Here is a 57,671-nt window from a genome sequence, read left to right on the forward strand (position 1 = left end):
GATGGTACTGCAGGGGGGACCCTGTGGGAGAGTAGGACGCCGCCGAACAATTATTCCGAAAAGACCCCCTCCCGTCCGGGAGGGGGTCTTTTTGCGTTAACCTCTGCCAACACACGAACCAGAGTTTGTCGGAGAGGCGCGATCCCGTTGCAGAACCTGACCCTTACCTGGCAGTCCGCCGGGGGCGCCGCGGTCGCTCTCTACGGCGGGGCGTACGCCGCCGCCAGGGTCCGGAAGCCGTCCTTGTCGGCATTGCTGCGGGAGGCCGGCACGCTGCTGGCGCTGTTCGCGCTCTGGCAGCTGGTGGGTCACCTCTCGGTGATGAGCGGGGACCACGCGCTGGACCGGGCGGATTGGATCCACCGCACCGAGTCGGCGATCGGTCTACCGGACGAGGCGTCCTGGCAGGCGGCCGTCACGCCGTACCCGGTACTGGTGAGGCTCGCGAACTACTACTACGCGGCAATGCACTTCGCGGTGATGCTGGCGGTGCTGCTCTGGGTGTTCGTGCGGCACCGGGAGCGGTACGCGTGGGTGCGGAACACGGTGGTGATCACCACGGCGGCCTGTCTGCTGGTGCAGTTCATCCCGGTGGCGCCGCCCCGGATGCTGCCGCAGCACGGGTTCGTCGACGTGGCTGCCGAGTACGGGCAGTCGGTGTACGGGGGCGCGGTGGGCGGTGTGGTGGTGGCCGACCAGCTGTCCGCGATGCCGTCGGTGCACGTCGCGTGGTGCGTGCTGGCGGCGGTCGCGGTGGTGCGGGTCTCGCGGAGCCCGCTGCGGTGGGTGATGGTGCTGCACCCGGTGCTGACCGTCGCGGTGGTCGTGGTGACCGCGAACCACTTCTGGGCGGACGGCATCGTCGCCGTCGTGATCCTGCTGTTCGCTTACGCCGCCCAGGCCCTGGTGGCACGTCGCCGGGGTCGGACCTCCGTCGACACGGAGGTCCGACCCCGGCGCGCCGCGGCGGATCAGCCGCTGCGGGTCACTTGACCGGCAGGGCGAGCCGGCCCCAGGATCCGTTGCTGAGGGCGGAGGTGGCCCAGTACCAGGCGGTGAGCCCGGAGACGGCCGCGACCCAGCCGGCGAACTTGGCGAGGCCGCTGTAGCCGCCGAAGGCGGCGATGGCGTTCAGCAGCAGGGACAGCGTGAGCAGGCCGTAGACGGCGCGGCTGAACAGGCCCGCGCCCCAGCTGGCGGCGGTCAGGGTGAGGGCGAGCAGGGCCCAGAGGAGGAGGAACAGGCCGGCGGCGTTCTTGCCGGCCCCGCCGGCCGTCGACCAGGTCGCCCAGAAGGCGCCGAGGCTGGTGAAGGCCGTTCCGGTGAAGCCCTCGCCGCCGCGGAGCTGCCACAGGCCCGCGATGAAGAGGGTGACTCCGCCGACCAGGTGGGCGAGGTGTGCCGCGTCCCCGACCCCGGTGCCGCTGAAGACGCCGGTGGAGAGCAGGCCGTAGGCGAGCAGTGTGAGGCCGAGTGCGAGGTAGCCGAGGTTACCCGCGTCGGCTCCGGTGGAGCGGGCGTTCGTTGCCCCGGTAGCTTCGTTGCTCACCGGAGGCTCCTTTCACTTTGGGCGCGCGCAGGGCGCAGTCAACGCAGTGGTGTCGTCCGATGAGGTGGATGCGCGCGACCGCGCCGAGGGCGCACGGCTGGAGCGTGCGCGGGCTGCGGTCAGAAGTGATGGGCCGACGGGAGAGCCGCCGGTCCTGTCCCCGCCGGGGGATTCCCCGGTGAGATCGGTGTACCCGGCCGTACTTGCTTGTACCCTTGTGAATATAACAATTTGTGACGATGTCAGTTATCGAACGCTCAGGGCCGACCGGGACGCCGGGGGCTGACCGAGGGGCGGCGTCGGCTCACGAGGTGCGCTGGGTCGGCACCCGCAGGGTCAGGATGGCCATGTCGTCGGACGGCGGTTCCGGGGCGAAGCGCTCGACGGCGCGCTGCACCCGCATCGCGACCGCCCCGGCGGTGAGGCCGGTACAGCCCGTGAGCACCTCGGCGAGGCCGTCGTCGCCCAGCATCCGGCTGCCCTCGCGGCGTTCGGTGACGCCGTCGGTGACGCACAGCAGGACCTCGCCGGGGGAGAGCACCAGGCGCTCGGCGGTGAGGTCGAGGTCTTCCATGACGCCGAGCAGCGGCTGCGGGGTGGCGGCCCGGTCGACCTGGCCGTCGGTGCTCAGCCGGAGCGGCAGCGGGTGGCCGGCGCAGACCAGGGACAGTTCGATGCTGCCGTCCGGGCGGGGCGTCAGCTCGCCGTACAGCAGGGTGAGGAAGCGGCTGCGCGAACCCTCGTCCAGGATGGCCGCGTTGAGGCGGCGGAGCACCTGCGGTGCGTCCAGGCCCTCGCGGGCGAGCAGACGCAGCGAGTGCCGGGCGAGGCCGGTGACCGAGGCGGCCTCGGGGCCGGTGCCGCAGACGTCGCCGATGGCGAAGCCGTAGGTGCCCTCGCGGATGGTGAACAGGTCGTAGAAGTCGCCGCCGACCTCGTTGCCCTCGCCGGCGGCCTGGTAGTAGACGTCGACCTCGACGCCCGGGATCTCGGGCAGGTCCGGCGGCAGCAGGCTGCGTTGCAGGGCCTGGCTGGTGGCGGTGCGCTCGGAGTAGAGGCGGGAGTTGTCGAGTGCGAGGGCGGCCCGGCGGGAGAGGTCCTCGGCGAGTTCGAGGATCTCCTGGCGGAACCGGATACCGGCCGGGACGCCGAGCGCGAGCAGGCCGATGACCCGGTTGCGGGCGGTCAGCGGCAGGACGACGGTCTCGCCGAGCAGTCCGGCGAGTTCGGGGCTGTCGGTGAGGCCGCCGGCGGCGGCGGTCTCGGCGGGCGCCGACCAGAAGCGGACGCCGTGGGTCGGGCCGGCGTCGGGGGCCGGGGTCTTGTCGAGGAGGTCGCGCAGCGGGTCGATCCGGTCCTCGTCCTCGTGCAGGACGAAGGCGAGGCCTGCCGCGGCGCCGTGGTCGCCCTTGGTGTAGACGGCGCACCAGGAGGCGAGGGTGGGGACGGCCATCTGGGCCATCAGGGCGAGGGTCTGCTCGTGTTCGAGGGTGCCGGCGAGCAGGTCGGAGGCCTCGACGAGGAAGGACAGCGAGCCCCGGCGGAGTCGTTCGAGCTCGGTCAGCCGGGTGCTCTCGACGGCGAGGGCGACCCGGTCGGCGGCGAACTGGAGCCGCAGCGCGTCCTCGTTGTCGTAACGGCCGGGCGCGGCGGTGGCGATGCCGAGCGAGCCGATCAGCCGGCCCTCGACCTTGAGCGGGACGGTGACCAGGGAGCGCATGCCGCTGCCGGTGAGCAGGGGCAGGCCGGTCGGGCGGGTGGTGAGGTCCTCGTGGACGGAGGGCAGCCGGGCGGAGTCGTAGCGGCTGCCGGTGTCGACCGGGAAGCGGGTGCGCCGGCGGTGTCCGGAGGTGAAGCCGGTGGCGGCGCGGACCTCGAACTCGGTCTCGTCGTCGGTGGTCAGCAGCAGGTACGCGGCGTCGGCGTCGAGCAGGTCGCGGGCGCGTTCGACGGTGCGCTGGAGCAGGGTGTCGAGGTCGTCGGTGGCGACCGGGCCGGCCAGCAGGTCGAGCCGGGGGCCGGTCGGGTCGGAGCGCTCGCCGGGCAGGGTGCGGGCGGGGGAGCGGAGCACCGCGCGGTCGGGTTCGAGGACGAGCAGGCAGAGGGTGGAGGGGACGCCCTCGGTGTCGCGTACGCGGACCTGGACGCCGTACACCTCGACCTCGTGGCCGTCCGCGCGGCGGACGCCGTAGCCGCCCTCCCAGCGGGCCAGCCGCAGGGTGTCGGCGAGGCCGAGGCCGCGGGCGGCGGACTGCGGCCAGACGGCGAGGTCGGCCCAGGGGCGGCCGAGGACGGTGGCGGCGGAGTACTGGAAGAGCGCCTCGGCGTCCGGGTTCCAGGCGAGGACGCGGCCGTCCTCGTCGAGCTGGACGACGGCGACGTGCACCGGGCCGGGACCGCTGGGGAGGTCGCTGCCGGGGGTCGCGGGGACGGCGTAGCGGGTGCCGGCCACGGGGGCGGGCAGGGCGAGCCGGAACCAGACGGTCTTGCGCCCGGCCGCGTACTCGACGCCCCAGCGCTCGGCGAGGGCGGAGCACATCAGCAGGCCGCGGCCGCCCTCGCCGTCGGGGTCGGCATAGCGGTCGGAGGAGGTGACGGGGCCGTCGCCGAGGGAGGGCAGGCCGCGTTCGGGGTGGTGGTCGGTGACTTCGATCCGGACGGTGCCCTCCTCGCGCAGGCAGCACACCTCGGCGGCGGTGCCGGCGTGGACGACGGCGTTGGTGACCAGTTCGCTGACCAGGACGACGGCGTCGTCGACGACTTCGGGCAGACCCCAGCCGAGCAGCGCGTCCCGTACGAAGCCCCGGGCGGCGGCCGCGGACCGGCCGTCGGGGTCGAAGGTGGCGGCTGCGCGCGCGGTGACCACGTTGCCACTTCTCCTCTGCTGCTCTGGCCTTGGCTGTCCGGGGCGTGGCGCCGACTCCCGGTGCGTGCCGCCGGGGTGGCGGCGCTGGGTCGGGTCATGGCCCGGTGCAGCGCTCCACCCTACTTTCCGCTTGGTTCCCCGTGGGGGCGGGGCGTTGAAACAGGCACCTGAGAGTGATTCTGCCCACCTGTTTCGGACGGTCGGCTACCAACCGGGCGCAACCGGCCGTATACCCGGCGCCGGTGCTGCCAGACTGGGGGGTCCGCGACGGCCGGTCGGAGCAGTACGGTCGATGCGGGTGCCGGTGTGCCGCGTGGGGCGCCGGTACGCAGCCCGACCGGGCCGGTGCCCCGGTGCGTGCCGTACCGGCACGGACGGTCACCGGGAAAGTTCACGATGTGGGAGGGGCCCGTTGAGTTCGGCCACCAAGGACGCAACCGGTACGACGCCGCCCGTTCCGCGCGGTGGGCGGTCCGGGACCGCGCCGCGGAACGCGGCCGGCCGGCGAGTGAGCCACAACCGGGGGGCGGAGCCGGCCGAACTGCGGAAGCTGTTGGCCGCGCTGACCGCGATGCGGGACGGCAACTTCCGCCGCCGGCTGACGGTTCCGGGGGACGGGCCGCTGGCGGAGATCGCCGCGGTGTTCAACGAGGTCGCCGAGCGCAACCAGCACCTGACCGGTGAACTGGCCCGGGTACGTCGGGCGGTGGGCCGCGAGGGCCGGCTGAACGAGCGGCTGGAGACCGGCGCGGGCGAGGGCGCCTGGATGGCGGCCGTCGACAACTGCAACGCGCTGATCGACGATCTGGCCCGTCCGATGGCCGAGGTGGGCCGGGTGCTCTCCTCGATTGCCGAGGGCGACCTGGACCAGAAGATGGAGCTGCGCTCGCTGCACAGCAACGGGGTGAGCCACCCGCTGCGCGGCGAGTACCTGAAGATCGGCCGGACCGTCAACGGGCTGGTGGACCAGCTCTCGGAGTTCACCGACGAGGTGACCCGGGTGGCCCGCGAGGTGGGCACCGAGGGCAAGCTGGGCGGCCAGGCCAAGGTCCGCAGCGTGTCCGGCAGTTGGAAGGACCTGGCGGATTCGGTCAACACCATGGCCGGCCGGCTGACCGCGCAGGTGCGCAACATCGCCCAGGTGACCACCGCGGTGGCCAAGGGCGACCTGTCCCGCAAGGTCACCGTCGAGGTGGCCGGCGAGATGCTGGAGCTGAAGAACACCGTCAACACGATGGTGGACCAGCTGAACGGGTTCGCCGCCCAGGTCACCGGGGTGGCCAGGGACGTGGGCACCGAGGGCCGGCTCGGCGGTCAGGCGCAGGTGCCGGGCGTGGCCGGGGTCTGGCGGGACCTGACCGACTCGGTGAACTTCATGGCCGACAACCTGACCGGCCAGGTGCGCAACATCGCCCAGGTGACCACGGCGGTGGCGCGCGGGGACCTCTCGCAGAAGATCGAGGTGGACGCGCGCGGCGAGATGCTGGAGCTGAAGAACACCATCAACACGATGGTCGACCAGCTCTCCGGCTTCGCCGAGCAGGTGACCAGGGTGGCCCGCCAGGTGGGCACCGAGGGGCGGCTCGGCGGTCAGGCGCAGGTGCCCGGGGCGGCCGGAGTCTGGCGCGACCTGACCGACAACGTCAACTTCATGGCGAACAACCTCACCGATCAGGTACGCAACATCGCGCAGGTGACGACCGCGGTCGCCAAGGGCGACCTGTCGCAGAAGATCCAGGTGGACGCGCGCGGGGAGATCCTGGAGCTGAAGAACACCATCAACACGATGGTGGATCAGCTGGGCGCCTTCGCCGACGAGGTCACCAGGGTGGCCCGGGACGTCGGCACCGAGGGCATCCTCGGCGGTCAGGCGAGCGTGCCCGGGGTGTCCGGGACGTGGAAGGACCTGACGAACAGCGTCAACCTGATGGCGAACAACCTGACCAGCCAGGTCCGCAACATCGCCGAGGTGACCACGGCGGTGGCCCGCGGCGACGTGTCGAAGAAGATCACCGTCGACGCCAGGGGCGAGATCCTGGAGCTGGTGACGACCGTCAACACCATGGTCGACCAGCTGTCGGCGTTCGCCGACGAGGTGACCCGGGTCGCCCGCGAGGTGGGCACCGAGGGAATCCTGGGCGGCCAGGCACGGGTGCGCGGGGTGTCGGGGATCTGGAAGGACCTGACCGACAACGTCAACTTCATGGCGTCCAACCTGACCGGGCAGGTCCGCAACATCGCCGAGGTCGCCACCGCGGTGGCCCGCGGCGACCTGTCCAAGAAGATCACCATCGAGGCGCAGGGCGAGGTCGCCGCCCTCGCCGGGACCTTGAACACCATGGTCGACCAGCTCTCCTCCTTCGCGGTGGAGGTGACCAGGGTGGCCCGCGAGGTCGGCACCGACGGCACCCTGGGCGGTCAGGCGAGCGTGCCGGGCGTGGCCGGCATCTGGAAGGACCTGACCGACAACGTCAACCTGATGGCCAACAACCTGACCGGCCAGGTCCGCAACATCGCGCTGGTGATCACGGCGGTGGCCCGCGGCGACCTCTCGCAGAAGATCGACGTCGACGCCCGCGGCGAGATCCTCCAGCTCAAGACCAGCATCAACACCATGGTCGACCAGCTGTCGGCGTTCGCCGACGAGGTGACCCGGGTCGCCCGCGAGGTGGGCACCGACGGGCGGCTCGGCGGTCAGGCCCGGGTGCCCGGCGTGGACGGCACCTGGCAGGACCTCACCGAATCGGTGAACGAACTGGCCAACAACCTGACCCGGCAGGTGCGCGCGATCGCCCAGGTCGCCACCGCCGTGACCAGGGGCGACCTGAGCCTGCGGATCGACGTGGACGCCGCGGGGGAGCTCGACGAGCTCAAGGACAACATCAACCAGATGATCGCCAACCTGCGCGAGACCACCCGCACCAACCAGGAGCAGGACTGGCTCAAGACCAACCTGGCCCGGATCTCCGGCCTGCTCCAGGGCCGCCGGGACCTGGAGGCCGTCGCCTCGCTGATCATGACCGAGCTGACCCCGGTGGTCTCCGCCCAGCACGGCGCCTTCTTCCTCGCCCAGCCGGCCGGCCGCACCGCCGAACTGATCACCGAGGACGACGACGAGAACGACACCGTCCTGCGGCTGATCGGCAGTTACGGCTACCAGCGGCGCGCGATGCCGACCACCTTCCGGCCCGGCGAGTCGCTGATCGGGCAGGCCGCGGTGGAGAAGCGGGCGATCATCCTCAAGGAGGCGCCGCCCGGATACCTCAAGATCGCCTCCGGCCTCGGCGAGGCCTCGCCGGCCCACATCGTGGTGCTGCCGGTGCTGTTCGAGGGCCGGCTGCTGGGCGTGATCGAGCTGGCCACCTTCAGCTCCTTCACCACCGTCGCGCTGGACTTCCTCAACCAGATCGCGGACCTGATCGGCGTCACCGTCAACACCATCAGCGTCAACACCAAGACCGAGGGCCTGCTGCTGGAGTCCCAGCGGCTCACCGCCGAACTCTCGATGCGATCCGCCGAGTTGGAGGCACGCCAGGAGGAACTGGAGCGCACCAACGAGGAGTTGCAGGAGAAGGCCGAGCAACTCGCCCAGCAGAACCGCGACATCGAGATCAAGAACAGCGAGATCGAGGAGGCACGGCAGGTCCTGGAGGAGCGCGCCGAGCAGCTCGCCCTGGCCTCCCGGTACAAGAGCGAGTTCCTCGCCAACATGTCGCACGAGCTGCGCACCCCGCTCAACTCGCTGCTGATCCTGGCCAAGCTGCTCTCCGACAACAACGAGGGCAACCTCTCGCCCAAGCAGGTCGAGTTCGCCGACACCATCCACGGCGCCGGCTCCGACCTGCTCCAGCTGATCAACGACATCCTCGACCTCTCCAAGGTCGAGGCCGGCAAGATGGACGTCCGCCCGGCCCGGATCGCCCTGGTCCAGCTCGTCGACTACGTCGAGGCCACCTTCCAGCCGGTCGCGCTGGACAAGAACCTGGACTTCGCCGTCCGGGTCTCGCCCGCCCTGCCGGTCACCCTGCACACCGACGAGCAGCGGCTCCAGCAGGTGCTGCGCAACCTGATCTCCAACGCCGTCAAGTTCACCGACGCCGGCGCCGTCGACTTCTCGATCTCCCCGGCCGGTGCGGAGGTCCCGCAGCACGTGCGCGAGCGGCTGCTGGAGTCCGGCTCGATCAAGGACCCGGACGACGAGCTGATCGCCTTCGCGGTCTCCGACACCGGCATCGGCATCCCCGGCAACAAGCTGCGGGAGATCTTCGAGGCGTTCAAGCAGGCCGACGGCACCACCAGCCGCAAGTACGGCGGCACCGGGCTCGGCCTGTCGATCAGCCGCGAGATCGCGCGGCTGCTGGGCGGCGAGATCCACGCCGAGAGCGAGCTGGGCAAGGGCTCCACGTTCACGCTCTACCTGCCGCTGCGCACCGAGGCCCCGGGCGCGACCCAGGTCGAGCGCCCGGTCGTGTCGAGTGTCCCGGCGCTGCGCGCCTCCGTCGGCGTGACCCCGATCGGGGTGCCCGTGCCGGTCGGCGAGAACCCGGCCGACCACTGGGCCCAGGAGGTCCGCGAGCTGGCCGAGGAGCGCCGCCGCGGCGCGGTGGAGCGCCGGCGCAGCGCCGCCCTGGACGTTGCCGCCGGGGCCCGCCCGGTGGAGCCCGCGCCGCCCCGCCCCAGCCGCAGCGACGTGCGCTTCGACGGCCAGCAGGTGCTGATCGTGGACGACGACGTCCGTAACGTGTTCGCCCTCACCAGCGTGCTGGAACAGCACGGCCTGGCCGTCCTGTACGCCGAGAACGGGCGCGAGGGCATCGAGATGCTGGAGCAGCACGAGAACGTGGCGCTGGTCCTGATGGACATCATGATGCCGGAGATGGACGGCTACGCGACCACCGAGGCGATCCGCCGGATGCCCCAGTTCGCCGGCCTGCCGATCATCGCGCTGACCGCCAAGGCGATGAAGGGCGACCGCGAAAAGTCGCTGGAGGCGGGGGCCACCGACCACATCACCAAGCCGGTGGAGACCGACCACCTGCTGGCGGTGATGCGCGAGTGGTTGCGGGCGGACCGCGCGTAGCGCCGGGGGAGGGCGTGAACTCCGGGGCGGGCTCCGGAGTTCGCGCCGTCCGGTGGGCCGGTTTGCTGGCGGTCGGGCCCGGGAACCGGGTAGGGTCACCGATCGTTGCGAACAGTGACCGTACGGCGACACGCTGCTGAGCGTGCGCCGGAGCACTGGCCGCGCGCCGCTCCGGATCGGGTCACGACGGAGCGATGTGCCGGGCGAGGGGGTGCGGCTAGCATGACCGGGGTAGCGGTGGGCAGTACGCGAGTGCCATCACCGGGCGGCAGGCAGGCGACAGGAGGGCGAGCCCTGATGCAGAAGGCGAAGATCCTCCTGGTCGACGACCGACCGGAGAACCTGCTGGCGCTGGAGGCGATCCTCTCCGCGCTGGACCAGACGCTGGTGCGCGCCGTCTCCGGCGAGGAGGCGCTCAAGGCGCTGCTCACCGACGACTTCGCGGTGATCCTGCTGGACGTCCAGATGCCCGGGATGGACGGCTTCGAGACGGCCGCCCACATCAAGCGCCGCGAGCGCACCCGGGACATCCCGATCATCTTCCTGACCGCGATCAACCACGGCCCGCACCACACCTTCCGCGGCTACGCGGCCGGGGCCGTGGACTACATCTCCAAGCCCTTCGACCCGTGGGTGCTGCGCGCCAAGGTCTCGGTCTTCGTCGACCTGTACGTGAAGAACTGCCAGCTGAAGGAGCAGGCCGCGCTGCTGCGGCTGCAGCTGGAGGCGGGCGGCGGCGAGCCGCCCCTCGGCGGGGCGCTGCTGGGTGAGCTGTCCGCGCGGCTGGCGGCGGTCGAGGAGCAGGCGGAGGCGCTGGGCAAGCAGCTGGGCGGCGTCGAGGACGCCGGGGTGTCGGCCACCGCGGCGCACCTGGAGCGCAAGCTGGCGGGGCTGCGCCGGGCCCTGGACGCGCTCCGGCCGGGAACCGCGTAACCGATCGCCGGGGTTCACTCCTGCGGGTGAATTTCTGGCGCGGCCGGGTGAAACCGGGTCAGCGTGACGGTGTGTCTGCGACACGTCCCCGAGCCCCGGCTCGAGCACATGTGCACTGGTGGCCCACCCCGGTAGGCTGCTGACCCATGGCCACTCGTACGCCCGGAAGCGCGGCACGCAACCCGAGTCCGGGACCGTCCAAGAAGGCCGCGGCGAAGGCCCCGGGCAAGCCGCCCGCGAAGAAGGCGGCGGCCAAGAAGGCGGCCCCGGCGAAGAAGGCGGCGGCCAAACCGGCCCCGCCGTCCCCGCCGCCGCCCAAGCCGATACTCTTCCGGGCCGTCCGGGCCGTCTGGCTCGGCGTGGCGAACAGCATCGCCGCGATCTTCCGGGGCTTCGGCGACGGGGCCAAGAACCTCCACCCCGCCCACCGCAAGGACGGGCTGGGCCTGCTGCTGTTCGCACTCGCGCTGGTGACCGCCGCGGGCACCTGGTTCAGCCCGCAGGGCTGGCTGGGCGAGGCGGCCACCGCCGTGGTGTCCGGGCTGTTCGGGCGGCTCGACGTGCTGGTGCCGTTCCTGCTGGCCGGGATCGCGGTCCGGCTCTGGCGCCACCCGGAGCTGCCGGAGGCCAACGGCCGGATCATGATCGGCCTGAGCGCGCTGCTGGTCGGCGTCCTCGGCCTGGTGCACATCGGCTGCGGCGCGCCCATGATGGGCAGCGGCGCCTCGCGGATACGGGCGGCCGGCGGGATCATCGGCTGGGCCGTGTCCACCCCGATGATGGCCGCCGCCGGGCCGGCGCTGGCCGTGCCGCTGCTCCTGCTGCTGTCCTTCTTCGGCCTGCTGGTGGTCACCGCCACCCCGGTCAACCGCATCCCCGAGCGGCTGCGGTCGGCCGGCGTGCGGCTCGGCGTGGTGGAGCCCGGGCCGGAGGACGAGCTGCGCGAGGGGCGTACGCCGGAGCGCGACCTGTCCACCGAGCCGCCCGAGGATGCGGACCCCTCCGCGCTGCCGTTCACCGTGGGCAGCGAGGACCCGGGCGACGAGGTGGCCGCCCGTCGTCGGCGCCGCCGCCGCAAGCCGGCGGACGACGAGGACCAGCCCGACGCCGTCCGGGTGTCCCTGGACAAGGAGCCGCTGGACCCGTACGCCACCCGCGACCTCGCCGCCGGCGCCGCCGCCGACCTGGACGGGGCACTCGTCTACGGGGTGCCCGCCTCCTCGGCGGTGGCGAACATGATGCACCAGGTGCAGGACCGCACCGCCCCGCCGGAGGAGGCCGCCGTCCCGGCCGCCCGCAGCGCGGGCCCGGGCGCGCCCGAGGAGCACGGCCCGGCGCCGGTGCGGATGGAGCAGCTCCAGCTGGCCGGCGACGTCACCTACGCACTGCCCCCGCTCGACCTGCTGGAGCGCGGCGGCCCGGCCAAGGCCCGCAGCGCCCTCAACGACGAGGTGGTGGCCCAGCTCAGCAGCACCTTCACCGAGTTCAAGGTGGACGCCAGGGTCACCGGTTTCACCCGGGGCCCGACGGTGACCCGCTACGAGGTCGAGCTCGGCCCGGCCGTCAAGGTGGAGCGGATCACCGCGCTCGCCAAGAACATCGCGTACGCGGTGGCCAGCGCCGACGTGCGGATCATCAGCCCGATCCCGGGCAAGTCCGCGGTCGGCATCGAGATCCCCAACCGGGACCGCGAGATGGTCAACCTCGGCGACCTGCTGCGCTCGCGCACGGCCGCCGAGGACACCCACCCGATGGTCGTCGGCATGGGCAAGGACGTCGAGGGCCAGACCGTGATGGCCAACCTCGCCAAGATGCCGCACATCCTGGTGGCCGGCGCGACCGGCGCGGGCAAGTCGTCCTGCATCAACTGCCTGATCACCTCGATCCTGGCCCGGGCCACCCCGGACGAGGTGCGGATGGTGCTGGTCGACCCCAAGCGGGTCGAACTGACCGCGTACGAGGGCATCCCGCACCTGATCACGCCGATCATCACCAACCCGAAGAAGGCCGCCGAGGCCCTCCAGTGGGTGGTCCGCGAGATGGACCTGCGCTACGACGACCTCGCGGCGTTCGGCTTCCGGCACGTGGACGACTTCAACGCGGCGGTGAAGGCCGGCACGGTCACCCCGCCGCCGGGCAGCGAGCGCGAGCTGACCCCGTACCCGTACCTGCTGGTGATCGTCGACGAGCTGGCCGACCTGATGATGGTGGCGCCGCGCGACGTCGAGGACTCGGTGGTCCGGATCACCCAGCTGGCCCGCGCGGCCGGCATCCACCTGGTGCTGGCGACCCAGCGGCCCTCGGTGGACGTGGTCACCGGTCTGATCAAGGCCAACGTGCCGTCCCGGCTGGCCTTCGCGACCTCCGCGATGGCCGACTCCCGGGTCATCCTGGACCAGCCCGGCGCGGAGAAGCTGATCGGCAAGGGCGACGCGCTGTTCCTGCCGATGGGCGCCGGCAAGCCGATCCGCCTCCAGGGCGCGTTCGTCACCGAGGCGGAGATCGCCGCGGTGGTGCAGCACTGCAAGGACCAGCTGACCGCCGTCTACCGGGACGACGTGACGGTCGGCGGCGGGGCCAAGAAGGAGATCGACGAGGAGATCGGCGACGACCTGGACCTGCTGATCCAGGCGGCCGAGCTGGTGGTCTCCACCCAGTTCGGCTCGACCTCGATGCTCCAGCGCAAGCTCCGGGTCGGCTTCGCCAAGGCGGGGCGGCTGATGGACCTGATGGAGTCGCGCGGGATCGTCGGGCCGAGCGAGGGTTCCAAGGCCCGCGACGTGCTGGTGAAGCCGGACGAACTGGACGGGGTGCTGGTCGGCCTGCGCGGTTGACGACCCGCGTCTGCGGCGGGTGTTCACTCGTTCGGAGGAGGGTAGGCGCGTGCAGGGGAACCGAACGTCCGTACGCCGCGTCACAGGCCGGAAAGCGAACCCCCGGGTTCCCCCGTGCGGGCCCGCTGACGGCCGTTCAGCGTGGTGCGGGCCCCGGTGGGGGCGGGCGCGCGCATTCGGGCCTGTTCCGCTTGAGAAACGATCCGCCCGCGCCCCTAGACTGTTCCCCAGCAGGTGGCCATCCGCTCGAAAGGCGTGCCCCGTGACCATCGGCAAGTCCCCCGACCGCGAGAACGCCCCGTCGTCCGTCGAGTCGACCGACGACGCGGTGCAGGCGGCCGATGCCCCGAGCATCGGCCGGGTGCTGTCCACCGCCCGGATCGAGGCCGGGCTCACGGTGGACCAGGTGAGTACGGCGACCCGGGTCCGGGTGCCGATCGTCCATGCCATCGAGGAGGACGACTTCGGCCGCTGCGGCGGCGACTTCTACGCCCGCGGGCACATCCGCGCGATCGCCCGCGAGGTCGGCGTCGACGGCGAGGCCCTGGTCGCCCGGTACGACGCCGCGCACGGCGGCTCGCCCGCCTCCAAGCGGCCGACCCAGCTGATCGACAGCGGCCCGATCAAGGTGCCCGGCCGCGGCCGGCCGAACTGGGCGGCGGCCATGGTCGCCGCGATCGTCGTGGTGGTCGTCCTGATCGGCTTCAACCTGGTCAGCGGCAAGGGCGGCCACACCGGCACCGGCTCCGCGAGCGCGCCGCTGCCTAGCGGCTCCGGCACCGGCTCGGTCGCCTCCGTGCCCTCGCCCACCGTGCAGCCGCCGGCGCCCGTGCCGAGCGCGGCCGCGATCGCCGCCGTCCCGGCGGACAAGGTCACCGTGAAGCTGGTCGCCGAGGGCAGCACCAGCTGGGTGTCCGCGGTGGACGGCAGCGGGAAGTCGCTGTTCCAGAACAACATCAGCGACGGCCAGGACCAGACCTTCACCGACGCCAAGCAGATCAAGCTGGTGCTCGGAAACGGCGGGGCCGTGCACGCGTACGTCAACGGCAAGGACCTCGGCCTCCTCGGCAAGGACGGCCAGGTGGTGCACGTCACGTACACCCCCGGCGATCCGCAGGCGGGCTGACCACAGGCCTGCGGAGGCCTCGGAGAGGCGCCCTGCGGCCTGGCGAAGATCTGGTAATCCGAGGCGCGCGGCCTCCGGGGCGAACGGCACCGGAGGCCGCGCGTTAATCTTGGCCCTATGCCTGAACGCCGTACTGTCGCCCTTGTCACGCTCGGATGCGCCCGCAACGAGGTGGACTCCGAGGAACTCGCCGGGCGACTGGAAGCCGACGGCTGGTTGCTCGTCGACGACGCCGCCGAAGCGGACGTCGCGGTCGTCAACACCTGCGGCTTCGTCGAGGCCGCCAAGAAGGACTCCGTGGACGCCCTGCTGGAGGCCAACGACCTCAAGGGGCACGGCCGCACCCAGGCCGTCGTCGCGGTCGGCTGCATGGCCGAGCGCTACGGCAAGGAGCTCGCCGACGCCCTGCCCGAGGCCGACGGCGTGCTCGGCTTCGACGACTACTCCGACATCTCCGACCGCCTCCAGACCATCCTCTCCGGCGGCCACCACGCCCCGCACCTCCCGCGCGACCGCCGCAAGCTGCTGCCGATCAGCCCGGCCGAGCGGCAGTCCGCCGCCGAGGCCGTCGCGCTGCCCGGCCACGGCGCCGCCGAGACCCCGGCCGAGCCGATCGCCGACCTGCCCGAGGGCCTCGCCCCGGCCTCCGGCCCGCGCACCCTGCGCAAGCGGCTCGACGACAACCCGGTCGCCTCGGTCAAGCTCGCCTCCGGGTGCGACCGGCGGTGCTCCTTCTGCGCCATCCCGGCGTTCCGCGGCTCCTTCATCTCCCGCCGCCCCTCCGACGTGCTGCACGAGGCCCAGTGGCTGGCCGAGCAGGGCGTGCGCGAGGTCGTCCTGGTGAGCGAGAACAACACCTCGTACGGCAAGGACCTCGGTGACATCCGGCTGCTGGAGACGCTGCTCGGCGAGATCTCCGCGATCGAGGGCGTCGAGCGCGTCCGGGTCTCCTACCTGCAGCCCGCCGAGATGCGCCCCGGGCTGATCGACGCGATGACCGGGACCACGGACGTGGTGCCCTACTTCGACCTGTCCTTCCAGCACTCGGCGCCCGCAGTGCTGCGCCGGATGCGCCGCTTCGGCTCCACCGACCAGTTCCTGGACCTGCTGAAGACCATCCGCGACCGGGCCCCGCAGGCCGGCGCCCGGTCCAACTTCATCGTCGGCTTCCCCGGCGAGACCGAGGCGGACTTCGCCGAGCTGGAGCGCTTCGTCACGCACGCCGGGCTGGACGCGATCGGCGTCTTCGGCTATTCCGACGAGGACGGCACCGAGGCCGCGACCTACGACGGCAAGCTGTCCGAGGACGTGATCGCCGACCGGCTGAACCGGCTCAGCCGGCTGGCCGAGGAGATGACCGCCCAGCGGGCCGAGCAGCGCGTCGGCACCGAGGTCGAGGTCCTGATCGAGTCCGTCGAGGACGGCGTGGTCGAGGGCCGGGCCGCCCACCAGGCCCCCGAGACCGACGGCCTGACCACCCTCACCGGCGTCGAGGACCCGCAGATCGGCCAGTTCCACCGGGCCAAGGTGGTCGCCAGCGAGGGCGTCGACCTGATCGCCGAGGCGCTGGAGCCGGTTCGGGTCCGTCAGGCCCCGGGAGCCGGGGCATGACCAAGGGGCCCGGCGCCCCGGCCGCGGCCCATCCGGGCAGACCGTCGGCCGCGGTGCCGCCGGTGCCGGCTGTCTGGAACATCGCCAACATGCTCACGATGCTCCGGCTGCTGCTGGTACCGGTCTTCGTATCGCTGCTGTTCGCCGACGGCGGGCACGACCCCAAGTGGCGCTCGGTCGCCTGGGCCTCGTTCGCCATCGCGATGATCACCGACCTGTTCGACGGCGAGCTGGCCCGGCGCAAGGGCCTGGTCACCGACTTCGGGAAGATCGCCGACCCGATCGCCGACAAGGCGATCATGGGCTCGGCGCTGATCGGCCTCTCGCTGCTCGGCGACCTGCCCTGGTGGGTCACCGCGGTGATCCTGGCCCGCGAACTCGGCATCACCCTGATGCGTTTCTGGGTGATCCGCTACGGCGTCATCCCGGCCAGCCGCGGCGGCAAGATCAAGACGCTGACCCAGGGCATCGCGGTCGGCATGTACGTCCTGGAGCTGACCGGTTGGCTGGCCACCGCCCGGGCCGTGCTGATGGCGCTGGCGGTCCTGCTGACCGTCGGCACCGCGCTGGACTACGTCGGACAGGCGCTGCGCATGCGCCGCGAGGGACTGGCCGCGGAGCGCGCGGGCCGGTGAGCGACGGGGGAGACCGGGTGACGGAGCACGAGCTGGCGGTACGGGCGCACGAGGCGCTGCGGGCCAGGGGCGGCACGCTGGCCGTCGCCGAGTCGCTGACCGGAGGGCTGCTCGCGGCCGCCCTGGTCGACGTCCCCGGGGCGTCCGCGACCTTCCGGGGCTCGGTCACGGCGTACGCCACCGAGCTGAAGGCCTCGGTGCTCGGCGTGGACGAGGGGCTCCTGGCGGTGTACGGGCCGGTCCACCCGGTGGTGGCGGGACAGATGGCCGAGGGCGTGCGCCGACTGCTGGGGGCCACGTACGGGATCGCGACGACCGGGGTGGCCGGGCCGGACCCGCAGGGCGGGCAGCCGGTGGGCACCGTACACCTGGCGGTCGCCGGTCCGGAGGGAACTCTGGTCAGTTCGCCCCGGCTGTCGGGCGGTCGTGCCAGAATCCGTCACGGGGCGGTGACCGCCGCTCTGGAGCTGTTCGTCGGGCGGCTCCGGGCCGCTACGCCCACGACCTGAACCCCGCGGGGCCCGCACCCGGGAGTCCCGCAGCCCGTGTGGAGGCGCCGCGGAGGCGTGGTGGAGCCCCGATCGCGGCGATCTCCACCGAACCGAGATCCGCCGATCCGGTCCGCGGGCATGGCACAGCTGGAGGATCGTGTTACATCCAACGGCCTGGTTGGGCAGAAACCAGGTGGCGAACGAGTTGCGTGACGGTGACCGGGCGGCCCAGGACGGGTACCACGAGGGGCCCGCGGACCCGGGAACGACACCGGAACGAGGAGGGGGACAGCCTTGCAGCCCAGAGTGAACACGACCAGGGTCCCCGCACGCGATGCGGGCAAGGCGGTACGGTGGGGGCGTGACATCTCGATCCGCAGTCCGAGGAGGGAGGCACCGATGATCCTGCTTCGTCGCCTACTGGGCGATGTACTGCGTCGGCAGCGCCAGCGCCAGGGCCGCACACTCCGCGAGGTGTCGGCGGCAGCCAGGGTTTCGCTCGGTTACCTCTCCGAGGTCGAGCGGGGACAGAAGGAGGCCTCCTCGGAGCTGCTCTCCGCCATCTGCGACGCGCTCGACGTCCGGATGTCCGAGGTCATGCGCGAGGTCAGCGACGAACTGTCGCTCGCCGAACTTGCGGCGATGGCCACCCTCTCCGAAGGTGATCTGCTGAGGCCGGTACTCGAACCGGTTCCGCTGCCCGCCCCCGGCACCGACCGGGCGAACATGTCGCCCAAGGCCGCCGCGATGGACGTGGTCGCCGCCTGAACCCGGCCTCGACTCCCGGGCTCCTGGTGCCCGGGTCGAGCGAAGGAGGGCGGTCGTGCGGAGAGCCGCGACGGCGTGCACGGAGGCTCGAATACGGCTGCGGCGACTGATACCGTGGCCGGCCCGCCGGGTCCTGGTGATCCTGACGGCAGGGCTGGTCTGGTGGCTGCCGACGGTCCGGGGACAGTTGGCCGAAGGCGCCGCGCTGGGGCTGCTCGCGGCCGGCGGCTGGGGACTCGGCCTGATCCCGGTCCACGCCGACCGGAACGCCACCGGGCCGCAGCGGCGCCCGTCCGCGGCCGTGGCCCGGATGGAGGCGCCACCGCCGACGGTCGGCTGAGCCACTCGAACGGGTGATACGAGCGAACGAAGGCCGCGGGGCATCCGATGCCCCGCGGCCTTCGGCGTCGGCGGACCTCAGGAGGACCGCAGGCGCAGGCCGCGCGGGGTGGCGTGGAAACCGGCCTCCTCCAGCGCGGCGCCCAGCGCCGAGCCGAGGGCCGGCTCGCCGTTCGCCCGCTCGACCGTGACGCTGCCGAGCGCACCCTCGCGGACCGCGGCCGCCAGCGCGCCCACCGCCAGCGCCCGGGTGGCGCCGTCCTCCGGCCAGGCCAGCAGCGACTTGCCGCCCCGCTCGACGTACAGCGCCAACTCGCCGTCCACCAGCACCACCAGGGCGCCCGCCTTGCGGCCCGGGCGGTGCGCCCTGGCCTCCTTGGCTCCGGGGGCCGTCGGCGGCTCCGGCCAGGGCAGTGCGGAGCCGTAGGCGTTCGCCGGATCGGCGGCGGCCAGCACCAGTACCTGCGGCGGCTCGGTGGCCGGGGCGGCCGGCCACTCGGCGGCCCGGGCCCGCTCCAGCCGGCCGTTGACCGAGCGCAGCCGGTCGGCCGCGCCCTCCATGGCGAACTGGGCGCCGCCCAGCCCCTCGACGAAGTAGCCCCGGCGGGCCCGGCCACGCTCCTCCATCGCGGCGAGCACCCGGTACACCCCGGCGAAGCCGCCCGGCACCCGCTCGGCCGCCACCGCGCCCCGGGTCACCAGGCCGTGCCGGTCCAGCAGGCTCTGCGCCTGGGTGGTGGCCCGGACCGTCGGGTCGGTGGTGAAGGCGGGCAGCAGCGACCAGCGCCCGGCCACCGTCGGCGGGCCGCTGCGCAGTGCTCCGCCGACCCGGCCGAAGGCCCGGCCGGCGCCGCCGTAGCGGCCGCGCGGGGTCGCCCGGGGCGCGCGGTGGGCGGTGGCACCGGCCGTCCGGCCGGAGCCGAGCAGGGCGCGCAGCGGGGCGAGGGTGTCGTTGGTGACGTACCCGGCCCAGACGAGGTCCCAGAGTGCCTCGACGACCTCCGGCTCCGGGGTCTCCTCCGGCAACTGCTGGACCAGCTGGCGGAAGAACAGGCCGTAGCCGCCGGCCAGCGCCGCCATCAGCGCGTTGTGCACGGGGGTGAGCGCGGGCGGGACGGGCTCGGGGCGCAGCAGGTGGGCGTGCTCGGCCAGGTGCAGGCTGAGCCAGCCGTCCTTGCCGGGCAGCGCGCCGGCCCCGCACCAGCCGATCTCGCCGGCCGCCGTCAGCTCGTCCAGCAGGCCGGGGGAGTAGTCGGTGAGCCGGGCCGGGAGGATCAGCTTCTCCAGGGCGGAGGCGGGCAGGGCGGTGCCCTGGAGCTGTTCGACCACCCGGAGCAGGCCGTCCGGGCCGCGCAGCCGGTGGCCGGCCAGGTGCTGCCACTGCGGGAGGAACGCGGCCAGGGCGCGCGGCGGGACGGGTTCGACCTCCTGGCGCAGGGCGGCCAGCGAGCGGCGGCGCAACCGGCGCAGGACCTCGGCGTCGCACCACTCGGTGGTGGTGTGGTCGGGAGGGGTGGCGTGGAGCGCCTCCGGAGAAGGGTGCCGGCGGGCGACGGGTGGGCGGAACTGGCCCTGGACCAGGCGGCCGGCGGCGGTGAGCCGGTGCAGGGTGCCGGTGACGACGGCGGTGCCGAGGCCGAAGCGGGCGGCCGCCTCGGCGGCGGCGAACGGGCCGTGGGTGCGGGCGTGGCGGGCGAGCAGGTCGCCCAGCGGATCCTTGACCGGCTCGGTGAAGGCCTCGGGGACGCCGACCGGCAGCGGGGTGCCGAGCGCGTCGCGCAGCCGCCCGGCGTCCTCGACGGCGGACCACCGCCGCTCGCCGGCGATCCGGACCTGGATCACCCGGCGGGCGGCCTCCAACTCCAGTGCCCAGAGCGGCTCGGCGCCGCGGGCCGCCAGCTCGGCCTCGGTGAGCGGGCCGAGCAGGCGCAGCGCGTCGGCGACGCCCTCGGCGTCCTTGATCCGGCGCTCGGGGGTGAGGCGCTGGAGCTCGGCCTCCAACTCGGCGAGCACCTGCGGGTCGAGCAGCTCGCTCAGCTCGGCCTGGCCGAGGAGTTCGGACAGCAGCCGGGAGTCGAGCGAGAGGGCGGCGGCGCGGCGCTCGGCGAGCGGGGAGTCCCCCTCGTAGAGGAACTGGGCGACGTAGCCGAACAGGAGGGAGCGGGCGAAGGGCGAGGGCTCGGGGGTGGTGACCTCGACCAGGCGGACGGCGCGGGATTCGAGGTCGCCCATCAGCTCGACCAGGCCCGGCACGTCGAAGACGTCCTGGAGGCACTCGCGGACGGCCTCCAGGACGATCGGGAACGAGCCGTACTCGGAGGCGACTTCGAGCAGTTGGGCGGCGCGTTGGCGCTGCTGCCAGAGCGGGGTGCGGCGGCCGGGGCTGCGGCGCGGGAGCAGCAGGGCACGGCCGGCGCACTCGCGGAAGCGGGAGGCGAACAGGGCGGAGCCGCCGACCTGGTCGGTGACCAGCTGCTCGATCTCGGCGGCGTCGAACAGGGCGGCGTCGGCGCCGACCGGGGCCTCGTCCGAACCTGACCGCTCCGAGGGGCTGTTGAAATCGAAGTCGGTGGCGAGGAGGTCGGCGTCCGGCAGGCGCAGCACGATGCCGTCGTCGGCGTGCATGACCTGGGGGTCGAGGCCGTGCTTCTCGCGCAGCCGGGCGCCGAGCGCGAGCGCCCAGGGGGCGTGCACCTGGGCGCCGAAGGGGGAGTGGATGACGATCCGCCAGTCGCCGAGCTCGTCCCGGAAGCGCTCGACGACGATGGTGCGGTCGTCCGGGAGGTGGCCGGTGGCGGCGCGCTGCTGGGCGAGGTAGTCGAGCAGGTTCGCGGCGGCCCAGTCGTCCAGGCCGGCCAGGTGCAGCCGGGCGGTGGCGGCCTCGGGCGCCAGTGCGCCCAGCTCGCGGGTGAACGCGCCGAGGGCGCGGCCGAGTTCGAGCGGGCGGCCGAGGGTGTCGCCCTTCCAGAACGGGAGCCGGCCGGGCACACCGGGGGCGGGGGTGACCAGCACCTTGTCGTGGGTGATCTCCTGGATCCGCCAGGAGGTGGTGCCGAGGGTGAACACGTCGCCGACGCGGGACTCGTAGACCATCTCCTCGTCGAGCTCTCCGACCCGGCCGCCGCCCTTCTTGCCCGTCTTCGAATCGGATCCTGTGGCGCCGGCGATGAAGACGCCGAACAGGCCGCGGTCGGGGATGGTGCCGCCGGAGGTGACGGCGAGCCGCTGGGCGCCGGGCCGGCCGGTCACGGTGCCGGCCACCCGGTCCCAGACCACCCGGGGGCGCAACTCGGCGAAGGCGTCCGAGGGGTAGCGGCCGGCCAGCATGTCGAGCACGGCCTCGAAGGCGGACTGCGGGAGGGTGGCGAAGGGCGCGGCGCGGCGGACCACGGTGAGCAGGTCGTCCACCGGCCAGGCGTCCAGCGCCGTCATCGCGACCAGTTGCTGGGCGAGCACGTCCAGCGGGTTGCGCGGGACGCGCAGCGCTTCGATCCGGCCGGCCCGCATCCGCTCGGTGACCACGGCGGACTGCACCAGGTCCCCGCGGTACTTGGGGAAGAAGACGCCGGTGGAGACGGCGCCGACCTGGTGGCCGGCCCGGCCGACCCGTTGCAGGCCGGAGGCGACCGAGGGCGGGGACTCGACCTGGACGACCAGTTCGACGGCGCCCATGTCGATGCCCAGTTCCAGGCTGGAGGTGGCGACCACGGCGGGCAGCCGGCCGGCCTTCAACTCCTCCTCGACCAGCGCCCGCTGCTCCTTGGAGACGGAGCCGTGGTGGGCGCGCGCGATGACCGGCGGGGCGCCCTTGGCGACGCCGGACTCGGCCATCAGCCGGGCGGGGGAGTGCGCCTCGGGCAGCGGCTCACCGGTGGCCCGTTCGAGGGCGATCTCGTTCAGCCGGTTGCACAGGCGCTCGGCGAGGCGGCGGGAGTTGGCGAAGACGATGGTCGAGCGGTGCGCCTGGACCAGGTCGACGATCCGCTCCTCGACGTGTGGCCAGATCGACGCCTGCCGCTGCGGGTCGGCGTCGGAGGAGGCGCCGGTGGCCGGGGCCGCGGGCAGGTCGTCCAGGTCGGGGACGGGGACGACCACCGACAGGTCGAACTCCTTGGCGGCGGTGGGCTGGACGACGACGGCGCCGCGCTGCGGGCTGAGGTAGCGGGCCACCTCCTCGACCGGGCGGACGGTCGCGGACAGGCCGATCCGGCGGGCCGGGCGCTCCAGCAGTTCGTCCAGCCGCTCCAGGCTGAGCGCGAGGTGGGCGCCGCGCTTGGTGCCGGCGACGGCGTGCACCTCGTCGAGGATCACCGTGTCGACGCCGCGCAGCGCGTCCCGGGAGGCGGAGGTGAGCAGCAGGAACAGCGACTCGGGGGTGGTGATCAGGATGTCCGGCGGGTGGGTGGCGAAGCGGCGGCGGTCGGCGGCGGGGGTGTCGCCGGAGCGGGTGGCGACCTGGACCTCGGGCTCGGGCAGGCCGAGCCGGACGGCGGCCTGGCGCAGGCCGGTCAGCGGGGCGCGCAGGTTGCGCTCGACGTCCACCGCGAGGGCCTTGAGCGGCGACACGTACAGGACCCGGCAGCGGCGCTTGGGGTCCGCCGGGGGCGGGGTGCTGCTCAGCCGGTCCAGGGCGGAGAGGAAGGCGGCGAGCGTCTTGCCGGAGCCGGTGGGGGCGACCACCAGGACGTCGGTGTCCTGCCGGATGGCGCGCCAGGCCTCGGCCTGTGCGGTGGTGGGGGCGGAGAAGGCGCCGGTGAACCAGGCCCGGGTGGTCGGGGCGAATCCGGCCAGGGGGTCGTCGTTCGGCGGGGTCGGGTGCTGGGGCGCCATGCCCCCATGGTGCCGGGTGGCACCGACAACCGGGGTGGGGAGCGGAGGCCGCACGGGTGTGGTGAGCACGGGTGTAGTTAAAGGAGCAAAAAGACAAATCCGCTCATATGGTGATGAACCAGGCCAGTGATCCACCCCCGACCCCACCGGACCGACGAGCGGAGACCGTGCGATGGCGCAGGTGAACCCGTCCGGCCGTCCCGCCCGCCGCCGCGTCCGCGGGCCCGCCCGGGCGCTGCTCGCGATGCTGCTCACCGCACTCGTGGTCGGCGGCGCCGTCCCGTACGTGTCCGGATCCGGTCGGCCCTACCTCAGCTACCTGGTGCTCGCCGGGCAGGAGGACGCCGCCGGGGCCGCCCTGGCCGGGGCCGAGAGCCGGGCGGCGGGCGGGCAGGTGGTCCAGGAGTACCCGCAGATCGGGGCCGTCCTGGCGTACGCCACCGGCGGCTTCGCGGGCACGCTGCGGGCCCGGCCCGGGATCGCCGCCGTCGGCACCACCCGGACCGAACCGGTGGTCGCCCCGCCCCGCCTGCTGGACGGCGCCGGGGACTTCGCCGCCGGTACCGACCGCGCGGACCGCGCCGGCCGCAGCAGCACCGATCGGGCCCGTCGCGACAGCACCGACCGGCACGACGGCGGCACCGTCACGGTGCCCGACCCGGGCGAGGGCGACCCGTGGAACCTCGCCATGCTCGGCGGCGCCGGCGCCCGGGCCGGCGACGCCTCCACCGGGATCCGCGGTCCGGCCGGCGCGCCGACCGCCGACGCGCTGGGCAAGGTGCTCGTCGCGGTGCTCGACTCCGGTGTCGACGACACCCATCCGGACCTGCGCGCCGCCGTCGACCCGAAGGCCTCCGTCTCCTGCGCCGACGGCCGGCCCGACGCCCGCTCCGGCTCCTGGCGGCCCGACCCCGGGGTCAGCGAGAGCGGCCACGGCACCCACGTCGCCGGGATCGTCGGCGCCGCCCGGGACGGCCACGGCGTCACCGGGGTCGCGCCGGGCGTGCGGATCGCCGCCGTCCGGCTGCTCGGGCCGCTCGGCCAGTACTACGCCGAGAACATCGTCTGCGGCATGCTCTGGGCCGCCGACCACGGCGCCAAGGCGATCAACAACAGCTACTTCGCCGACCCCTGGAAGTACAACTGCCCGGAGGACCAGGACCAGGCCGCACTGATCGCCGCCGTCGGCCGGGCCTCCGCCTACGCCCAGCGCAAGGGCGCCGTCGTGGTCGCCTCGGCGGGCAACGACGGACAGGACCTCGGCGCCGCCCGGACGGACGAGCGCAGCCCCAACGACCGGGTCTCCGGCCCGGCCCGCTCCCGCTACCTGGGCAGCGAGTGCATCCGGCTGCCCGGCGAACTGCCCGGCGTCGTCACCGTCACCGCCGTCAACCGGGACGGCCGCCCGTCCGGCTACTCGAACTACGGCCGCGGCCGGGTCTCGCTGGCCGCCCCCGGAGGCGACCCGGACAGCGGGCCGCAGGGCGCGATCGTCTCCGACTGGCCGGGCGGGCAGTACGCGGCACTGGCCGGCACCTCGATGGCGGCGGCGCACGTCACCGGCGCGGTCGCGGTGGCCGCCGCCCTGCACCCGGACTACGGCTCCGCCCCGCTCGCCGCCCTGCTCGCCGGCACCGCGGCCGCCGCCTGCCCGCCCGGGCCGTACGCCTGCGGGGCCCGGCAGTACTTCGGTGCCGGGCTGCTCGCGCTGCCGCGCTGAGGCCGGCGGAAAACCGGGTGACGCCGCCCGGGCCGGTGGATGAGGATCGGGCCGTGACCGTCTTCCTCACCACCGAGCGGCTGGTGCTGCGCCGCTTCACCGCAGCGGACGTCGACCACCTGGTCGAACTGGACGGCGACCCGGAGGTGATGCGCCACCTCACCGGAGGGCGGCCGACCGCGCGGGAGCGGGTCGAGGGCGAACTGCTGCCGCTGTACCTCGCGCACTACCGGCAGTACGGCGACCTCGGCTGGTGGGCGGCCGAGGAGCGGGACGGCGGGGCCTTCCTGGGCTGGTTCGAGTTCCGGCCGACGCGGGACGGCGACCGCTCCGAGGTCGAGCTGGGATACCGGCTGCGCCGGGCCGCCTGGGGGCTCGGGTACGCGACCGAGGGGGCGCGGGCGCTGGTCCGCCGCGGCTTCACCGAACCGGGCGTGCGGCGGGTGGTGGCGTACACGATGACGGTCAACGCGGGCTCGCGGAGGGTCATGGAGAAGACCGGGCTGTCGTTCGTCCGCACCTTCCACGAGGACTACCCGGAGGCGATCCCCGGCAGCGAGCACGGCGAGGTCGAGTACGCGCTGACGGCCGGGCAGTGGCGGGCCCGGGACGGGGCCGCGCGGTCCGGGATACTGGAGCCATGAGGCTGACGGAGTTCTGGCGACGGATGCACGCGCACTTCGGGGAGACGTACGCGGAGTCCTTCGCCTCCGACCACGTGATGAGCGAACTCGGCGGGCGGACGGTGCGGCAGGCGCTGGAGGCGGGCTGGGAGGCCAAGGACGTCTGGCGGGTGGTCTGCGAGACCCAGGGCGTCTCCGGCGTGCTGCGCTGACCCCAGACCGCCCGCGGGACCGACCCCGCCCCGGCGGGGTGCCCGGTGCTCGGGCGGCTCCGGGGGATGGGTGAGACTGTCGGAGTGACAAGCAGCGCAGAAGCACAGAATTCGGACAGGACGGCGCGGGTCGCCGACGAGGCTCCGGGCCCGCCGCCCGAACCGCGGCTGCCGGAGGGCGCGGCCGGCGGCCTCTGGGGCGGCGGGATGCCGCGCTGGCTGCCCCGGGCGATGGTGCTGGCCCTGGTGCTGGTCGGGCTGTTCCAGCTCGCCGACTGGGCCTTCCACCAGCTGATCGACCTCTTCGTGATGCTGCTGGTGGCCTTCTTCCTCTCGCTGGCGCTGGAGCCGGCCGTCGACCGGATGGCGGCGCGCGGGGTGCGCCGCGGGATCGGCACCTTCCTGGTGTTCGTCGCGGTGGGGATCGCGGTGGTCGCGTTCCTCGCGGCGCTCGGCACGCTGCTGGTCGATCAGGTCGCGAAGATCGCCGGGGACCTGCCGCACCTGGTCGACAACCTGATCAACTGGGTGAACCGGACGTTCCATCAGGACCTGTCGCTGGGCGAGCTGCAGAAGAAGCTGCTCAAGGACTCCGGCGCGATCGAGAGCTACGCCCAGCAGGCCGCCGACAACGTCTGGGGCCTGTCCTCCACCGTGATCGGCGGGCTCTTCCAGGCCTTCACGGTCGGGCTGTTCACCTTCTACTTCACCGCCGAGGGCCCGCGGGTCCGCCGGACGGTCTGCTCGATGCTGCCGCCCGCCAAGCAGGGCGAGGTGCTGCGGGCCTGGGAGATCGCACTCGCCAAGACCGGTGGCTACCTGTACTCCCGGGCGCTGCTCGCGGTGGTCTCCGCGATCGGGCACTGGGTGATGTTCGCGCTGCTCGACCTGCCGTACGCGGCCGCGCTGGCGGTCTGGGTCGGCGTCATGTCGCAGTTCGTGCCGACCATCGGGACGTACCTGGCCGGCGCGCTGCCGGTGCTGGTGGCGCTCACCGTGCAGCCGGTGGACGCGCTCTGGGTGCTGATCTTCGTGGTGGTCTACCAGCAGGTCGAGAACTACCTGCTGCACCCGAGGATCACCGCGCGGACGGTGGACGTGCACCCGGCGGTCGCGTTCGGCGCGGTGATCGCGGGCGCGGCGCTGCTCGGCGCGGTGGGCGCGCTGATCGCCATCCCGGCGGCGGCCACCCTGCAGGGCTTCGTCGGGACGTACGTGCGGCGGTACGAGGTGGCCACCGACCCGCGGATCGACCGGGGCGAGCAGCGGCGGGCCCGGCGGGAGCTGCGCCGGGAGGCGGCGCGGCGGCTGCGGCGGATGGTCGGCGGCGACGGGAGGTGACCCGGCCGGCGGTGGCGGCACCGTCGGACGTGCGAGGCTTGAATCGAACATTTGTTCTCTGTACTCTCCGGCGAGGAGTTTTCCACAGGCGGAGCCGGGTCGGGCTCGTTTGTCAGTGGGACGCGCTAGCGTCGAACACGATGAAGCGCACAGCACAGAACCCGAGGGTGGAAGCCATGGCAGGTACGGACCGCGAGAAGGCCCTTGAGAACGCACTCGCTCAGATCGAGCGGCAGTTCGGCAAGGGCTCGGTGATGCGCCTGGGCGAGAAGGCCAACGAGCCGATCGACGTGATCCCCACCGGGTCCACCGCCCTGGACGTCGCCCTCGGTGTCGGCGGTATCCCGCGCGGCCGGGTGGTCGAGATCTACGGCCCCGAGTCCTCCGGCAAGACCACCCTGACCCTGCACCTGGCGGCCAACGCCCAGCGGGCCGGCGGCACGGTCGCCTTCGTCGACGCGGAGCACGCGCTCGACCCCGAGTACGCCAAGAAGCTCGGCGTGGACACCGACGCCCTGCTGGTCAGCCAGCCGGACACCGGTGAGCAGGCGCTGGAGATCACGGACATGCTGATCCGCTCCGGCGCGGTCGACCTGATCATCATCGACTCGGTCGCGGCGCTCGTCCCGCGTGCGGAGATCGAGGGCGAGATGGGTGACTCGCACGTCGGTCTGCAGGCCCGGCTGATGAGCCAGGCGCTGCGCAAGATCGCCGGTGCGCTGAACCAGTCGGGCACCACGGCGGTGTTCATCAACCAGCTGCGCGAGAAGATCGGCGTCATGTTCGGCTCGCCGGAGACCACGACCGGTGGCCGGGCGCTGAAGTTCTACGCCTCGGTCCGGCTGGACATCCGCCGGATCGAGACCCTGAAGGACGGCACCGAGGCGGTCGGCAACCGCACCCGCGTCAAGGTGGTCAAGAACAAGGTCGCCGCGCCGTTCAAGCAGGCCGAGTTCGACATCCTCTACGGCGTCGGCATCAGTCGCGAGGGCGGTCTGATCGACATGGGCGTCGAGCACGGCTTCATCCGCAAGTCCGGCGCCTGGTACACCTACGAGGGCGACCAGCTCGGCCAGGGCAAGGAGAACGCCCGCAACTTCCTGCGGGACAACCCGCAGCTCGCCGACGAGATCGAGCGGAAGATCAAGGGCAAGCTCGGCATCGGCCCGAAGACCGAGGAGCCGGCCGAGGGCGAGGCGGCTGCCGCCGACGGCGCCGCGAAGCCGATCACCGCGACCGCCGCCAAGACGGCCGCGGCGAAGAAGACGGCGGCGGCCGCCAAGGCCTGAACCGTTGACGCAGCACGACGCAGTGGGTGAGGGCGGCCCGAAGGACCCGGACGACGACTACGGGCCGCCGGACTGGTTCGCCGCCGTGGCGGGGGAGCCGGAGCCGCCGTTCGAGGCGACGCCCCGGGCGCGGTCGCAGTCCCGGAAGGGGCGGCGGCGGGAGCGATCCTCCGCCGCACAGTGGGCATCCGGCCCGGAGCCGGAGTTCGACCGGGCGCCGACCCGGGCGGTGCGCGGCGCGGCGCCCAGGTCGGTGCCGGCGGAGCCGACGGTGGACGAGCTCGGGCTGGTCTCCGCCTCCGAACTGCCCACCGGCCGCCGCAGGCGGCGCTCGGCACTGGTGGCCGAGGAGTTCGACGAGGCCGGCTCCGCGACGGCGGGCGACGGCCGGGGCGAGGCAGGGGCGGTCGGTCACGGGGGTGTGACCGCCCCGGCCCCACGCATCGGTGCCGGCGCGCGTCGTGGGCGGCGCACCGCGGCCGGGCGCTCCGCCGGGCGCGTCTCGGACGAGGCGGGCGCTCCGGGTGACGAGCACGACCCCTCCGCCCGTACCGGCCGAACCGCGCGGAAGCGGGCCGGAGCCGAGGAGACGGCCGATCCCGAGGCCCGCGCCCGCGACATCTGCCTGCGGCTGCTCACCGGCGCGGCCAAGAGCCGCAAACAGCTCGCCGACGCCCTGCGCAAGCGGGAGATCCCGGACGACGTCGCCGACGAGGTGCTCACCCGACTCGAAGAGGTCGGGCTGATCGACGACGCGGCCTTCGCCGCGGCCTGGGTGGAGTCCCGGCACGCCGTCCGGGGGCTGTCCCGGCGGGCGCTGGCCCAGGAACTGCGCACCAAGGGCGTGGCCGCGGACCTGGTCGAACAGGCCGTCGCCCAGCTCGACCACGACGACGAGACCGAGGCCGCCCGGGCACTGGTCGACCGCAAGCTGCGGTCCACCCGGGGGCTGGACCCGCAGGTCCGGATACGGCGGCTGGTCGGCGTGCTGGCCCGGCGCGGCTACTCCGAGGGGCTGGCGTTCCGGGTGGTGCGGAGCGCGCTGGACGAGGAGGAGCCGGGCGAACCGTCGGGAACCGGGAGGGCCTGGTGACCGTCCGGTAGCTATTGCGTAGGCTTCTTGGTCCAGTCCAGGTCGAGTCTTGACCGTTTCGTGACCCGCACCTAGCCTCGCACTCAGTGCGGGGGCGCTTCCGGACGGCGGTCCACGCCGGGCGGCGGACAGCGGTGACGGGGAGTGGGCGGCATGAGGATCTCTGCGGGCACCGGACCGGACGCCTCCCTGCTGCCACTCGCCGGGTCGGCCGGCGTCGTTCTGCTGTTCCTCGCCGTCCTGGTCGGGCTGCTGGCCAAGCGGCTCCGGGCCGCCCAGCGGCGCGCCGGCGTCGAGGCCGAGCGCGTCCGCGGCTGGGCCGAGCAGCAGACCTCCCGACAGCGGGCCGAACTCGCCCGGCGCGAGGAGCAGTTGGCCGATGAGCTGCGCCGGGTCCGGAGCAGGGAGGACGAACTCGCCGCGCGCTCCGCCGATCTGGAGCGCACCCGGGGCGAGGCCGAGGCGCTGGTGACCCGCCGGGTGGCGGTGCTGGAGCGGGCCGGCGGACTCTCCGCCGAGCAGGCCCGCGCCGAACTCCTGCGGGAGGCCGCGACCACGGCCCGGCGGGAGGCCGCGGTCACGGTCCGGGAGATCGAGCGCGAGGCCAGGGAGGAGGGCGAGCGCCGGGCCCGGGGCATCCTCGCCGGGGCGATCCAGCGGCTGGCGACGGTGCAGACCGCCGAGACGGCGGTCACCGTCCTCCGGCTGCCGAGCGAGGACATGAAGGGCCGGATCATCGGCCGCGAGGGCCGCAACATCCGTGCCTTCGAGGCGGTCACCGGCGTCAACCTGATCATCGACGACACCCCCGCGACGGTGCAGCTCTCCTGCTTCGACCCGGTCCGCCGGGAGACCGCCCGGCTCACCCTGGAACAACTGGTCGAGGACGGCCGGATCCACCCGACCCGGATCGAGCACGTCCACGAGCGCAGCCGCGAGGAGGTCGAGCAGTGCTGCGTCCGGGCCGGTGAGGACGCCCTGCTGGACGCCCGGGTCGGCGGGATGCACCCCGAACTCGTCCGCACCCTGGGCAGTCTGCGCTACCGGGTCTCGTACGGGCAGAACGTGCTCGGGCACCTGCTGGAGTCCGCGCACCTGGCCGGGATGATGGCCGCCGAGCTCGGGGTGGCCCCGGAGCCGGTGCGGCGGTCGGCGCTGCTGCACGACATCGGCAAGGCGCTCACCCACGAGGTCGAGGGCAGCCACGCGGCGGTCGGCGCGGACTTCGCCCGCCGGCACGGGGAGTCCCCGGAGGTGGTGCACGCGATCGCCGCGCACCACGGCGAGGTGGAGCCGCGCACCGTGGAGGCCGTGCTCACGCAGGCCGCGGACGCCTGTTCGGGCGGGCGGCCCGGGGCGCGCAAGGAGTCGCTGGAGGTGTACGTGCGGCGGCTGGCGCGGCTGGAGGAGATCGCCCGCGCGCACGAGGGCGTGGCCGAGGTGTACGCCATGCAGGCGGGGCGCGAGGTGCGGGTGATGGTGCGGCCGGAGGAGGTGGACGACCTCGGGGCGCAGCTGATCGCCCGGGAGGTCGCCCGGCAGGTCTCCGAGGAGCTGACCTATCCGGGCCAGATCCGCGTGACGGTGGTCCGGGAGAGCCGGGCCATCGCGGTGGCGAGTTAGGCCCTGTCCGGCGCACGCCCAGGGCGCGCGCCAGGGGTGCACGCCCGGGACTACGTGCGGGGTGAGTCGACCTGCTGGGGCGCCTGGCGGGCGGCGGGCTCCGGCGCGGGGTCCTGGTCGGGCTCGGGTTCGGGTGCGCCGGCGAGCGGGGCCGGCCCGCCCCGGGCGCGGTCGGCGAGCGCCAGCAGGTCCTCGGCGGCGGCGCCCTGGGTGGCGCCGACCAGGTGCCCGTCCGGCCGGATCAGCAGCACGGTGTGCGGGCCGGCCTCCGGGTACTCCTCGGTGACCAGCACCTCGGCGGGCACCGGCAGCGCGGCGGCGACCTCGGCGAGCCGGGGCATCAGGCCGGCGCCCAGCCAGTGCTCGGCGGACCAGACGGCGGTGCCGGGGGCGACCAGCAGCAGCAGGAAGGTGACGCCGAGCCGGGCGTGCAGGTGGTCCGGGGTGCCGTCGGCTGCGAGCACCGGAAGGTCCGGGACGAGCACGCCGGGGGCGGTGGCCGGCAGCAGTTCGCTGAGCGAGGTGGTGCCGCGGGCACCGCGCTGGACCGGCACCCGGCCGGGGACGCCCGAGGGCGCGGCCGGGTAGGCGGGCGCGCCGCCGAAGCGGCCGGTGCCGAGTTGTCCGTCGGCGAGCAGCGGCGCGTGCTTGCGGAAGCCGCCGACCAGCAGCGAGCGCCGGGTCTGCTGCCAGCCGCGCAGCGGGCGCAGCAGCGGCATGGACTGGTCGACGGCGCGCAGCCGGGCGCCGACCGCGCCGCGCCGTTCGGCCTCGTAGCCGTCCAGCAGGGAGCCTCCGGGCTGCGGGCCGCCGGAGTGGAGGTGCCAGGCGAGGGAGAGCCGCCAGGCGAGGTTGTCGGCGTCGCGCAGTCCGTCGGCCAGGTTCTGCATGCCGAGCGCGCCGTGCAGGTGGGCGGCGTCGCCGGCGAGGAAGCAGCGGCCGCTGCGGAACCGGGCGGCGAGGCGCTGCTGGGCGGTGTGGTCGGCGGCGGCGAGCAGGTCGAAGCGGGGGAGTTCGCCGCACCAGCCGGTGAGGGTGGCGGTGACCCGGGTGAGCAGGGTGTCGCCGGTGACGACGCCGGGCCAGGTGGCGTGCGGGTCGACGGCTTCGGTGGGGGCGGGCCGCCCGGGGGGCAGCCGCCAGTCGAGCCGCCAGACGCCGTCCGGCAGCGGGCGGGCGGAGGCCTCGCGGTCGCCGCGCCACGGGGGCTCGCGGTGCAGCCGGGCCTCGTGGAAGGGCAGGTCGACCCGGACGGTGGCGATGGCGTTGCGGTCGACGGCGGGGCGGCCGGGGAAGCGGATCTTCAGGAGTTTGCGGACGGCGGATCTGGCACCGTCGCAGCCGACCAGGTGGCTGCCGCGCCACCAGGTGCTGGAGCCGTCCTGGGTGCCGTGGGTGCGGACGCTGACGCCGTCGCGGTCCTGTTCGAGTTCGACGACCCGGCTCAGCGGGACCAGCCGGACCAGCGGGGTGCCGGTGAGGGCGTCGCGCAGGCCGCGCTGAAGGCGGTGCTGGGGCAGGTGGAAGGCGGGGGAGTCGGTGAGGTCGATCCGCAGCACCTCCTGGCGGCGGCGCCAGACGGTGAAGGAGTCCCAGAGGGCGGAGTCGGAGACGGCCCGCGGGTAGCCGATCCGGGTGAGGAAGGCGGCGGTGTCGGCCCCGAGGACGACGCTGCGCGGGCCCTCGGGGCAGAGCCCGGAGCCCTCGTCCAGGACGATGGTCGGCACCTCGTGCCGGGCGAGGGCGAGGGCCAGGGCCAGACCGACCGGTCCGGCCCCGACCACGATCACCGGGTCCATGCGGTGACCTCCGGGCACGAACCGGCCGATGGGCCGGCGTCAGTTACCGCTGCCGCATATGCCGCGTGGATGCTCCCGGGAGGTGTCACGAAGAGCAATGCAACAGTTCACCTGCGTGTGCGTCAAGCAGCAGCTGAAGTGCGCCGGTTCGCGCCGCGACGGCCGCGCGCTTCGATCCACCGGGCGAGGGCGGTCAGCAGCAGGCACATGGCGATGTAGATCGGACCGATCACCAGCACCACGGGGATGTAGGGGAAGCCCGCGGCGTTGATCGGCTGGCTGGCGATCGCCTTGCCGACGAACAGCAGCTCGTGGAAGGTGATGACGAAGCCGAGCGAGGTGTCCTTCAGGGTGACGACCAGCTGGCCGATCATCGAGGGCAGCATCGAGCGGATCGCCTGCGGCACCAGGATGCCGGCCATCACCTGGGTCTTGCGCATGCCGAGGGCGTAGGCCGCCTCGGCCTGGCCGCGCGGAACGGCGTTGACGCCGCTGCGGATGATCTCGGCCTGCACCGAGCCGTTGTAGAGGGTGAGTCCGATGACCAGCGCCCACATCGGCTCCTTCGCGAAGAACGCGTAGTAGAGCGCGACGATGAGGATCAGCAGCGGCATCGCCCGGAAGAACTGGACGAAGCCGACGGCCGCCCAGCGGACCGGCTTGTGGTCGGAGAGCTGCCCGGCGGCGAGCAGGCCGCCCAGGGTGAGCGAGAACAGCGCGGCCAGGCCGAAGGCCTCCAGGGTGGAGAGCAGGCCGTCCACGATGCGCTGCTGGACGGTGTTGTACTGGAACGCGTCCCACATGAGCGGGTCGAACTGGCCGTTGTCGGAGAGCGCGGCGAGGACGTACCAGAGCAGGGCGGCGACGCCGATCAGCGCCAGCACCCCGAACAGTCGGTACCGGGTGCGGGCCCGCGGGCCGGGGGCGTCGTAGAGGACGCTGGCCGTGGGGGTGCGGGTGAAGAGGTTGCTCATCGGGCCACCGCCAGTCGGGATTCCAGGACGCGGAACAGCGTGGCGACCGTGGCACTGATCACCAGGTAGGCGCAGGCCACCCAGAAGAAGATCCCGAAGATCGCGTAGCCGCGCTCGGAGAGGGTCTGCTGCACGCTGTACAGCTCGCTGACGCTGAACGCGCCGGCGATCGCCGAGTTCCTCGGCAGTGCGATGAACACACTGCTCAGCGGGGCCAGGACGGTCCGGGTGGCCTGCGGCAGGATGATCAGGGTGAGGGTCTGGCCGAAGCTCATGCCGAGGCTGCGGGCCGCCTCGGCCTGCCCGAGCGGCACGGTGTTGATGCCCGAGCGGATCACCTCGCAGACGAACGAGGCGGTGTAGCCGCCGAGCGCCAGCACCGCGAAGGTGAGGTGGCTGAAGTGCACCCCGAGCGGCGGCAGGCCGAAGGTGACGGCGAAGAACAGCAGGGTCAGCGGGGTGTTGCGGAACAGCGTGACCCAGGCGGTGCCGAAGGCCCGCAGGACCGGCACCGGGGAGACCCGGAAGGCCGCCAGCAGGGTGCCCAGCAGCAGGGCGAGCAGGGCGCTGAGCGCGCTCAGCTCGATCGTCTGCAGGAAGCCGTCGCGGAACAACGCGAAGTTGTCCTGCTCGAACAGGAACCCCATCCGGCGGCCCTCCTCTCATCAGATGGTCAGGACGGATGGTCGGGCGTGGACCGGATCAGTAGCGTTCGAGGGCCGGCACGGCCGGCGCGGCGGAGCCGGACGCGCCCAGGGTCGCGTCGTAGGCCTTCTTCCAGTCGCCGTTGTCCTCGTGGGCCTTGAGCGCGTCGCTGATGGCGTTGCGCAGGACCGCGTCGTCCTTGTTGAGACCGACGCCGTAGTTCTCCTTGGTGAACGGCTTGCCGACCACCTTGAGCTTGGGGGCGTACTTGGAGGCGTAGCCCTTGAGGATCGCGTCGTCGGTGGTGACCGCGTCGACCTCGCCGGACAGCAGCTTCTCGACGCAGGCCGAGTAGGTGTCGAACTGCGTGATCTTCGGGTTGTACTGCTGGATGTTCTTGATCGAGGTGGAGCCGGTGGCGGTGCAGATGTTCTTGCCGCCGACGCTCTCCGGGCCGGTGATCGCGGTGTTGTCGGCCTTCACCAGGAAGTCCTGGCCGGCGATGTAGTACGGGCCGGCGAAGGAGACCGTCTTCTTGCGCTCGTCGTTGATGCTGTAGGTGCCGACGTAGAAGTCGATCTGGCCCTTGGCGATGGCCGGCTCGCGCTGCGAGGAGACCAGCGTCTGCCACTTGATCTGCTGCGGGCTGAAGCCGAGGTCGGCGGCGATCATCTTGGCGATCTCGATGTCGAAGCCGCTGCGGTCGCCGCTGGCGACGTCCTCGAAGCCCAGGAACGGCTGGTCGGCCTTGGCGCCGATGATCAGCTGGCCGCGCTTCCTCGCCTCGGTGAGGATCGCCGAGTCGATCTTGACGTCGGTCTTGACCGTGTAGGTGGGCAGCGCCGGGGCGTTGCCGCTGCTCGCGGCGGTGGCGCCGGGGGTGCCGTCCTTGCCGCAGGCGGCGGTGGCGGTGAGCGCGACGGCACAGAGCGCGACGGCGAGGGTGCGACGAGTCCTCATGAGGGTTGTTCTCCTGGGAGCTGGGCCACGGCTAACCGGGCTCTGGCGTCTGGAAGGTGCGTGCACGGGCAGGGCCGCCCGGCGTCCTTGCCGGTGGCGGCCTCGCGTGGTCTCGAAGCGTCAGTGGTGGAGGATCTTCGAGAGGAAGTCCTTGGCACGGTCGGAACGCGGCGCGGTGAAGAAGGCGTCCGGGGTGTTCTGTTCGACGATCCGGCCGTCGGCCATGAACAGCACGCGGTTGGCGGCGGAGCGGGCGAAACCCATCTCGTGGGTGACCACGACCATCGTCATGCCGTCGGCGGCCAGCTGGCGCATGACCTCCAGCACCTCGTTGACCATCTCCGGGTCGAGGGCCGAGGTGGGCTCGTCGAAGAGCATCACCTTGGGCTTCATCGCCAGCGCCCGGGCGATCGCCACGCGCTGCTGCTGGCCGCCGGAGAGCTGGGCGGGGAATTTGTCCGCCTGCGCGCCGACGCCGACCCGCTCCAGCAGTGCGCGGGCGGTCTTCTCGGCCTGCGCCCGGGCGATCCCGCGCACCTTGACCTGGCCGATGACGACGTTCTCCAGCACCGTCTTGTGCGCGAACAGGTTGAAGCTCTGGAACACCATGCCGACCTCGGCGCGCAGCCGGGCCAGCTCCTTGCCCTCGGCGGGCAGCGGGCGGCCGTCGATGGTGATCGTGCCGGAGTCGATGGTCTCCAGCCGGTTGATCGTCCGGCAGAGCGTCGACTTGCCGGAGCCGGACGGCCCGATCAGGACCACGACCTCGCCCTGGACGATCTTCAGGTCGATGTCCTGGAGGACGTGCAGCGCTCCGTAGTGCTTGTTCACGCTGCTCAGCACGACCAGGGGGGCGGCTGCAGGGGTGGAGTCCTCGACCGGATTCTCGGCCATCGCGCCTGCTCCCTCGTGTCGGCCCGTGAAAGTCTGAACTCCCTTGGGCGGCAATGGTGGTACGAAATCCGGGAGCCGCGACCGGCGGAGCCGCAGCCCCCGGTGGGCCGACCATAGGAGTGATGACGACGTGCCGTCAGCCGATCTGAGCGGAACTTGAGGATCACGAAACGGCCACACGCTGCTCGCGGGCTGTTCGCCGGGGCGCCAACGGGGCATGTGACAGCGGGCGTCCGCTCCGGCGCGCCCCGCCCGGTGGCAGCCGTCGGGCGACCGAGCCTGGCGCCGGGCCGCCCACTGGCTCATACTGCGCAGGACCGGGGCCCGACCGGGCGGTCCCGGCGATCAGGTGGGGGAAGGAGGAGAACAGGATGCGACTGCTGCTCGTCGAGGACGACGAACGCGTGGCCGCCGCGCTGGTCGCGGTACTGGGCCGGCACGGCTTCCAGGTCCGGCACGCCCGCAGCGGGCACGAGGCGCTGGACGCCCTGGTGCCGGACGGGAACGACCCGTACCGGGTGGTGCTGCTCGACCTCGGGCTGCCCGACCGCGACGGCTTCGAGGTGTGCAGCCGGATCAGGGCCGGCAGCGGCGTCCCGGTGATCATGGTCACCGCCCGCGCCGACATCCGCTCCCGGATCCACGGCCTCAACCTGGGCGCCGACGACTACGTCACCAAGCCCTACGACATGGGCGAGCTGCTCGCCCGCATCCACGCGGTGGCCCGCCGCGGCGCCGCCCCCGCCTCGGTGGCGGTGCCCGCGCCCGACGCCGTCCCGCAGCAGCGCGGTCCGCTGGAGTCCCGCGGCATCCGGATCGACCGGGAGCGCCGCCGGGTCAGCGTGGACGGCCGGGACGTGCCGCTCACCCGCAAGGAGTTCGACCTGCTCGCCCTGCTCGCCCAGAGCCCCGGCGTGGTCTACCGGCGCGAGCAGATCTTCAGCGAGGTCTGGCGCAGCGGCTGGGAGGGCAACGGGCGCACCCTGGAGGTGCACATCGGCTCGCTGCGCAACAAGCTCGCGCTGCCCGGCCTGGTCGAGGCCGTCCGCGGCGTCGGCTACCGCCTGATCCCGGAGTCCCCGGCGCCCGCCGCGGACCCGGCCCCGCCCGCCCCCGCGGAGCGCTGACCGCGCGTGCGCACCCGCCTGCTCGGCATCCTGATCGCCCTCATGCTCTGCGTCCTGGCCGCCCTGGGGCTGCCGCTCGCGGCGGCGGTCGCGGCGGCCGAGCAGAGCAAGGTGGTCGTCGACCGGCTCGACGACGCCGCCCGCTTCGCCCAGGACCTGCCCACCTCCGGCCCCTCGGCGGTGGAGTCCGCGCTCAAGGGCGACCCGGAGCCCGCCCCCGGCGACGTCAGCCGCCGGCACGCGATCGACGCCGAGGTCCGCCGCTACCACGACCTGTACGGCGTGCGGCTGGGCATCTTCCAGCGCGACGGCGTGCCGATCGCCGCCGCCCCCGCCGACTGGCGGGTGCCCCCCGGCGGCTGGGGCGCGCAGGCCTTCCAGGAGGCGCTGGACGGGCGGCGCAGCCACAACCCGCCCCAGGTCTGGCCGTGGACCGACGACCGCACCCTGACCGTCGCCACCCCGGTGGTGCGCGACGGCGACGTGGTCGCGGTGGTGCTCAGCGAGTCCCCCACCGGGGCGCTGCGCACCCGGATCCTGCACAGCTGGCTGGTGATCGGCGCCGGCGAGGCCGCCGCGATGATCGTCGCGGTGCTGCTGGCCGGCCGGCTCACCGAGTGGGTGCTGCGCCCGGTCCGCACCCTCGACCGGGCCACCCACGACATCGCCACCGGCCGGATGGCCGCCCGGGTCGCGCCGGGCGGCGGCCCGCCCGAGCTGCAGCGGCTGGCCCGCTCGTTCAACGAGATGGCCGACCACGTGGTGCTCGCCATGGACCAGCAGAAGGCTTTCGTCGCGGACGCCTCGCACCAGCTGCGCAACCCGCTGGCGGCCCTGCTGCTGCGGGTCGAGGTGCTCGGTCTGGAACTGCCCGAGGGGCACGAGGAGGAGCTCGGCGGCGTCCGGGAGGAGGGCCTCCGGCTGGCCCGGGTGCTGGACGACCTGCTGGGCCTGGCCACCGCCGAGCACGCCCGCCCCGAACCCGAGCAGACCGACCTCACCGCGCTCACCCTGGCCCGGGTCGACGCCTGGCGGCCGGTCGCCGAGCAGCGCGGGATCGAGCTGCGCTGGGAGGGCCCGGCGCTCGCCGTCGGCATGGCGGACCCGATCGGCTTCGGCTCCGCCCTGGACGCCGTGCTGGACAACGCGCTCAAGTTCGGCCCGGCCGGCAGCGCGGTGCGGCTGAAGGTCTCGGTGCGCCGGGACGAGGTCGCGGTGACCGTCACGGACGCCGGGCCCGGCCTCGCCGAGGACGAGCTGCCCCGCGCCGGGGACCGCTTCTGGCGCAGCCCGCGGCACCAGAACGTGGACGGCTCCGGGCTCGGCCTGTCGATCGCCCGCACCCTGCTGGCGGCGGGCGGCGGTTCGCTCGCCTTCGCTCCGGTCCAGCCGACCGGGCTCGGGGTGACGTTGGCGGTGCCGCGGCCGGAGAAGCGGTAGCCCGGACGGCTTCAGGGCCTCAGGGCCTTGTATTCAGGGCTTCACCGAGCGGTAGTAGCGGGCCGCGCCCTCGTGCAGCGGGAGCGGGTCGGTGTAGACGGCGGTGCGCAGGTCGACCAGCTGGGCGGCGTGCACCTGGGCGCCGATCTGGTCGCGGCTGTCGATCACCGCCCGGGTCATGCCCTCGACCAGGCCCGGGTCCACGTCGTCCCGGGTGATCAGCAGGTTGGGCACGGCCACGGTGGCGACGGCGTCCTTGGGGTCGGCGTTCGGGTAGGTGCCCTTGGGCATGGTGGCCGCCCGGTAGGCGTCGGTGCCGCCGCCCTCCATCTTGTGGATGGCCCCGGCGAGGTCCCCCAGCGGCACGACCCGCATCCGCATGTGGTCGGACAGGTCGGTGAGGGCGCTGGTCGGCAGGCCGCCGGACCAGAAGAAGGCGTCGAGCTTGTTCTCCCGCAGCTGGTCGGCGGCGTCGCCGACGCCCGCCGACACCGGGACGATGTCGTGGTCCGGGTCCAGGCCGGCCGCGGCCAGCAGCCGCCTGGTCACCAGGTTCACCCCGGACTGCGGCAGGCCCACGCCGACCCGCAGCCCCTTGAGGTCGGCCGTGCGGTGCACCGTCGAGGAGGACGGGACGATCAGCTGGAGGTAGTCGTCGTACAGCCGTGCGATCGCCCGCAGCCGGTCCTTGCCCGGGCCCTGGTAGTCGGCGACGGCGTCGGCGGTGGCGATCGCGAAGTCGTCCTGGCCGCTGGTCACCCGGGCCAGGTTGTCGATCGAGCCCTCGGTGTTGTCCAGGGCCAGCCGCACCCCCGGCATGGCCTTGGCGACGTGGGCCTCCAGCAACTGCCCGTACCGGTCGTAGACACCGCGCTGCACACCGGTCGCGAAGCGCGTCTCACCGCGCGGGTAGCCGGGCGAGCGGCCCGCCGACAGCCACCAGCCGCCCAGCCCCGCGACCAGCAGCGCCAGCACCAGCACCGTCCGCCACAGCGGGCTGCGGGCCGCGGTGCGGACGGCGGCGCCGAGACGGGACGGGGTGGTGGGGGTCATGCAGGGATACTGCCAGGCGCTCCGCCGGAACGGGAGGGGAAACGGTGGGGGAAAAGCGCTTCGCGGCTGCCCGTACCCTGGTCTGGTGAGCGGTGAGAGCGGATTGAAGAGCTACAAGGTCGTCACGTACGGCTGCCAGATGAACGTCCACGACTCCGAGCGGCTGTCCGGCCTGCTGGAGGACGCGGGTTACGTCAAGGCCGGGCAGGACGGCGACCCGGACCTGGTCGTGTTCAACACCTGCGCGGTGCGGGAGAACGCCGACAACAAGCTGTACGGCAACCTCGGGCAGCTGGCGCCGGTCAAGAGCCGCCACAAGGGCATGCAGATCGCCGTCGGCGGCTGCCTCGCCCAGAAGGACCGCGACACCATCGTCCGCAAGGCCCCCTGGGTCGACGTGGTGTTCGGCACCCACAACATCGGCCACCTGCCGGCGCTGCTGGAGCGGGCCGCGGTCGAGCGCAAGGCCCAGGTCGAGATCCTGGAGTCGCTGGAGACCTTCCCCTCCACCCTGCCGACCCGCCGCGAGTCCGCGTACGCCGCGTGGGTCGCCATCTCCGTGGGCTGCAACAACACCTGCACCTTCTGCATCGTCCCCGCGCTGCGCGGCAAGGAGGAGGACCGCCGCCCCGGCGACGTCCTCGCCGAGATCGAGGCGCTGGTGGACGAGGGCGTCATCGAGGTGACCCTGCTCGGCCAGAACGTCAACGCCTACGGCTCCGACCTGGGCGACCGCGAGGCCTTCTCCAAGCTGCTGCGCGCCGCCGGCCAGATCGAGGGCCTGGAGCGGATCCGCTTCACCTCGCCGCACCCGCGCGACTTCACCGACGACGTGATCGCCGCGATGGCCGAGACGCCGAACGTGATGCACCAGCTGCACATGCCGCTGCAGTCCGGCTCGGACACCGTTCTCAAGGCGATGCGCCGCTCCTACCGCCAGGAGCGCTTCCTCGGGATCATCCGGAAGGTCCGCGAGGCCATGCCGGACGCGGCCATCTCCACCGACATCATCGTGGGCTTCCCCGGCGAGACCGAGGAGGACTTCGAGCAGACGATGCACACCGTCCGCGAGGCCCGCTTCACCAACGCCTTCACCTTCCAGTACTCCAAGCGCCCCGGCACCCCGGCCGCCGAGATGGCGGACCAGGTGCCGAAGGCCGTCGTGCAGGCCCGCTACGACCGGCTGATCGCCCTCCAGGAGGAGATCTCCTGGGAGGAGAACAAGAAGCAGGTCGGCCGCACCCTGGAGATCCTGGTCGCCGAGGGCGAGGGGAAGAAGGACGACAGGACCGACCGGCTCTCCGGCCGCGCCCCCGACAACCGGCTGGTGCACTTCACCAGGCCGACGGAGCCGGTGCGCCCGGGCGACCTGGTGACCGTCGAGATCACCTACGCCGCCCCGCACCACCTGCTCGCCGAGGGCCCGTCGCTCGCGGTGCGCCGCACCCGGGCCGGCGACGCCGGGGAGAAGCGCCAGGCCAAGCCCGCGGCCAAGCCGGCCGGGGTGATGCTCGGCCTGCCGGGCATCGGTGCCCCGGCCGCGCTGCCGCTGGCCGCTCCGGCGGGCGGGGCCTGCTGCGGCGACTGACGGCCCGCTCCCCGAACGGGGCCCGTTCCTGGATCGGCGGCCCGCTCCTCCACCGGCGGCCCGGCGGGACTTCGAGTCCGGCCGGGCCGCCGTCGCCGTTTGGCTAGAGTGATCCGCATGCTGGTAGCCGCCGCCGTGTGCCCCTGTCCGCCGCTGCTCGTCCCCGAGGTCGCCGCCGGGGCGGCCGCCGAACTGGACCCGTTGCGGGCCGCCTGCGACGAGGCCCTGGCGGCCCTGGTCGCGGCCGGGCCGCAGTTGGTCGTGGTGGTCGGCGCCGGGCCGGAGGCCGAGGTGTGGACCGAGGGTGGGGCCGGTTCCTTCCACCGCTACGGGGTGCCGCTGGTCGCCAAGCTGCCCGGCGGCCGGGTCGAGGGGCCGGAGCTGGCGCCCTCGCTGACGGTCGGCGCCTGGCTGCTGGAGCGCGCCGGGGTGACGCTGCCGACGCACGCCTGCGCGGTGCCCGCCGACGCGCCCGCCGACCGGATGCTCGGGCTCGGCCAGGGTCTGGCCCAGCTGGCCGACCGGGTCGGCCTGCTGGTGGTGGGCGACGGCAGCGCCTGCCGCTCGGTGAAGGCGCCCGGCTACCTGGACGAGCGCGCCGAGGGCTTCGACGCCGACCTGGCCGCCGCGCTGGGCTCCGCCGACCTGTCCGCGCTCGCCGCCCTGGACGCCGACCTGGCCGCCGAGCTCAAGGCCGAGGGCCGGGCGCCCTGGCAGGTGCTGGCCGGCGCCGCGGAGGGCGCCGGCCTCACCGCGCGGCTCGGCTACCAGGACGCCCCGTACGGGGTCGGCTACGTCGTGGCGTCCTGGAGCTGATCGGAGCGCGGGGCGTCAGGCCCGCGGCGCTTGGCCGTTGCCGCCGGCCGGCCCCTCCTCGCCCGGCTTCGGCTTGTGGGCGAAGTCGTCCACCGCGCCCTTGGCCTTGCTGGCGCCGTGCTCGATCTTCTCGCTGTACTTGCCCTTGGTCGCCTTGTCGATCGCGCCGCCGGCCTTGTCCACCGCGTGCTCGATCTGCTCGCTGTGCTTGCCGGCGAGCTCACTGGCCTTGCCCTTGAGCTCTTCGGCCTTGCCCTTGAGGTTGTCCATCAGACCCATGGCGATCTCACCCTTTCGTCCCTGTCTCCTGCCCAACGTCCGTCACAGCCGAACCGTTCGCAAACCGGCTCAACCGCGGAAACGAACCGGAGGCGGCCCGAGGCGGCCCGGGTCGGCCGGTGACGGTCACAGGTCGCGCGGTCGGGGCCGACGGGCAGCCCGGTCACCGGTGCGGTGGCGGTTTTGCGAGACTGGAGCGGTGAGCAGCTCCCGTACCGACCAGTCCCGCGCCGCCCAGCCCCGAGTGGTCTGCATCGTCGGCGCGACCGCCGCCGGCAAGTCCGACCTGGCCGTCGCCATCGCCCGCAGCCTCGGCGGCGAGGTGATCAACACCGACTCGATGCAGCTGTACCGGGGCATGGACATCGGCACCGCCAAGCTCACCCCCGCCGAGCGCGGCGGCGTGCCGCACCACCTGCTGGACGTCTGGGACGTCACCGAGGCCGCCAGCGTCGCCGAGTACCAGCGGCTGGCCCGGGCCGAGATCGACCGGCTGCTCGCGGCCGGGCGCACGCCCGTCCTGGTCGGCGGCTCCGGGCTGTACGTCCGGGCGGCGATCGACGAGATGGAGTTCCCCGGCACCGACCCGGCGGTCCGGGCCCGGCTGGAGGCCGAGCTGGAGGAGGCCGGCCCGCACGCGCTGCACCGGCGGCTGGCCGGGCTGGACCCGGCGGCCGCGGAGGCGATCCTGACCGGCAACGGGCGGCGGATCGTCCGCGCGCTGGAGGTCATCGAGATCACCGGGCAGCCGTTCACCGCGAACCTGCCCGGCAACACCGCCGTCTACGACGCGGTGCAGATCGGGGTCGCGCTGCCGCGCCCCGAACTGGACGAGCGGATCACGCTGCGGGTCGACCTGATGTGGCGGGCCGGACTGCTGGACGAGGTGCGCGCGCTGGAGCGGGTCGGGCTGCGGGAGGGGCGGACGGCCTCCCGGGCGCTCGGCTACCAGCAGGTGCTGGACCACTTCGCCGGCGAGTGCACCGAGGACGAGGCGCGGGCCGAGACCGTCCGGGCCACCAAGCGCTTCGCACGCCGTCAGGAGTCCTGGTTCCGCCGCGACGGCCGGATCCACTGGCTGTCCCGGCCGGCCGGCACCGACCCCGTCGAGCTGCTGGAACGCTCCCTGGAGCTGATCGACCGTCAGGATCGGTCGGCCGGGTAGGCGGGTTCCGGCCAATCCGGCGGTGCACCTGCGCGCGCAGGTGGCCGTGCAGGACGAACCGGCGGTCACGGCCCGATCACGTGATGGCCACGGATCACCCGTCGACGCCGGTCAGGCCCGGAACGCCCGTCTAGACATGCCATCATCGAAGGCGTAGGGGTCGGCCGCGCGGGCCGACCGTGCCCGACCGCGAGTCCGCTCGTGTCGAACTGTCAGGGGAGGCCGCGTGTCGACGGGTACCGGCCCCGAACCCGGCCAGAGCGGGAGTGTCACCGCACCGGCCGACGAGTCGACGAGGGGTGACCTCCCCGTGCTGACCGGCCTGGAGGCGCCCACCTCCTACGCGGTCGCACTGCCGGCCCTGGACAACCGCACCCCGGCGGGCGCGGTGCACGAGCGGGAGATCCGACCGCTGCGCCGGCTCCGCTGGTGGCAGACCCTGCCGATCGCCCTGCTGGGCATCCTCGGCTCGCTGATGTTCGCCTTCCCGCTCGCCTTCGGCTCGGCCGGGGCGCGCGCCACCATGGTCGGCATGCTCGGGCTGCTGCTCACCGCCGCCTCGGTCGGCTGGGGCGCGATGGCCGCCCGGCACGCCGGGTACAAGTGGCCGGGTCTGCCGCGCCGCGGCTCCGGGCAGCGGGCCGGCTGGAAGGCGATCGCGCTCTACACCCTGATCGCGCTGGTGGCCTGTGCGCTGGCCGTCTGGCGGGTCGCCTACCTGCGCTGATCCGTCGGCTGCCGGTGTCGGCTCCCCGGCTGCCCGCGCCGTTCCACCGGTCGGACTGCCCGGGTGGCCGGTGCGCCCGTTCAGTACCATCGGGAGGGTGAGCGCATCCTCCCCGCAGCCGGTCGGCGTCCCCTTCTTCAAGGGGCACGGCACCCAGAACGACTTCGTCATCGTCCCGGACCCGGACGGCGCGCTGGAGATCGGCCCCGGGGCCGTCGCCGCGCTGTGCGACCGGCGGGCCGGCATCGGCGGGGACGGGCTGCTGCGCGTGGTGCGCGCCGCCGCCGATCCGGCCGCCGCGGACCAGGCCGACCGGGCCGAGTGGTTCATGGACTACCGCAACTCCGACGGCAGCATCGCCGAGATGTGCGGCAACGGCGTGCGGGTCTTCGCCCGCTACCTGGTCGAGGCCGGCCTGGCCGAGCCCGGCGAGTTCGCGGTCGCCACCCGAGCCGGGGTGCGGACGGTGCGGGTCGCCGAGAACGCCGGGGACGGGACGCCCGGCGAGGTCACCGTCGACATGGGCCGGGCCCGGCTGCCCGGGCCGGACGGCGTCGAGGTCACGGTCGGCGCGCGGCGCTGGCCCGCGCTGAACGTCAACATGGGCAATCCGCACGCGGTGGCCTTCGTGGACAGCCTCGACCACGCCGGGGACCTGCTGTCCGCTCCGCTGACCAGCCCCGAAGGGGCCTACCCGGAGGGCGTGAACGTCGAGTTCGTGGTGGACCGCGGGCCGCGGCACGTCGCCATGCGGGTGTACGAGCGCGGCTCCGGCGAGACCCGCTCCTGCGGGACCGGCACCTGCGCCGTCGCGGTGGCCGCCATCCGCCGGGACGGCGTCGACCCGGCGGTCACCGGCGAGCCGGCCACCTACACCGTGGACGTGCCGGGCGGCCGACTGGTCATCACCGAGTACCCGGACGGCCGGATCGAGAAGACCGGCCCGGCGGTCATCGTGGCCGCCGGCGAGATCGACGCCCGCTGGTGGGCCGAACTGGGGCGTGTCTGACACGCCTGGGGCGCGGCTCGGACAGCTGACGGCCCGGTTTGCCCATTTCGCGTGGCGGTGAATCCGCCCGTTCGAGTGACGCGTGTCGCGGACGGGAAGCAAGGCATCGCGGAACGTGCTCTGCTCGGTAGCATGGACCACCGGGAAGGCGCCCCTCGGCGGGGTGGCGGCCGGTGATCGCTGCCGGAGGTGCGCCGATGACCATCGAAGCCGGGCAGTCCCTGACGGGGCAGCCGACGTCCGCACGGCAAGCCGGGGCCAGGCGGCCCCTGGGGGAGCTCGGCCGGGCCGCGCTCGGCCGAGCCGGGCGGGCCGCCCTGCTGGCCACCGGCCGGCCGCCCGTCCCGGACGCGCTCGAACCGCTCGTCCGGGTCCACCGCGAGCACCATCCGCAGGCCGACCTCGGCCTGCTCGCCCGGGCCTACCGCCTCGCCGAGGCCAGCCACCGGGGCCAGAAGCGCAAGAGCGGCGGGCCGTACATCACCCACCCGCTCGCCGTCACCATGATCCTGGCCCAACTCGGCGCCGGGACAACCACCTTGGTCGCCTCGCTGCTCCACGACACCGTCGAGGACACCGAGTTGACACTCGATCGGGTGAGCGACGGATTCGGTCCCGAAGTCGCTTACCTGGTCGACGGGGTGACGAAACTGGAGAAGGTCGACTTCGGCGCCGCCGCCGAGGCCGAGACCTTCCGCAAGATGCTGGTCGCCACCGGCGACGACGTCCGGGTGATGGTGATCAAGCTCGCCGACCGGCTGCACAACATGCGCACCATCCGGCACATGAAGCCGGCCAGCCAGGTGCGGATCGCCAAGGTCACCAGGGACGTGCTGATCCCGCTGGCCGAACGGCTCGGCATCCAGGTGCTCAAGGCGGAGCTGGAGGACATCGTCTTCGCCACCCTGCACCCCGAGGAGCACGCCCGCACCCGGGCCCTGATGGCCGGTCACGAGGGCCGGCCGGACGCCCTGCTGGCCCCCTTCGCCCGGCTGCTGGCCCGCCAGTTGTCCGAGACCGGGGTGACCGCCGAGGTCACCGTCCGGCCCCGGCACTGCGTGTCGCTGCACCGGGTGCTGCTCAAGCGGGCCGCCGCGCCCGGCCCGGACGGGCGGCCGCAGGGGCCGCAGCCCGCCGACTTCGGGCGGCTGCTGGTGGTCGTCGAGGAGAACGCCGACTGCTACGCCGTGCTCGGCGAGCTGCACACCTGCTGGACGCCGCTGCCCGGCGAGTTCAAGGACTTCGTCGCCGCCCCCAAGTTCAACCTCTACCAGTCGCTGCACACCGCCGTGGCGCTCAGCGGCGGCACGGTCGTCGAGGTGCTGGTGCGCACCCGGCGGATGCACGAGGTCGCCGAGACCGGGGTGGTCGCGCTCGGCGACCCGGAGCCGGCCGGCGCCGTCCAGGACGCCGACGAACTCGACCGCACCGACCCGGCCCGGCCCGGCTGGCTCAGCCGGCTGCTGGAGTGGCAGCAGGAGACGCCCGACCCGGACGCCTTCTGGTCCGCGCTCACCGCAGACCTGGCCGGCGACCGCGAGATCACCGTCGTGACGGAGAGCGGCGAAACGCTTCAGCTGAGGGCCGGCGCCACCTGCGTGGACGCCGCCTACCTGCTCGGCGAGGAGACCGGCCACCGGTGCATCGGAGCCCGGGTCAACGGCCGGCTCACCGCGCTCTCCACCGTCCTGCAGGACGGCGACCAGCTGGCCGTGCTCACCGAGGCCGTGCCCACCGGGACGGTGCTCACCGAGGACGGGCCGCGCCCCGCAGAACCCTCCGGGCCCGCGCCCGAGTGGCTCGCGCACGCCCGGACCCCGGCCGCCCGGCTGGCCATCGAACGCTGGCTCGCCGACCACCCGGCCCGGCTCCCGGCGGTGCGCACCGGCCCCTCCAGCGGCCAGCCCGCCCCGCCCGCGCACCGCACCACCGAGCGCCGGCCGGCCCCGGTCGCGGTGGCCGGCCGGCCCGGGGCGCCGGTCCGGCTGGCCCGCTGCTGCACGCCCGTGCCGCCGGACGAGGTGACCGGCTACCCGATCCGCGGCGGGGCCGTCGCCGTGCACCGCACCGGCTGTCCGGCCGGGGAGCGGATGCGCGCGGCCGGGCGCGCCGAGCTGGAGGTCCGCTGGCGGCCGGAGGGCACCCCGGCGGCCGGCCACCGGGCCACCCTGCGGGCCGAGGCGCTCAACCGGCCCCGGCTGCTCGCCGACCTCACGGCGGCCATCTCCGCCGAGGACGTCGGCATCGTCTCGGCCGAGGTCGAACCGCCGCAGGAGCTGCGGGTCCGGCACACCTACACCGTCGAACTGCCCGAGCCGGCCGCGCTGCCCGCGCTGATGCGGGCGATGCTCAAGGTCTCCGGGGTGTACGACGTCAGCCGGCCGCAGGCCCCGGACACCGGCGGGGCGCGCCACCCCGGGGAAAATGGGGATGACCGGTCCGCGCCGGGCGTGGGAGCATCATGGGGAATTCACGGCCGGTCCACGGCGTTCTCAGGGCACAGGAGCCCCGATGGCACCCGAGGACCTGAGGGGTAGCTCACCTCGCCCGGCGGTAACCGGGGCGGCAGCTGGGCAGACTCCGGGTGGGACCGCACAGAGCGGTCCCCACAGGCCATCCGCACCAGCGACCAAAGGACAGAATGACCTCCACGTCCGACACCCGCGACCACGCCGACGCCCCGCGCCGCCTGAACGGTCTGCGGGCGGAAGCCCTCATGGACGAGGACCTCGCGGCCATCGACGAGGACCGCGGCCACCACCACTACGACGGCGACCAGTACGACCGCAGCGAGCGTGCCGCCCTGCGCCGCGTCGCCGGCCTCTCCACCGAACTCGAAGACGTCACCGAGGTCGAGTACCGCCAGCTCCGCCTGGAGCGCGTGGTGCTCGTCGGCGTCTGGACGGACGGCACCCTGGAGGAGGCGGAGAACTCGATGGCCGAGCTCGCCGCCCTCGCCGAGACGGCCGGCTCCCAGGTGCTGGACGGCGTGATCCAGCGCCGCGACAAGCCCGACGCGGCCACCTACATCGGCTCCGGCAAGGCGAAGGAACTGCGCGACATCGTCGCGGCCACCGGCGCCGACACCGTGGTCTGCGACGGTGAGCTCACCCCCGGCCAGCTGATCCACCTGGAGGACGTGGTCAAGGTCAAGGTCGTCGACCGGACGGCCCTGATCCTGGACATCTTCGCCCAGCACGCCAAGTCCCGGGAGGGCAAGGCGCAGGTCTCGCTCGCGCAGATGCAGTACATGCTGCCGCGCCTGCGCGGCTGGGGCCAGTCGCTGTCCCGGCAGATGGGTGGTGGCGGCTCCGGCTCGTCCGGCGGCGGCATGGCGACCCGTGGTCCCGGTGAGACCAAGATCGAGACCGACCGGCGCCGGATCCGCGAGAAGATGGCGAAGCTGCGCCGCGAGATCGCCGAGATGAAGAAGGGCCGCGACACCAAGCGCCAGGAGCGCAAGCGCCACCAGGTGCCGTCGGTGGCCATCGCCGGGTACACCAACGCCGGCAAGTCGTCCCTGCTCAACCGGCTCACCGGGGCGGGCGTCCTGGTGGAGAACTCCCTGTTCGCCACCCTGGACCCGACCGTGCGCCGGGCCCAGACCCCGAGCGGGCGGCTCTACACCCTGGCCGACACCGTCGGGTTCGTCCGGCACCTGCCGCACCACCTGGTCGAGGCGTTCCGCTCGACCATGGAGGAGGTCGCCGACGCGGACCTCATCCTGCACGTGGTCGACGGCTCGCACCCCGAGCCGGAGACGCAGCTGGCCGCCGTCCGCGAGGTCATCGTCTCGGTCGACGCGCAGAACGTGCCGGAGATCGTGGTGATCAACAAGGCGGACGCCGCCGACCCGCACGTGCTGCAGCGCCTGCTGCGCCGCGAGCCGCACGCCATCGTGGTGTCGGCCCGCAGCGGCGAGGGCATCGAGGAACTGCTGAAGCTCATCGACGACGAGCTGCCGCGCCCGGCGATCGAGGTGCGGGCCCTGGTGCCCTACACCCAGGGCGGGCTGGTCTCCCGGGTGCACGCCGAGGGCGAGCTGCTCGGCACCGAGCACACCGGCGAGGGCACGCTGCTGCACGCCAAGGTGCCGGCCGAGCTGGCCGCCGAGCTGGAGCGCTACGCGGTGGCGCTGCAGGTCTGAGGCTCCGGGCCGACGAAGGGCCCCCGGACGTGACCGTGATGCCGTCGGGCATCGCGCGATCGTCCGGGGGCCTTTTCGCGTGCGGGGCTGTTCGGGGGATGGTCCGGGTGTGGGGTGTGCGGGTGTGCGGGCTACTTCACGTTCTTGGCGAAGTAGTCGAAGGCCTGCTTCGCCTGGTCCTGGAGCGAGGGGCCGGCCAGGTACCCGGGCGGATTGCGGCTGCCGATCGCGGTGACGCTGATCAGGTTGGGCTTGCCGTCCTTGGTGATGAACCAGCCGCCGCCGCCGGAGCCGCCGGTCACGGCGCAGCCGGTGACGTACATCGGCGGGCGGCTCCGGTCGGGGGAGAGCCTGGCCGGCGGGACCGGGGACTCGCAGCGGGAGAGCTCCAGACCGTCGGACGGCCGATCGGTCGGGTAGCCGTAGGCGGCCGCCGAGCCGATCTGCTCGCGCGGCGCGTTGAACCAGACCGGGACGGAGCCGCCGACCGCCTCCTCCAGCGACGCGCCGGAGCCGCCCTCGCCGCGCACCCGGATGATCCCGTAGTCGTACTGGTGGTGGGCGCCGACGCCGCCCTCCCCGAGCCAGGTCGGCGACACCAGTGCGCGCACCGCCACCCACCGGCCGTACGGGGCCGCCTGCTGCTCGGTGAGCGGTTTGCCGCGGGCCGCCTGGCCGTCCCGGTTGAAACCGGGCACGAAGGTGATGTTCCGCAGCCAGCCGCCGCCCTTGCCGTCGTGCAGGCAGTGCGCGGCGGTGTAGACGAGGTTGCTGCGGCCCGGGTTGGCCGGGTCGGAGACCACCGTCGCGGAGCAGGCCGCGTCGCCCTGGGGCGTGGTGACGAAGAGCCGGCCGACCACGGCGGTGGCCGGGCCGTACGGGTGCGGCTGCGGCGTGGCCGCGACGGCCGCGGGCGGGGCGTCCGGCCGGTCGCCGTCCGGTGCGGCGGTGAGCGGGTACTCCGGGGTGGGCCGTCCCTTGGCGGCGGCCATCCGGGTGGTCGACCAGAAGCCCGGGGCCACCTCGTTGGCGAAGCCGCTGCCGGAGACGAACCGGGCCCAGTCCTCCACCTTCCAGCCCGTCAGGTCGCCCAGGCTGGTGGGGGCCGAGGTGGGGAGGGCGGGCGGCGGTGCGGCCGCCGCGGCGCCGGAGCCGTCCGGCCCGCAGGCGGTCGCGGCGAGCGCGAGCACGGCGAGCACCGCGGCGCCGGTCGGTCCGGATCGGCGCCGCGGTCCGCGGCCGGTGTGCTTCGGCATGCTGCATCGTCCCCCGGGGGCGGCCTCCGCCGCCCGTACGGCTTGGTCCGGTCCGGCCGGAAAGGGCTTACGGCTTCTTGGAGATCCAGTCCAGAGCCTGCTTGGCGACCGTCTCCAGGTACGGGCCGCTCAGCGAGGTGTGGTCCTCGGTGCCGATGGACGTGTTGCTGACCAGGGCGGTCTTCCCGTCCGGCATGGTGGCGAACCAGCCGCCGCCGCTGGAGCCCTGGGTCATGTTGCAGCCGATCGTGAGCATCGACGGGCGCTTGGCGTCGAACGACAGCCGGGTCGGCTTGCCGCCGTCGCACTTGTACAGCTCCTGGCCGTCGAACGGCTTGTAGAGCGGGTAGCCGACCGCCGCGACGGACACCTTGTCGCGCGGGGCGTCGAACCAGACCGGGACGGCCGAACCGACCGTCTCCTCCAGCGACTTGCCGGAGTCGTTCTGGTTGTGCACCCGCATGACGGCGAAGTCGTACTGGTTCGCGGCGTCACCGGTGCCGCCGCCCTCGACCATCCACTGCGGCGAGGTGGTGACCAGGTCGGCCCACCAGGTGCCGAGCGGGGCCAGTTCGGACAGCGGGGCCTTCTTGCCGCCGCTGGAGGCGCCCGAGTTGTTGTAGGCGGGCACGAAGACCAGGTCCTTGAAGAAGTCGCCGCCCTTGCCCGCGTGCACGCAGTGGCCGGCCGTCCAGACCAGGTTGCTCTTCCCCGGGTGCTGCGGGTCGGTGATCACCGTCGCCGAGCAGTTGCCCCGGCCGCCCTGGGCGCTGAAGAACACCTTCCCGGACGGCTGCTTGGTGTACGGACGGGGCACCGGCACGGCCTTGACCACCGGCGGGTCCGGGTCCGTCACGCCGTTGTCGGCGGCCGGCTTGGCGGTGGGCGGGGCCGGATCGGCGGGCTTGGAGTCGCCCATCTTGTCCGGGTTCCAGAAGTCCTTCACCACCGGGTTGTTGAAGACGTGCTTGGACGCCCACGAGTCCCAGTCCTCGAACTTCCACTTCTTCAGGTCGTCCCAGGACTTCGGCAGGCCCTCCAGCAGACTGGTCGGGATGCCCGACGGGAGGGTGATCCCGCCGATCACGCCGCCCCCCGGGGCGGCGGCGCTGGACGCGGGCGGCGGCGCGGCGCTGCCGCCCCCGTCGCCCGCCGGGCCGTCCGGCCCGCAGGCGCTCGCCGCGAGCAGCGTCCCCGTGACGAGGGCGACGGCCATGGCTGACCGGTGGATCGATGGCATGTGTGCGCTTCCCCCTGTGCTCGATCGGGCTGTCGTGCGGCGACTCGCCGCTGTGGAGTCTTCCACCGGTCACCAGGACGGCGGCGGCCGCCCCCCGGGTTGCGGCCCTGACCGGAGGTCACCGATCCGTGACGTGGCCCCGGCCGGCCCGTCGGCCCAGCAGGGCCCCGCGCGCCGGACGCGGACAATCCCCGATCTTCACCCGGACGAGTGAGCAGACCTTGTGATCACCCGTCAGGGATAGGTAACCCTTACCTGACGCGATGGTGCGAGCGCCCGCCGATCCTCTCCACCACCCGTGCGCGTCCGCACCCCCACGCGCCCCAAGGAGCAGCCTTGAGCACCGCCCTCACCGGAGCCCCGCCCGCCCCGCTGCTGCACGCGGACCGGTCGGCCGAGCCCGATCCGCTGCTGCACCCGGACCCCGCCGTCGCCGCCGAACAGGCCGCACTGGAAGCCCTGCTGCGCTGCTGGACGCGCGAGACCGGCGCCCGCCCGGGCCCCGACGGCCGGCTGCGGATCGCCGTCCTCGGCGGCGCCGCCCGGCTCTCCGCCCCCGTCCGCTACTGGTCGCCCGGCGGCTGGCACCGGTTCGGCCCCGCCGTCCTGTCCGCCGGGGAGGGCACCGCCGACGCCCCCGTGGACGCCGTCACCACCGCGGCGCTGCTCGCCGCCGCGGCCGCCGACCGCCCCGACCCCGGGCAGGTCGCCGACCTCGCCGCCCGGGTCGCCGACTCGGTCGTCCGCACCGCCGACATCCTCGCCCACCGCCGCACCGCCGCCCCCGTCGGCGGCCCGGAACGCTCGCACTTCCTCGCTGCCGAACAGTCCCTGCTGCTCGGCCACCCGCTGCACCCCACCCCGAAGAGCCGCGACGGCCTCGGCCCGGCCCAGAGCGCCGCCTACTCGCCCGAACTGCACGGCTCCTTCCAACTCCACTGGTACGCGGTCCACCGCGACCTGCTCGCCGCCGGCTCCGCCCTCACCGAGAGCGCCGACCGGATCACCGCGGACCTGCTCGGCGACCACGCCGCACTGCCGCCCGGCACCGCCGCCCTGCCGCTGCACCCCTGGCAGGCCCGCGAACTCGCCCACCGCCCGGCCGTCGCCGCCCTGCTCGCCGACGGGCTGCTGCACGACCTCGGCCCGGCCGGCGACCCCTGGCACCCCACCTCCTCGGTGCGCACCGTCTACCGCCCCGGCACCCCCTGGATGCTCAAGCTCTCGCTCGGCCTGCGGATCACCAACTCCCGCCGGGAGAACCTGCGCAAGGAACTCCACCGCGGCCTGGAGGTACACCGGCTGCTGGAGAGCGGCCTGGCCGCCGAATGGCACCGCGCCCACCCCGGCTTCGACATCGTCCGCGACCCGGCCTGGATCGGCGTCGACCACCCCGCCCTCGGCGACCCGGGCGGCCTGGACACCGTGCTGCGCGCCCAGCCCTTCGCCCCCGCCGACCGCGCGCTGTGCGTCGCCGGGCTGGTCGCCGAACAGCCGCTCGGCACCGGCGACACCGTGCCGTCCCGGCTCGGCGACACCCTGCGGGCGCTCGCCGTCCGCTGCGGCCGCCCGCTGCGGACCGTCGCCGCCGAATGGTTCCTGCGCTACCTGGACGCCGTCGTGCTGCCCGTCCTCTGGCTGGACGGCACGGCCGGCATCGCCCTGGAGGCGCACCAGCAGAACAGCCTCGTCCTGCTCGACGCCGACGGCTGGCCCAGCGGCGGCCGCTACCGCGACAACCAGGGCTACTACTACCGGGAGAGCGCCGCCGACCGGCTCACCGCGCGGCTGCCCGGGCTCGGCGAGCACAGCGACACCTTCCTGCCCGACGAGGTGATCGACCACCACTTCGCCTACTACCTCGGCATCAACCACGTCCTCGGCCTGGTCGGCGCCTTCGGCAGCCAGGGGCTCGCCGACGAGACCGTGCTGCTGGCCGGGCTGCGCCGCTTCCTGGCCGGCCCGCGGGCCGCCGCCACCGGCTCGGCGCTGCCCGGGATGCTGCTCGACGCGCCCACCCTGCCGTGCAAGGCCAACCTGCTCACCCGGATCAACGGCCTGGACGAACTGGTCGGCCCGGTCGCCACCCAGTCCGTCTACGTGGACGTCCCCAACCCGCTGGCGGGCGCATGAGCCTGCTCGACGACCCGCCGGGATGGGGCGCGATCCCCACCCCGGCCGGTGAGTTCCGGCTCAGCCCGGTCCGGCTGCCCGCCGACCTGGACCTGCTCGCCGGGTGGATGAACGACCCCGAGATCGCCGCGTTCTGGCAGCTCGCCGGGCCGCGCGACGCCACCGAACGGCACCTCCGGGCCCAACTCGACGGCGACGGACGCAGCGTGCCCTGCCTCGGCCTGCTCGACGGCGACCCGACGAGCTACTGGGAGGTCTACCGCGCCGACCTCGACCCGCTCGCCCGGCACTACCCGGCCCGGCCGCACGACACCGGCGTCCACCTCCTGCTCGGCCCCGCCGGGAGCCGCGGCCGGGGCCTCGGCGCCGTCCTGCTGGCCGCCCTCGCCGAGCGGATCCTGCGGCAACGGCCCCGCTGCGAACGGGTCGTCGCCGAACCGGACGTCCGCAACCGGCGCTCCGTCCGGGCCTTCGAACGGGCCGGATTCCGGCTGGACACCGAACTCGACCTGCCCGACAAGCGCGCCGCTCTGATGGTCCGCGCCCGCGTCCCCTTCCTCGCCTAGGACACCCCCGTGGACATCCCAGCACCCCAGCCGCCGTACGACCTGCTCGGCGTCGGCATCGGCCCCTTCAACCTCTCGCTCGCCGCGCTCGCCGCGCCCGTCCCCGGCCTGCGCACGCTCTTCTGCGACCAGCGCCCGGAGTTCCGCTGGCACCCCGGCATGCTGGTGGACGGGGCCCGGATGCAGGTGCCGTTCCTCGCCGACCTGGTCTCCCTCGTCGACCCGACCAACCCGTGGTCCTTCCTCAACTACCTGCGCGACCAGGACCGGCTCTTCCCGTTCTACTTCGCCGAGCGCTTCCAACTGCCCCGCCGCGAGTACGACCACTACTGCCGGTGGGCCGCCGAACGCCTCGCCAACTGCCGCTTCGGCACCGAGGTCACCGCCCTGCACTGGGAAGCCCCGCACTTCCGGGCCGAGCTGACCGACACCGCGACCGGGCGGCGGACCGAGGTGCACGCCCGCAACCTCGCCCTCGGCGTCGGCACCCGGCCCGTCCTGCCCGAGGCCTTCACCGCCCTCGACGGCCACCCGCGCGCCTTCCACAGCGCCGACTACCTGGACCGCCGCGGCGACCTCGCCGGCGCCCGGGACATCACCGTGGTCGGCAGCGGGCAGTCCGGCGCCGAGGTCTTCCTCGACCTGCTCCGCCGCCACGACGGCGACGGCGTCCGGCTGCGCTGGCTCACCCGGACCAGGGCGCTCGCGCCGATGGAGTACTCCAAGCTCGGCCTGGAGCACTTCACCCCCGACTACACCCGCTACTTCCACAGCCTGCCCGAAGCCGTCCGGGACGCGCTGGTCGCCGCCCAGTGGCAACTCCACAAGGCCGCCAGCGCCGAAACCCTCGCCGAGATCCACGACCACCTCTACGAACGCACCATCGGCCGCCCGATCGACACCGCCCCGGTCGACATCACCCCCGGCACCGCCGTCACCGAAGCCCACCCCGGCCCCTGCGGCGGCCTCGAACTGCACTGCCGGCACGGCGACTCCGGCGCCGAACACGTCCTGCGCACCGATGCCGTGGTGCTCGCCACCGGCTACCGGGCCGCCCGGCCGGCCGCGCTCGAACCGCTCGCCCGGCTGATCGACTGGGACCGGGACGGGCGCTACCGGGTCGACCTCGACCACCGGGTCGCCACCCGGCCCGAACTCACCGGCGGCCTCTACGTCCAGAACGCCGAACTGCACACCCACGGCGTCGGTACCCCCGACCTGGGGCTCGGCGCCTACCGGGCCGCCGTGATCCTCAACGCCGTCACCGGCCGGACCGTCCACCGGCTGCCCGCCCGCACCGCCTGGACCGGCTTCGCGCCGCCCGGGACCGCCCCCGCCGCGGGTGGCGCCGCCGCTGCCGCCGCTGCCGCTGCCACCGAGGGCACCCCCACCGAGAGCACCCCCACCGTCCCCCGTCCCCAGGAGCTGACCCGTGCCGCAACCGTCGGCCGCTGAACCGCCGTTGTACCTGCCCCCGCACCTGACCGCCGGGCACTGGCGGCGGGCCGGGCGCGCCCTGCTGGCCAAGATGCTCGGCGAGTTCGCCTACGAGGAACTGCTCACGCCCGTCCGCGCCGCCACCGACGGCGAGTACCTGCTCTGGCTGCCCGAGGCCGAGTACCGCTTCACCGCCCGCCGCGGCGCGTACGGAAGCTGGCGGGTCGACCCGGAGTCGGTCCGCTGCTCCGACCCGGACGGCCTCGACCCGCTGCGCTTCCTCCCGCACGCCCGGCACGCCCTCGGCCTGCGCGGCGAGACCACCGGCCACCTGATCCGCGAACTCACCGCCACCCTGACCGCCGACGCGCACCAGCTCGCCACCGCGCTCACCGCCGCCGAACTCGCCGACCTCGACCACCCCGCCCTGGAGGGCCGCCAGGACGGCCACCCCTGGATCGTCCCCAACAAGGGCCGGATCGGCTTCTCCGCCACCGACGCCGCCCGCTGGGCCCCGGAGGCCCGCACCCCGCGCCCGCTGCCCTGGATCGCCGTCCACCGCCGGCTCGCCGAGTACCGCGGCGTGCCCGGTCTGGAGCGGCCCGAGCAGCTGTACGCCCGCGAACTCGACGACCCGGACGCGCTGCGCGCCGCCCTCGGCCCGGCCGCCGACGACTACCTGCTGCTGCCCGTCCACCCCTGGCAGTGGGACGAGACGATCGTCCCGCTGTTCGCGCCCTGGATCGCCTCCGGCGAGATCGTCCCGCTGCCCTCCGACGGCGACCCACGGTTGCCCCAGCAGTCCATCCGCTCCTTCTTCAACACCGCCCACCCCGAGCGCTGCACCGTCAAACTGCCGCTGTCCGTCCTCAACACCCTGGTCTGGCGCGGCCTGCCCACCGAACGCACCCTCGCCGCGCCCGCCGTCACCGCCTGGATCCACGGCCTGCGCGACGCCGACCCGTACCTGCGCGACGAGTGCCGGGTGATCCTGCTCGGCGAGATCGCCTCCGTCACCGTCGACCACCCGCTCTACCGCGAGCTGCCCGAGGCCCCCTACCAGTACAAGGAACTCCTCGGCGCGATCTGGCGCGAACCCCTCGGCCCCTTCCTGGCCGGCGGCGAACGCGCCCGCACCCTGGCCGCCCTGCTGCAGACCGGCTCCGACGGCCGGGCGCTCGCCGCCGAACTGATCGCCCGCTCCGGGCTCACCCCCGCCGCCTGGACCGGCCGGCTGTTCGGCGCGGTGCTGCCGCCGCTGCTGCACTTCCTCTACCGGTACGGGCTGGTCTTCTCCCCGCACGGCGAGAACGCCATCGTCGTCTTCGACGAGGACGACGCGCCGACCCGGCTCGCGGTCAAGGACTTCGTCGACGACGTCAACCTCAGCGACCAGGACCTGCCCGAACTGCGCGACCTGCCCGCCGAGGTCGACGACGTCCTGCTGCGGGAC

The 57,671-nt window shown here is 73.7% G+C and carries 42 protein-coding genes (1 of these 42 running past the window's edge); 30 read left to right on the top strand and 12 right to left on the bottom strand.

The window, feature by feature from the left end; translation table 11 throughout:
- Positions 1–147 precede the first annotated feature (147 nt).
- On the top strand, positions 148–993 hold the full coding sequence (locus tag ACIQVZ_RS26180; protein ID WP_402453232.1) for a phosphatase PAP2 family protein: 846 nt from the start codon (positions 148–150) through the stop codon (positions 991–993).
- On the opposite strand, the gene ACIQVZ_RS26185 is transcribed toward ACIQVZ_RS26180, so the two are convergent.
- Together ACIQVZ_RS26185 and ACIQVZ_RS26190 are read right to left on the bottom strand one after the other, a co-directional pair.
- Entirely contained in the window at positions 986–1,549 is a 564-nt protein-coding gene (locus ACIQVZ_RS26185) for an acetate uptake transporter (protein WP_402453233.1), read from the bottom strand. The genes ACIQVZ_RS26180 and ACIQVZ_RS26185 overlap by 8 nt on opposite strands.
- A gap of 304 nt (positions 1,550–1,853) precedes the next feature.
- The gene (locus ACIQVZ_RS26190; protein WP_350880215.1) at positions 1,854–4,415 is read right to left on the bottom strand and encodes a SpoIIE family protein phosphatase; all 2,562 of its coding nucleotides are present in this window, start codon (positions 4,413–4,415) and stop codon (positions 1,854–1,856) included.
- A 571-nt stretch (positions 4,416–4,986) separates the two neighbouring features.
- On the opposite strand from ACIQVZ_RS26190, the gene ACIQVZ_RS26195 reads away from it, so the two are divergent.
- The 9 genes from ACIQVZ_RS26195 to ACIQVZ_RS26235 all read left to right on the top strand — a co-directional run bounded on the left by ACIQVZ_RS26195 (position 4,987) and on the right by ACIQVZ_RS26235 (position 18,233).
- A complete protein-coding gene (locus ACIQVZ_RS26195; RefSeq protein ID WP_402453290.1) occupies positions 4,987–9,495 on the top strand; it encodes a HAMP domain-containing protein in 4,509 nt (1,502 codons plus the stop codon).
- Between the two features lie 294 nt (positions 9,496–9,789).
- Positions 9,790–10,428 carry a response regulator gene (locus ACIQVZ_RS26200; RefSeq protein ID WP_350880240.1) on the top strand — a complete coding sequence of 213 codons (639 nt, stop codon included), beginning with the start codon at positions 9,790–9,792 and terminating at the stop codon, positions 10,426–10,428.
- Between the two features lie 146 nt (positions 10,429–10,574).
- Positions 10,575–13,262, top strand: coding sequence for a DNA translocase FtsK (locus ACIQVZ_RS26205; RefSeq protein WP_350880211.1), 2,688 nt, complete (start codon positions 10,575–10,577; stop codon positions 13,260–13,262).
- A gap of 262 nt (positions 13,263–13,524) precedes the next feature.
- Positions 13,525–14,388 carry a helix-turn-helix domain-containing protein gene (locus ACIQVZ_RS26210; RefSeq protein WP_350880209.1) on the top strand — a complete coding sequence of 288 codons (864 nt, stop codon included), beginning with the start codon at positions 13,525–13,527 and terminating at the stop codon, positions 14,386–14,388.
- 117 nt (positions 14,389–14,505) lie between these two features.
- Positions 14,506–15,999 (top strand): 30S ribosomal protein S12 methylthiotransferase RimO, encoded by a 1,494-nt coding sequence (gene rimO, locus ACIQVZ_RS26215; RefSeq protein ID WP_350880207.1) that lies wholly within the window; start codon positions 14,506–14,508, stop codon positions 15,997–15,999.
- A complete protein-coding gene (pgsA, locus tag ACIQVZ_RS26220; RefSeq protein ID WP_350880205.1) occupies positions 15,996–16,634 on the top strand; it encodes a CDP-diacylglycerol--glycerol-3-phosphate 3-phosphatidyltransferase in 639 nt (212 codons plus the stop codon). The genes rimO and pgsA overlap by 4 nt, the downstream gene beginning before the upstream one ends.
- 32 nt (positions 16,635–16,666) lie before the next feature.
- Entirely contained in the window at positions 16,667–17,143 is a 477-nt protein-coding gene (locus ACIQVZ_RS26225; protein WP_402453292.1) for a CinA family protein, read from the top strand.
- A 381-nt stretch (positions 17,144–17,524) separates the two neighbouring features.
- Positions 17,525–17,893, top strand: a complete 369-nt coding sequence (locus ACIQVZ_RS26230; RefSeq protein WP_049660741.1) for a helix-turn-helix domain-containing protein — start codon at positions 17,525–17,527, stop codon at positions 17,891–17,893.
- Between the two features lie 55 nt (positions 17,894–17,948).
- A complete protein-coding gene (locus ACIQVZ_RS26235) occupies positions 17,949–18,233 on the top strand; it encodes a hypothetical protein (protein ID WP_402453234.1) in 285 nt (94 codons plus the stop codon).
- 77 nt (positions 18,234–18,310) lie between these two features.
- Here ACIQVZ_RS26235 and ACIQVZ_RS26240 read toward each other — a convergent pair whose 3' ends face one another.
- Positions 18,311–23,062 (bottom strand): ATP-dependent helicase, encoded by a 4,752-nt coding sequence (locus tag ACIQVZ_RS26240; RefSeq protein ID WP_402453236.1) that lies wholly within the window; start codon positions 23,060–23,062, stop codon positions 18,311–18,313.
- 172 nt (positions 23,063–23,234) lie between these two features.
- On the opposite strand from ACIQVZ_RS26240, the gene ACIQVZ_RS26245 reads away from it, so the two are divergent.
- The 7 genes from ACIQVZ_RS26245 to rny all read left to right on the top strand — a co-directional run bounded on the left by ACIQVZ_RS26245 (position 23,235) and on the right by rny (position 30,963).
- On the top strand, positions 23,235–24,782 hold the full coding sequence (locus tag ACIQVZ_RS26245; protein ID WP_402453237.1) for a S8 family serine peptidase: 1,548 nt from the start codon (positions 23,235–23,237) through the stop codon (positions 24,780–24,782).
- A 53-nt stretch (positions 24,783–24,835) separates the two neighbouring features.
- Positions 24,836–25,426, top strand: a complete 591-nt coding sequence (locus tag ACIQVZ_RS26250; protein ID WP_350880195.1) for a GNAT family N-acetyltransferase — start codon at positions 24,836–24,838, stop codon at positions 25,424–25,426.
- Positions 25,423–25,617, top strand: a complete 195-nt coding sequence (locus ACIQVZ_RS26255) for a DUF3046 domain-containing protein (RefSeq protein ID WP_350880193.1) — start codon at positions 25,423–25,425, stop codon at positions 25,615–25,617. Before ACIQVZ_RS26250 ends, ACIQVZ_RS26255 begins: the two co-directional genes overlap by 4 nt.
- Before the next feature lie 84 nt (positions 25,618–25,701).
- Entirely contained in the window at positions 25,702–26,958 is a 1,257-nt protein-coding gene (locus tag ACIQVZ_RS26260) for an AI-2E family transporter (protein WP_402453239.1), read from the top strand.
- Between the two features lie 176 nt (positions 26,959–27,134).
- Entirely contained in the window at positions 27,135–28,247 is a 1,113-nt protein-coding gene (gene recA, locus ACIQVZ_RS26265) for a recombinase RecA (protein WP_350880191.1), read from the top strand.
- A 4-nt stretch (positions 28,248–28,251) separates the two neighbouring features.
- Positions 28,252–29,340, top strand: a complete 1,089-nt coding sequence (recX, locus tag ACIQVZ_RS26270) for a recombination regulator RecX (RefSeq protein ID WP_402453240.1) — start codon at positions 28,252–28,254, stop codon at positions 29,338–29,340.
- A 153-nt stretch (positions 29,341–29,493) separates the two neighbouring features.
- Entirely contained in the window at positions 29,494–30,963 is a 1,470-nt protein-coding gene (gene rny / locus ACIQVZ_RS26275) for a ribonuclease Y (protein ID WP_402453241.1), read from the top strand.
- A 50-nt stretch (positions 30,964–31,013) separates the two neighbouring features.
- Here rny and ACIQVZ_RS26280 read toward each other — a convergent pair whose 3' ends face one another.
- The 5 genes from ACIQVZ_RS26280 to ACIQVZ_RS26300 form a co-directional block, all read right to left on the bottom strand.
- The gene (locus tag ACIQVZ_RS26280; RefSeq protein WP_350880187.1) at positions 31,014–32,762 is read right to left on the bottom strand and encodes an FAD-dependent monooxygenase; all 1,749 of its coding nucleotides are present in this window, start codon (positions 32,760–32,762) and stop codon (positions 31,014–31,016) included.
- A gap of 122 nt (positions 32,763–32,884) precedes the next feature.
- On the bottom strand, positions 32,885–33,736 hold the full coding sequence (locus tag ACIQVZ_RS26285) for an amino acid ABC transporter permease (protein WP_350880185.1): 852 nt from the start codon (positions 33,734–33,736) through the stop codon (positions 32,885–32,887).
- Positions 33,733–34,383 (bottom strand): amino acid ABC transporter permease, encoded by a 651-nt coding sequence (locus ACIQVZ_RS26290; protein WP_350880183.1) that lies wholly within the window; start codon positions 34,381–34,383, stop codon positions 33,733–33,735. Before ACIQVZ_RS26290 ends, ACIQVZ_RS26285 begins: the two co-directional genes overlap by 4 nt.
- A 55-nt stretch (positions 34,384–34,438) precedes the next feature.
- Positions 34,439–35,341 carry a glutamate ABC transporter substrate-binding protein gene (locus ACIQVZ_RS26295; RefSeq protein WP_402453242.1) on the bottom strand — a complete coding sequence of 301 codons (903 nt, stop codon included), beginning with the start codon at positions 35,339–35,341 and terminating at the stop codon, positions 34,439–34,441.
- A 120-nt stretch (positions 35,342–35,461) separates the two neighbouring features.
- Positions 35,462–36,235 (bottom strand): amino acid ABC transporter ATP-binding protein, encoded by a 774-nt coding sequence (locus ACIQVZ_RS26300; RefSeq protein ID WP_350880179.1) that lies wholly within the window; start codon positions 36,233–36,235, stop codon positions 35,462–35,464.
- Between the two features lie 371 nt (positions 36,236–36,606).
- On the opposite strand from ACIQVZ_RS26300, the gene ACIQVZ_RS26305 reads away from it, so the two are divergent.
- Together ACIQVZ_RS26305 and ACIQVZ_RS26310 are read left to right on the top strand one after the other, a co-directional pair.
- Entirely contained in the window at positions 36,607–37,362 is a 756-nt protein-coding gene (locus tag ACIQVZ_RS26305; protein ID WP_350880177.1) for a response regulator transcription factor, read from the top strand.
- A 6-nt stretch (positions 37,363–37,368) separates the two neighbouring features.
- Complete coding sequence (locus ACIQVZ_RS26310) at positions 37,369–38,802, top strand: sensor histidine kinase (RefSeq protein ID WP_402453243.1); 1,434 nt, start codon at positions 37,369–37,371, stop codon at positions 38,800–38,802.
- A 33-nt stretch (positions 38,803–38,835) separates the two neighbouring features.
- Here the strand turns inward: ACIQVZ_RS26310 and ACIQVZ_RS26315 are convergent, their stop codons facing one another.
- On the bottom strand, positions 38,836–39,855 hold the full coding sequence (locus tag ACIQVZ_RS26315) for a TAXI family TRAP transporter solute-binding subunit (RefSeq protein ID WP_350880173.1): 1,020 nt from the start codon (positions 39,853–39,855) through the stop codon (positions 38,836–38,838).
- An 85-nt stretch (positions 39,856–39,940) separates the two neighbouring features.
- Here ACIQVZ_RS26315 and miaB point away from each other — a divergent pair, with 85 nt between their 5' ends.
- Positions 39,941–41,443 carry a tRNA (N6-isopentenyl adenosine(37)-C2)-methylthiotransferase MiaB gene (gene miaB, locus ACIQVZ_RS26320; protein WP_402453244.1) on the top strand — a complete coding sequence of 501 codons (1,503 nt, stop codon included), beginning with the start codon at positions 39,941–39,943 and terminating at the stop codon, positions 41,441–41,443.
- Positions 41,444–41,560: 117 nt separating this feature from the next.
- Positions 41,561–42,259: a class III extradiol dioxygenase subunit B-like domain-containing protein gene (locus ACIQVZ_RS26325; RefSeq protein ID WP_402453245.1), complete on the top strand. Its 699-nt coding sequence runs from the start codon at positions 41,561–41,563 to the stop codon at positions 42,257–42,259.
- Between the two features lie 15 nt (positions 42,260–42,274).
- On the opposite strand, the gene ACIQVZ_RS26330 is transcribed toward ACIQVZ_RS26325, so the two are convergent.
- Positions 42,275–42,538: an antitoxin gene (locus ACIQVZ_RS26330; protein WP_363584573.1), complete on the bottom strand. Its 264-nt coding sequence runs from the start codon at positions 42,536–42,538 to the stop codon at positions 42,275–42,277.
- Between the two features lie 199 nt (positions 42,539–42,737).
- Between ACIQVZ_RS26330 and miaA the strand changes: the two genes are divergently transcribed.
- From miaA to hflX, 5 genes are all read left to right on the top strand, one after another.
- Positions 42,738–43,703: a tRNA (adenosine(37)-N6)-dimethylallyltransferase MiaA gene (gene miaA, locus ACIQVZ_RS26335; protein WP_402453247.1), complete on the top strand. Its 966-nt coding sequence runs from the start codon at positions 42,738–42,740 to the stop codon at positions 43,701–43,703.
- A gap of 226 nt (positions 43,704–43,929) precedes the next feature.
- Positions 43,930–44,430, top strand: coding sequence for a hypothetical protein (locus ACIQVZ_RS26340; RefSeq protein ID WP_063349335.1), 501 nt, complete (start codon positions 43,930–43,932; stop codon positions 44,428–44,430).
- A gap of 97 nt (positions 44,431–44,527) precedes the next feature.
- Positions 44,528–45,439 carry a diaminopimelate epimerase gene (dapF, locus tag ACIQVZ_RS26345; protein ID WP_402453249.1) on the top strand — a complete coding sequence of 304 codons (912 nt, stop codon included), beginning with the start codon at positions 44,528–44,530 and terminating at the stop codon, positions 45,437–45,439.
- Between the two features lie 197 nt (positions 45,440–45,636).
- The gene (locus tag ACIQVZ_RS26350; protein WP_402453250.1) at positions 45,637–47,976 is read left to right on the top strand and encodes a RelA/SpoT family protein; all 2,340 of its coding nucleotides are present in this window, start codon (positions 45,637–45,639) and stop codon (positions 47,974–47,976) included.
- A 104-nt stretch (positions 47,977–48,080) separates the two neighbouring features.
- Positions 48,081–49,586, top strand: coding sequence for a GTPase HflX (gene hflX, locus ACIQVZ_RS26355; RefSeq protein ID WP_402453252.1), 1,506 nt, complete (start codon positions 48,081–48,083; stop codon positions 49,584–49,586).
- A gap of 131 nt (positions 49,587–49,717) precedes the next feature.
- Here the strand turns inward: hflX and ACIQVZ_RS26360 are convergent, their stop codons facing one another.
- Positions 49,718–50,842: a hypothetical protein gene (locus ACIQVZ_RS26360; RefSeq protein ID WP_350880156.1), complete on the bottom strand. Its 1,125-nt coding sequence runs from the start codon at positions 50,840–50,842 to the stop codon at positions 49,718–49,720.
- A gap of 67 nt (positions 50,843–50,909) precedes the next feature.
- Positions 50,910–52,082: a hypothetical protein gene (locus ACIQVZ_RS26365; protein ID WP_350880154.1), complete on the bottom strand. Its 1,173-nt coding sequence runs from the start codon at positions 52,080–52,082 to the stop codon at positions 50,910–50,912.
- Positions 52,083–52,418: 336 nt separating this feature from the next.
- Here ACIQVZ_RS26365 and ACIQVZ_RS26370 point away from each other — a divergent pair, with 336 nt between their 5' ends.
- The 4 genes in view from ACIQVZ_RS26370 to ACIQVZ_RS26385 are tightly spaced (at most 9 nt apart) and all read left to right on the top strand, a layout consistent with a single transcriptional unit that may run on beyond the window.
- A complete protein-coding gene (locus ACIQVZ_RS26370; protein WP_402453253.1) occupies positions 52,419–54,215 on the top strand; it encodes an IucA/IucC family protein in 1,797 nt (598 codons plus the stop codon).
- On the top strand, positions 54,107–54,781 hold the full coding sequence (locus ACIQVZ_RS26375; protein WP_402453254.1) for a GNAT family N-acetyltransferase: 675 nt from the start codon (positions 54,107–54,109) through the stop codon (positions 54,779–54,781). The genes ACIQVZ_RS26370 and ACIQVZ_RS26375 overlap by 109 nt, the downstream gene beginning before the upstream one ends.
- Positions 54,782–54,790: 9 nt before the next feature.
- Positions 54,791–56,236 carry a lysine N(6)-hydroxylase/L-ornithine N(5)-oxygenase family protein gene (locus tag ACIQVZ_RS26380; RefSeq protein WP_402453256.1) on the top strand — a complete coding sequence of 482 codons (1,446 nt, stop codon included), beginning with the start codon at positions 54,791–54,793 and terminating at the stop codon, positions 56,234–56,236.
- Positions 56,214–57,671, top strand: the 5' portion of a protein-coding gene (locus tag ACIQVZ_RS26385; RefSeq protein WP_402453258.1) for an IucA/IucC family protein. It continues 366 nt past the right edge of the window; 1,458 of the gene's 1,824 nt are visible here — the first part of the coding sequence; the start codon lies at positions 56,214–56,216; the stop codon falls past the right edge of the window. The genes ACIQVZ_RS26380 and ACIQVZ_RS26385 overlap by 23 nt, the downstream gene beginning before the upstream one ends.

The organism is Kitasatospora sp. NPDC098663 (genome assembly GCF_044760075.1).
GTDB lineage: Bacteria > Actinomycetota > Actinomycetes > Streptomycetales > Streptomycetaceae > Kitasatospora.

Excerpts from the sequence above, each read along its gene's own strand:
- pgsA (WP_350880205.1), top strand. The coding sequence starts at position 15,996 with ATGACCAAGGGGCCCGGCGCCCCGGCCGCGGCCCATCCGGGCAGACCG.
- ACIQVZ_RS26245 (WP_402453237.1), top strand. The coding sequence starts at position 23,235 with ATGGCGCAGGTGAACCCGTCCGGCCGTCCCGCCCGCCGCCGCGTCCGC.
- ACIQVZ_RS26195 (WP_402453290.1), top strand. The coding sequence starts at position 4,987 with ATGCGGGACGGCAACTTCCGCCGCCGGCTGACGGTTCCGGGGGACGGG.
- ACIQVZ_RS26285 (WP_350880185.1), bottom strand. The coding sequence starts at position 33,736 with ATGAGCAACCTCTTCACCCGCACCCCCACGGCCAGCGTCCTCTACGAC.
- ACIQVZ_RS26305 (WP_350880177.1), top strand. The coding sequence starts at position 36,607 with ATGCGACTGCTGCTCGTCGAGGACGACGAACGCGTGGCCGCCGCGCTG.
- rimO (WP_350880207.1), top strand. The coding sequence starts at position 14,506 with ATGCCTGAACGCCGTACTGTCGCCCTTGTCACGCTCGGATGCGCCCGC.
- ACIQVZ_RS26240 (WP_402453236.1), bottom strand. The coding sequence starts at position 23,062 with ATGGCGCCCCAGCACCCGACCCCGCCGAACGACGACCCCCTGGCCGGA.
- ACIQVZ_RS26350 (WP_402453250.1), top strand. The coding sequence starts at position 45,637 with ATGACCATCGAAGCCGGGCAGTCCCTGACGGGGCAGCCGACGTCCGCA.
- ACIQVZ_RS26290 (WP_350880183.1), bottom strand. The coding sequence starts at position 34,383 with ATGGGGTTCCTGTTCGAGCAGGACAACTTCGCGTTGTTCCGCGACGGC.
- ACIQVZ_RS26280 (WP_350880187.1), bottom strand. The coding sequence starts at position 32,762 with ATGGACCCGGTGATCGTGGTCGGGGCCGGACCGGTCGGTCTGGCCCTG.
- recA (WP_350880191.1), top strand. The coding sequence starts at position 27,135 with ATGGCAGGTACGGACCGCGAGAAGGCCCTTGAGAACGCACTCGCTCAG.
- rny (WP_402453241.1), top strand. The coding sequence starts at position 29,494 with ATGAGGATCTCTGCGGGCACCGGACCGGACGCCTCCCTGCTGCCACTC.
- ACIQVZ_RS26230 (WP_049660741.1), top strand. The coding sequence starts at position 17,525 with ATGATCCTGCTTCGTCGCCTACTGGGCGATGTACTGCGTCGGCAGCGC.
- ACIQVZ_RS26330 (WP_363584573.1), bottom strand. The coding sequence starts at position 42,538 with ATGGGTCTGATGGACAACCTCAAGGGCAAGGCCGAAGAGCTCAAGGGC.
- ACIQVZ_RS26255 (WP_350880193.1), top strand. The coding sequence starts at position 25,423 with ATGAGGCTGACGGAGTTCTGGCGACGGATGCACGCGCACTTCGGGGAG.
- ACIQVZ_RS26295 (WP_402453242.1), bottom strand. The coding sequence starts at position 35,341 with ATGAGGACTCGTCGCACCCTCGCCGTCGCGCTCTGTGCCGTCGCGCTC.
- ACIQVZ_RS26365 (WP_350880154.1), bottom strand. The coding sequence starts at position 52,082 with ATGCCATCGATCCACCGGTCAGCCATGGCCGTCGCCCTCGTCACGGGG.
- ACIQVZ_RS26315 (WP_350880173.1), bottom strand. The coding sequence starts at position 39,855 with ATGACCCCCACCACCCCGTCCCGTCTCGGCGCCGCCGTCCGCACCGCG.
- ACIQVZ_RS26325 (WP_402453245.1), top strand. The coding sequence starts at position 41,561 with ATGCTGGTAGCCGCCGCCGTGTGCCCCTGTCCGCCGCTGCTCGTCCCC.
- ACIQVZ_RS26300 (WP_350880179.1), bottom strand. The coding sequence starts at position 36,235 with ATGGCCGAGAATCCGGTCGAGGACTCCACCCCTGCAGCCGCCCCCCTG.
- hflX (WP_402453252.1), top strand. The coding sequence starts at position 48,081 with ATGACCTCCACGTCCGACACCCGCGACCACGCCGACGCCCCGCGCCGC.
- ACIQVZ_RS26205 (WP_350880211.1), top strand. The coding sequence starts at position 10,575 with ATGGCCACTCGTACGCCCGGAAGCGCGGCACGCAACCCGAGTCCGGGA.
- ACIQVZ_RS26360 (WP_350880156.1), bottom strand. The coding sequence starts at position 50,842 with ATGCCGAAGCACACCGGCCGCGGACCGCGGCGCCGATCCGGACCGACC.